The following is a 56,023-nucleotide window of genomic DNA, read 5'->3' as shown; positions in this document are numbered from 1 at the left end:
GTGCGTGCTGGTGCATGACTCCAACCTAGCCGCATCATGCCGACTAGGCATACGATCTTGCCCATGACGCAAGAAGATGGTCTGGAGGACGTGATCCGCCGACGGATCCGGGGGCTGCGCCTGGCACGCGGCTGGTCGCTCGACGCCCTCGCCGCCCGCTGCCACCTGAGTCCGTCGACGCTCAGCCGCATCGAGACCGGACACCGACGGATCGCCCTCGACCAGCTGGTGCCGATCGCGCGGGCCCTCGACACGACACTCGATCAGCTCGTCGAATCGCCCGGAGACGAGGACGTGGTGATCCGCCCGCAGCCCCAGCAGCTCCGCGGCGTGACCACCTGGCTGCTCTCCCGCGAGAGCAGCCTGCAGGGCGTCACGGTCGCGAAGATGCGCATCACCCCGGACAAGCCGGCCGGACCGCTCGGGGTGCACCCGGGCCGCGAGTGGTTCACGGTCCTGTCCGGCACCGCATCGCTGCAGCTCGGCGAGCGCACCATCCTGGTCGAGGCCGGGCAGGCCGCCGAGTTCTCGACGATGGTGCCGCACCGCGTGTCCGCGCACGGTGGGCCGGTCGAGATCCTCGAGATCTTCGACCACGACGGCAAACGGGCCCACCTGCACCCGTCGGAGGACGCGGGCTGAGCCCTCCGCTACGCCTGCTGCGCGGCCTTCTCCGCGGCCTGCGCCTGCGCGACCTGCTCGGGGGTGAAGCGGATGAACAGCGCGGTGAGCGCGGCGAGCGCGGCGAGGACCGCGCACCCGAACAGCGCGAAGGTGTAGCCCTGGCCGAGCGCGTCGAGCTGCTGCGGCGTCATGTCGGCGACCGCACCGGACACGCCGCCGCGCGAGAGGGTGCGCGAGGTGGCCATCGCACCGACGACCGCGAGTCCGACCGGACCGAACAGCACCTGCGCGACCTGAGCGATCGCGGTCAGCGGTCCGATCTCGTGCGGACCGACGCCCGCGATCGCGCACAGCGGCAACGGGACGACGGCCAGCCCGACACCGAATCCGACGCCGAGGACGAGGACGAGGAGATCACCGAGATACGTCGCGGACCCGTCCAGGGTGGCGCCGTACAGCAGGCCGACGAACGTGATCAGCGCTCCGGCGACGACCAGCCAGCGCGGCTGGACGCGCACCGCGAGTTTCGATGCGACGAACGCCGCGGTACCCAGCCCGCCCGCGAACGGCACGAATGCGAGCCCGGCCCGCAGCGGGGTGAAGCCGAGGACGTCCTGGACGAACAACGCCACGAACGGGGCCAGGCTGAACATCACCATGCCGATGAACGCGATCGCGACGAACGTCGCGACCCGGTCCCGATTCCGGAACAACGAGAACGGCAGCAGCGGGTTCTCGGCGCGCCGCTCGACCACCAGGAACGCGGCCAGCAGGGCGGCGCCGCCGACCAGCCCGGCGAGAACCGCCGGAGAACCCCATCCCATCTCGGGCCCTTCGGTGAACCCGAACACGACGGCGGTGCAGCCGAGGGTCGCCAGGACCGCACCCGGCACGTCCAGCTGCAGACGCTCACCGGCGGTCTCGGTGAGCGCACCGAAGGCCAGCGCCAGGATCGCCAGCCCGATCGGCACGTTGATCAGGAAGATCCACCGCCACGACACCTCGGTCAACGCGCCACCGACGATCAGGCCGGTCACCGACCCGACCCCGGTCATCGCGGCGAAGATCGCGATCGCCTGGTTGCGCACCGGCCCCGGCGCGAACGTCGTCGCGACCAGCGCCATCGCGGTCGGCGAGGCGATCGCCGCCCCGACGCCCTGGAACGCCCGTGCGGCGACCAGCATGCCCTCGTTCATCGCGAGTCCGCACAGCAGCGAGGCGACGGTGAACAGGGCGACGCCGCCGATGAAGACCCGCTTGCGCCCGAACGCGTCGCCGAGCCGGCCGCCGAGCAGCATCAACCCGCCGAACGTGAGGGCGTAGGAGGTGATCACCCAGTTGCGGCCCGAGTCGCTGAGCCCGAGGTCCTCCTGGATGCGGGCGAGCGCGAGCGAGGCCACCGTGCCGTCGAGCACCATCATCAGCTGCATGCCGCTGAGCACGACGATGGCGAGACCGAACGCCCGCGTGGTGACCGGGTACTTCACGGCAGTGGAGTCAGACACGGCCACCCACGCTACCGATCGCCCAGCGAGAAGCCCGCCACCGGACCGACGACGATGATCGCGGGCGGGCGGATGTTCTCCTCCCGCACCCGCGCGGCGACGGTCCCCAGGTCGGCGCGCAGTTCCCGCTGCGATCGGGTGGTGCCCTCCTGGACCACCGTGACCGGGGTGCCGGCGGGCCGGCCGCCGTCGACGAGCGCGGCCGCGAACTTCTCGATCCGTTCGACCCCCATCAGGATCACGATCGTGCCCCGCAACTTCGCCAGCGCCGGCCAGTCGGTCAGCGAGTCGGGGTGGTCGGGGGCGACGTGGCCGCTGACCACGACGAACTCGTGGGTGACACCGCGGTGCGTGACCGGGATCCCGGCCGCGGACGGGACCGCGATGGCGCTGGTGATGCCCGGGACGACCGTGACCGGCACCCCGGCCTCGGCGCACGCCTCGAGCTCCTCGTACCCGCGGCCGAACACGAACGGGTCACCGCCCTTGAGCCGGACCACGAACTTGCCGGCCTTCGCGTTCTCGATCAGCGCGGTGTTGATCGCCTCCTGGGCCATCGCCCGGCCGTACGGGATCTTCGCGGCGTCGATCACCTCCACCTGCGGGCCGAGTTCGGCGAGCAGTTCCGGCGGCGCGAGCCGGTCGGCGACGACGACGTCGGCGCGGGCGAGCAGGCGCCGGCCACGGACGGAGATCAGGTCGGGATCACCGGGACCGCCGCCGACAAGCGCGACGCCGGGTGCGTGCGGTTCGTCGTCGGTGAGGGTGCCGGCCTGCAGGGCCTCGACGATCGCGGTGCGCACCGCCGCCGAGCGCCGGTGCGCACCGCCGGCCAAGACCCCGACCTCGAGCCCGTCGAACGAGGCACTGGCCGGGGTGACGGCGGTGCCCAGCTTCGCGTTGTCGGCGCGGACGCAGAAGATCCGCCGACCCTCGGCCTCCGCGACGACCGCCGCGTTCGTGTCCGGTTCGTCGGTGCAGGCGATCGCGTACCAGGCGCCGTCGAGGTCGCCGTCGGCGTAGTCCCGCAGCTCCGCGGTGACCTGCCCGCCGGTGACCATGCCCTCCACGGCGGGGGTGACGGTCCGGGCGATCACGTGGACCCGGGCACCCGACGCCACGAGCAGGCCGAGGCGGCGTTGGGCCACGGTGCCACCGCCGACCACGACCACCTTGCGGCCGGCCAGGTTCAGACCGACGAGATAGTTCGTCTCGTCTGCTGCCACTGCACTTCTCCTTCGTCGGTCTGTGGGTTACCAAACAGTACGGGCGACCGCGACGGTGACGCCATCGCGGGCACGCTTGCGGACCAGCAGGTCACCCCCACCGGATCCGAGCACCGCCGCGGCCTCCGCCACGCTCGGCGTGCCGACCTCCGCCGCGACGCGGCCGGACGGCGTCGGGACCTCGACGCCCGCGAGTTCGGTCGCGGCGTAGCCGAGCACCGGCACCCCGAGTTCGGCGGCCGCGCTCGCCACCGACGACTCGGTCGCCTTGCGGTCGAGGGTGGCGAGCGCGCGGAGATCCGCCGGGTCGTCGACGACGGCGCTGATCGCGTCGAGCACGGCGTCGGGTCCGACACCGTCGCGCAGCCCGACACCCACCACGAGGTCAGCCATTCTTGATCTCGAATTCCCTTGCCGCGGCGACGAACCGGCGGATCGAAGCGGGGTGACCCGCCGGGTGGGTGTGCAGGTACGACGCGTGCACACCACCGCCGACGAAACCCTCGCGGGTGGCGACGCCGCCCACGCGCCACCCCCACGCCGGATCCCACCCGTCCACGGCCCGCTCGCCCAGCGCGGTGCGATGGAACTCGTGACCCGCCACCCGGTCCCCGGCCTCGAACAACACCGACGGCGCCAGCGCGACCGCCTCCCGGTAGCCGAGGGTCAGGGTGGACCCGAAGCTCGCCTCGACGTCGATCACCCGGGTCATCCGGTGTCCGTCGAGCGCGGCCGTGAGATAGAGCAGACCGGCGCACTCGGCGTGGATCGGCAGACCGCGACGGGCGAGCTGCCGCACCGACGTCAGCAGCACGCTGTTCGCGGCCAGCGCCGCGGCATGCTCCTCCGGGAAGCCGCCCGGCAGCACCAGACCCGACACCCCGTCCGGCAGCTCGTCGGTGGCGGGGTCGAACACGTGGACGCGGGCCCCGGCCGCTTCGAGCAGTTCGCGGTGCTCGGCGTACCCGAACGTGAACGCGGCCCCACCCGCGACCGCCACGACCGGGCCGGACGCGGCCGCACCGTCACGGCGGCCCCCGACCTCGACGACCGGATCCCAGGCCGGCGCGGTGACCGCCGACGACGCCAGCGTCCGGACCGCGGCCAGGTCGACGTGCCGGGCGATCAGCTCGGTCATCGCGGCGACCGCGGCGGTCGCGGCGCCGCCGTGCTCGACGGCCGTGACCAGTCCGAGGTGCCGCGACGGCACGGCCAGCTCGGCCAGCCGCGGGACGACACCGAGAACCGGGACGCCGACCTTCTCGCACGCCTGTCGCAGCACCTGCTCGTGCCGGGCGCTGCCGACCCGGTTGAGGATCACCCCGCCGATGCGCACGTCGCGATCGAACGTGGCGAAGCCGTGCAGGACCGCGGCGAGCGACTGGCTGTGTCCGCGCGCGTCGACGACCAGCACCACCGGCGCTCCGAGCAGGCCGGCCACCTGCGCGGTGGAACCCTCGGCAGCGCCCCACGCGCCGTCGACCCCTGCCGCCGAATCGGCGATCTTGCCGTCGAACAGGCCCATCACGCCCTCGACGACGGCGATGTCGCAGCCCGCGCTGCCGTGCCGGTACAGCGGCCCGATCCGGTCGGCGCCGACGAGCACCGGGTCCAGGTTGCGGCCGACCCGGCCCGCCGCCAGGCCGTGGTAGCCGGGGTCGATGTAGTCCGGACCGACCTTGAACGGTGCCACCCGGTCACCCGACGCGCGCAGCGCGCCGATCAAACCCGTTGCGATCGTGGTCTTTCCGCTGCCCGATGCCGGCGCGGCGATCACGACGGCGGGAGTCACCACTCGATGCCCCGCTGTCCCTTGCGGCCGGCGTCCATCGGGTGCTTGATCTTCGTCATCTCGGTGACCAGGTCGGCGGCGTCGAGCAGCGCCTGCGGCGCGTCCCGGCCGGTGATCACCACGTGCTGGGCTCCGGGCCGGTTCACCAGGACGTCGACCACCTCGTCGACGTCGACCCAGCCCCACTTGAGCGGGTACGTGAACTCGTCGAGGACGTAGAACTTGTGTTCCTCGTTCGCGATTCGGCGCGCCACCTCGTGCCAGCCGTCGAGCGCGACGCGGGCGTGGTCCTCGTCCTCGCCCTTCTTGCGGGTCCACGACCAGCCGTCGCCCATCTTGTGCCACTGCACGGCCCCCCCGACGCCGGTGGCGGCGTGCAGGTCGCCGAGCGCCCGAAACGCGGCCTCCTCCCCGACCTTCCACTTCGCGGACTTGACGAACTGGAACACACCGATGTCGAATCCCTGGTTCCACGCCCGCAGGGCCATCCCGAACGCGGCGGTGGACTTGCCCTTGCCGGGGCCGGTGTGCACGGCGAGGACCGGCGCGTTGCGCCGCTGCCGGGTGGTCAGGCCGTCGTCGGGAACGTTCTCGGGAATCCCCTTGGGCATGGCTGAGTTCCTCTCCTCGGAGCGACGTCGGGTCAGGCGGCGGCGCGGACGACGCCGGCGACCTGTTCGGCGGACAGTTCGGCGAGCCGGATGCACGCCCCGCGCAGCGCCCGGGCGAGGTCCGCGGCCAACCCGAGCCGCACCATCCCGCTCTCGCAGTCGACGACGACCGACGCGACCGACGCGTCGGCGAGCAGGCCGGCCGCGACCCGCGCGCGGTGCACGGGGTCGGTGCCGCCGGTGGCGCGACCGTCGGTGAGGGTCACGACCATCGCGCGCCGCTGCGGGTCGCGCACCCGCTCCCGTAGCACCACCTCGCGGGCCTTCAGGAAGCCCTGCGCAAGCGGACTCTTGCCGCCGGTACGCAGCGACCGCAGTCGCCGCACCGCCACGTCGACCGACGACGTCGGCGGCAGCACCAGGTCGGCGGACGCACCCCGGACCGTGATCACCGCGACCTTGTCGCGCCGCTGGTAGGCGTCGCGCAGCAACGACACGACGGCACCCGTGACGGCGGACAGCCGGTCGCGGGCGGCCATCGAGCCGGACGCGTCGACGACGAACACGATCAGGTTGCCCTCGCGGCCCTCCTTCACCGCGCCGCGGATGTCGCCGGGCGCCAACACCATTCGGCCGTCGCGGCGACCCCGCGCGACCTGGTGTTCGGCGGCCGCGAACAGGGTGCCGACGAGGTGCAGGCCGCGTCCGGGTTCGGTCGTGGCCCGCACGGTCCGGCCCTGCGGGGACCGCGAGCGCGACCGCCGGCCGGGAGCGCCCTCACCGACGCCGGGGACGGTGAGCAGCCGGGTGCGGAACTGCGCGGAGGGCGACCCGACGGGGCGTTCCTTCGCCGGGCCGGGACCGGACGGGTCGGTGGCCTCGGGCTCGGCCCGTTCACCCGTGGCGGCGTCGGTGCCGTCGGACCCCGGCGGCGGCGCGCCGCCGCCGGGACCGTCCGGGTCGGGATCGGGGTCGGGTTCCGGCTGCTGCCGCGCCTGCTCGTCGGCGTCGCGCATCGCGTCGTCGAGCTGCTGCGGGTCGAGCCCCGGCTCGTCGAACGGGTCCCGGCGGCGGCGGTGCGGCAGCGTCAGCTCGGCCGCGACCCGGACGTCCTCCTCGCCGACCTCGGCCGCGCCGCGCCACGCGGCATGCGCGGTGGCGGTGCGGGCGAGGACCAGGTCCGCGCGCATGCCGTCGACGTCGAACGATGCGCACAGTGCGGCGATGCGGCGCAGCTCGCGGTCCGGCAGCGCGACTCCCGGCAGCGCGGCGCGGGCGGCGGCGATGCGGGCGGCGGTCGCGGCGTCGGCATCGGCGTGCCGCGCGGCGAACCCGGCGGGGTCCGCTTCGAAGTCCAGGCGACGGCGCACCACCTGCATGCGGACGTCGACGTCCCGGGACGCAGCGACGTCGACGGCCAGACCGAACCGGTCGAGCAGCTGCGGGCGGAGCTCCCCCTCCTCCGGGTTCATCGTCCCGACAAGCACGAAGCGGGCGGGGTGGCTGTGCGAGACGCCGTCGCGTTCGACGTGGACGCGGCCCATCGCCGCGGCGTCGAGCAGCACGTCCACCAGGTGGTCGTGCAGCAGATTCACCTCGTCGACGTACAGGACACCGTCGTGGGCGGCGGCCAGCAGTCCGGGCTGGAACGCCCGCTCCCCGTCGCGCAGCACCTTCTCCAGGTCCAGGGAGCCGACGACCCGGTCCTCGGTCGCACCGACCGGCAACTCGACCAGCCGGGCCCGGGTCCCACCCGACGTCGGCGGCAGCAGCGCCGCGAGGGCCCGCACCACCGTGGACTTGGCGGTGCCCTTCTCGCCGCGGACCAGCACACCCCCGATGCCGGGGTGGACCGCGCACAACACCAGCGCCAGCCGCAGCTGATCCTGACCGACGATCGCACTGAACGGGAATCCCGGTTCCCTCACCGAATCCTGCTGCACCACAGCGTCGTTCCCCTCACTCCCCGGTTTCCGCGCCGGGGGTCGGCCGTTCCTCCCCCCACCGCGGCGATCTGACTTCCGGTCGCGGCGGGCGGTGCCTGCGGCCGTCACAGTGGCGGGACCGTGCCTGATTCGCACAGGACTTCCCCGCGGCGGGGAACACAATGTTCGAGGCGAACTCTATCCCCCGACACGACACCGGCCGCCACCTGGCCCGGGTGGGCAGGTGGCGGCCGGTGAGCGGGCCGGGAATCAGGCGGTGGCGGCGGTGGCGACCACGGCGGGCTCCTCGAGCTCCAGCACGCGGTTGCTCCAGTCCCACACCTCGCGGAACAGGGACTCGTTGTCCGACAGCTTCAGGCCCAGCGAGGGCACCATCTGCTTGAGCTGCGGCTCCCACGACGACCAGCGGTCGCCGAAGCAGCGCTGCAGGACGTCGAGCATCGCGGGGACCGCGGTGGACGCGCCCGGGGAGGCACCGAGCAGGCCGGCGATGGTGCCGTCGGCGGCGCTGATGACCGCGGTGCCGAACTCGAGGACGCCGCCGCTGCCCTTCTTGCGGATGACCTGGACGCGCTGGCCCGCGGTGATCAGCTCCCAGTCGCCGGCGGTGGCGCGGGGCACGAACTCACGCAGGGTCTCGATGCGGTCCGCGGGCGACTGCAGGAGCTCGCCGATGAGGTACTTGGTCAGACCCAGCTCGGTGAGGCCGACACCGAGCATCGACAGGAGGTTGTTGGGCTTGACGGAACCGGGCAGGTCGGTGACCTTGCCCTGCTTGAGGAACTTGGGCGACCAGCCCGCGTACGGGCCGAACAGCAGGCCCTGCTGTCCGTTGATCACGCGGGTGTCGAGGTGCGGAACCGACATCGGGGGCGCGCCGACCGCGGCCTTGCCGTACACCTTGGCGCGGTGCTGCGCGATGAGCTCCGGGTTGGTACAGCGCAGGAACTGGCCGCTGACCGGGAAGCCACCGAAGCCCTTGGCCTCCGCGATGCCGGACTTCTGCAGCAGGTGCAGCGCGCCGCCGCCGGCGCCGACGAACACGAACTTCGCGTTGACCGTCTTCTTGTCGCCGGTGCGCTGGTTGACGACCTTGAGGGTCCAGCTGCCGTCGGACTGCTTGGACACGTTCCGCACCTCGTGACCGAAGTACACGCTGCCACCGGACGCGCCGATGTGTCCGAGGAACTGCTTGGTCAGGGCGCCGAAGTCGACGTCGGTGCCGCCGTCCGTCCAGTTCAGGGCGACCGGGTCCGAGAAGTCACGGCCCTTGGCCATCAACGGCAGCCGCTTGGCGAACTCGTCGGGTCGCTCGGTGTACTCCATGCCGGCGAACAGCGGGTGGCCGGCGAGTGCGTCGTAGCGGGCCCGCAGGTACTTCACGTTCTCGGCCCCGTGCACGAAGCTGACGTGCGGGATCGGGTTGACGAACTCCTTGGGCTCGGTCAGGATGCCGTTCTCGATCGCGTACGACCAGAACTGCCGCGAGACCTGGAACTGCTCGTTGACGTTGATCGCCTTGGCGATGTCGACGGAGCCGTCCTTGTTCTCGGGCGTGTAGTTGAGCTCGCACAGCGCCGAGTGACCGGTGCCGGCGTTGTTCCACGGGTCGCTGCTCTCGGCAGCGGCCGCGTCGAGGCGCTCGAACACGCTGATCGACCAATCCGGCTGAAGCTGCCGGAGGATCGCCCCGAGGGTGGCGCTCATGATGCCCGCACCCACGAGCACTACATCGGTCTTGGTCTGTACCGCGGTGTTGTCTGACACTGGAAAATCGACTTCCTTGTCCATTGGCAGCGGCAGTCTCGCCGACTGCACGGATAGGTTACCCGCGCGTATGTGCGGGGTTGACCTCGCCTCAATTGTGCGCCACGGAAACCGCTCCGAATACACACTACGATTGTGATCTGTGACTACCTGGGCACCCGACCTCCTCGGTGACGGATACGAGCAGACGACGTTGACGCTCGGAGAGGACCCCGACGGGGAGGGCGAGATCGTCGCCACCCTGGTCCGGCACCGCCCCGCGGGCGCGGTCCCGGGCCGCCGTGCGGTCCTCTACGTGCACGGATTCACCGACTACTTCTTCCAGACCCACGTCGCCGAGCACTTCCGCGACCAGGGCTACGACTTCTTCGCGCTCGACCTGCGCAAGTGCGGGCGGTCCCGGCGGCCGGGCCAGACGCCGCACTTCGTGACGGATCTCGCACTGTACGACGCGGAGCTGGACTGGGCCCTGGAGACGGTCCGTGACCAGGTCGGGGGCGGACCGGTGCTGCTGACCGCCCACTCGACGGGCGGCCTGATCCTGCCGATGTGGCTGGACCGGGTGAACCGGCGTCCCGGTGGCGCCGCCGGCGCGGGTGTGACCGGGTTGATCCTCAACAGCCCGTGGTTCGACCTGCAGGGCCCGTCCTACGTGCGCACCCTCGGCACCGTCGCGATCCGCACCGTCGGACGGGTCAAGGACAAACTCGAACTCAAGCAACCGCCGATCGACGTGTACGGCCGCACCCTGCACCGCGACCACGGCGGCGAGTGGGACTACGACCTCGAGTGGAAACCGTTGCGCGGCTTCGGTGTCACGTTCGGCTGGCTGCGGGCGATCCGGCGGGCGCAGGCGGTCCTGCACCGCGGACTCGACATCGGAGTGCCGTCGCTCGTCCTGCGGTCGAAGGCGACGCACTACTCCGTGCGGTACACCGAGAAGTCGGAGGTCGCGGACCTCGTCCTCGACGTAAAGCAGATCGCCCGCTGGGCCGGCTGCCTCGGCGACCGCACCACGATCGTCCCGATCGAGGGCGCCCGACACGACGTGTTCCTGTCCCGGGAGGTGCCGCGGAAGCAGGCGTTCGACGAGGTCGACCAGTGGCTGGCGTGGCTGGAGGGGCAGGGCGTCCCGGAGCTCGGCGCATGACCCGGCACTTCGACCTGGCGATCATCGGATCCGGTTCCGGCAACACCATTCTCGACGACCGCTTCGCCGACATGCGGGTGGCGATCTGCGAGGGCGGCACGTTCGGTGGCACCTGCCTGAACGTCGGGTGCATCCCGACGAAGATGTTCGTCTACGCCGCCGAGGTTGCACGGACGGTCCGCGAGGCCGCCGATTTCGGCATCGACGCACGGATCGAGAAGGTCCGCTGGCCCGACATCGTGAGCCGGGTGTTCGACCGGATCGACCCGATCTCGGAGGGCGGGGAGCGCTACCGGCGCGACGAGAACCCGAACACCACCTTGTTCTCCGGCTACGCGACGTTCGTCGGACCCAGGACGATCCGCACCGGGACCGGGGAGGTGATCACCGCGGGCCAGGTGGTGATCGCGGCGGGCTCGCGGCCGATCATCCCGGACGAGGTCGCTCGCAGCGGGGCCCCGTACGTCACCAACGACGACATCATGCGACTGCCGGACCTGCCCGGGCACCTGGTGATCGTGGGCAGTGGTTTCATCGCGTCCGAGTTCGCGCACGTCTTCTCCGCGCTCGGAAGCAGGGTGTCGATCATCGGCCGCGGCGAGCGTCTGCTGCGTGACCTCGAGACCGACGTCTCGCAGCGGTTCACCGACGTGGCGCGCGCCAAATGGGATGTGCACCTGGGCAACCCGGTCGCGGAGGTGCGCGGAGACGCCGCGCGCGTGGAGGTGGCACTCGCCGACGGCACCGTCGTCGCCGGCGACACCCTGCTCGTCGCGACCGGACGGGTCCCGAACGGCGACCGGCTCGATGCCCACACCGCTGGCGTGGAGGTCGACGACCAGGGCCGGGTGGTCGTCGACGAATTCCAGCGCACCACCGCCGAGGGCGTGTTCGCGCTCGGTGACGTGTCGTCACCGCACCAACTCAAGCACGTCGCGAACCACGAGGCGCGGGTGGTGCAGGAGAACCTGCTGCGCGACGCCTGGCGCGGTGACGCCGACCTGGTGCGCACCGATCACCGGTTCGTGCCTGCGGCCGTGTTCACGGACCCGCAGATCGCCTCGGTCGGGTTGACCGAGGCGCAGGCCCGCGAACGGGGCCTGAACGTCGGGGTGAAGGTGCAGCGCTACGCGGACGTCGCGTACGGCTGGGCGATGGAGGACGACGAGGGCCTGTGCAAGGTGATCGCCGACCGTGACACCGGCCGACTCGTCGGCGCGCACATCATCGGAGCGCAGGCGTCGACGCTGATCCAGCCGCTGATCCAGGCGATGAGCTTCGGGCTGCCCGCCCGAGAGATGGCGTTGGGCCAGTACTGGATTCACCCGGCACTGACCGAGGTCGTGGAGAACGCCCTGCTCGGACTGTAGGCACGCCGAGTGACCGTCTCCGCGGTCACTCGGCGGCGCTTGCCGACAGGCTCAGCGACCGCACGGCGGCGGCGGGCCCCTTCCCCCACAGCAGAGCGGCCTTGCTCGGTACCGCGGCCCGAAGCCGTGCAGGAGTACGAAGCGCGGTACGGCCGGTACCACGCCGACGATCACCTCGCGTTCCGCCGGGGTGACGCCGTCGGTCCAGGGTTCGGGTACCGGTTGCTCCCGTCGGCCACCCCTCCGCCTCGACCTCCTCGGATCGACTCCGGCAGGTCCGTGCTCCCCCGGACCGGAAGTGGCGTGAATGTCGAATTCACCGCGGAAACCGGTGCCATGCAACGGATCACGATGCACTATCCGGACCCGACGCCCGTTGCGCGATCGACTGGGACGAGGCCCAAATTCGGTACAATGCCGTTGCACCTAAAAGTGTTGGACTGGCCGTGACCGAAGTCAAGAGGCGATACGACGCGACGCGCCGACGCCAGCGCGCACGCGACAACCGGCGCGCCGTCGTCGCTGCGGCCCGGGAGTTGTTCGAGCGCGACGGCTTCCGACCGACGACCCTGGCCGCGGTCGCCGACCACGCGGGCGTCTCGGTGAAGGGGCTCTACAAGTACTTCGGAAGCAAAGCGGAGCTGGCCAAGGCGGTGTTCGACCACGTCATCGCCGGCGACGACGAACCCGTGCCGGTCGCCGAACGACCCGAGCAGATCGCCGTGCGCGCCGAGCCCGACGTGCGCCGCAAGATCGAACTCTTCGTCCGGGGTCTGGCACGACGCCAGGACCGCTCGGCGCGGGTCCAACGGTTGATTCGCGACGGTCGCCACGTCGACGACTCACTCGTCGCCGTGTGGGACCAATTGAGCAACGAGGCCCTGGTCGGCGCCACGATCATCGGCCGCCAGCTGCTGGACACCGGGCAACTCCGCGACGGCATCGACCTCGACGAAGTTCGCGACGTGCTGTGGAACTACATGGCGATCGACACCTACGATCGGCTGGTCGTCGCCCGGGGCTGGGCGCTCGAGCGCTACTCGGCCTGGGTTGGCAGGGCGGTCATCGCGGCGATCTGCGACTGAGCCGGACGCGGCGACGGTTCAGGACCGATAGCCGTATCGGCCGCGCAGGCGGACAAACCTGGCCAGGGTGAGGACCTTTCGTCGTTCCAGCCCACCCTCGGTGCGTTCGAAGAGCACCACCTCCTCGTGGCCGCCGGGCCCGATCGGCTGCACGAGCCGGCCGCCGACCCGCAGCTGGTGGACCAGAGGCTCGGGCACCTCGGGGAAGGCGGCCGAGACGAGGACCCCGTCGTATGGGGCGTGCTCGGGCACACCGACACCACCGTCCCCGACCAGGAGTTCGACGTTGCGGATGCCCTGCCGGTCGAGGCTTGCCCGCGCCTGCTCGGTCATGTCGGGCCACCACTCGATGCTCACCACATCCGCGGCCAGCCGGGCCAGCAGCGCGGTCTGGAATCCCAGCCCGGTGCCGACCTCGAGCACGTGTTCGTCGCCCGTCAGGGCGAGGCCGTCGAGCATGCGGGCGGACAGCGAGGGCTGCGTGGTCACCTGGTCGTGGCTGATGCGCACCGGCTCGTCGAGGTATGCCGACGCGACGTGGATGCGCGGGACGAAGTCCGCCCGGGGGGTCAGCCGGAGCGCGTCGAGCACGCGCTCGTCGCCGACTCCGGCCGCGCGCGCGGCGCGAATCAGATCCTCGGGTCCTCGGGGAGCCATGACGTCAACGATCCTCCGCCGGTCGACCGCCGGCGTGGAGGCGAGTCGTCAGCGTCGGTGTGCGGTGGCGGTGGTCAGCCGGGCAGGTCGAGCCGGTAGCGGAGGTACCGCTCGGTACGTAGGGGTGCGCCCGCAGACGCGACTCGAGCGCGCCCGAGTCCGTACGTACCACGACGCGGAGGGCGTCACCACATGCTGGTGCGAAGCGAGATCTCGGTCGCGAACGCGGCCGCCGCGTCGCGGGGCACCGATTCGACCCCGCCGAGCTCGACGACCCGGAAGTCGGAGTAGCAGTGCCGGCCGCTCGCGTCGGCGTCGGCGCGGGCGTCTGGCCCGCCGACGAGCAGGGTGGACGGGATCTCCACGGACGGGCAGTCGCCACCGGCGACCGCGGGATGCGGACTGTCGGCGACGACGAGACTCTTGAACCGGCCGAAGGTGCGGGCGGCGGCCTCCCAGGCGAGTGCCGCACCCTCCCGATCGCCGGCGAGATTCACGTAGCTGAGCCCGAGCCCGTCGAGCAGGGTGAGCAGCGCGGCGACGTCGAGGCCGTCGATGGTGTCGGGTACCACCGTGCGCAGGTCCGAGTCGTGCAGCCGTTCACACACGGCGTCGTAGACGGAGCCGTCCTCCCCCGCGCCGGGCAGCAGCACGACCACGTGGGCGCTCTCGGGACCCGCGACCCGAACCGGGTAGACGACCTCCCCGACCGACACTTCCGTCAACTCCATGAGTCCGGACGGTACACGGCAGCGGCGCCGCCGCGGCGACAAGCGCGGTCACACGGCCGCGAAGCCCGCCGCGATCACCGGCAGGCCCGCCGGGGCACCGCCGTTGATCAGCGCCTCCACCGCGTCGAGGTCGAGGTGCCGCTCGACGAGGTCGGCGAGCAGGTCGAGCTGGGCGGCGCGTTCGGCGGCGACCGAGGTGTCGGGCGCGACGGCGAAATCGCGTCCGGTTGCCGTGGCGATCCGGGTCAGCAGCCGACGCCGGTAGTCGTCGGACTCGAGCAGTCCGTGCCAGTGGGTGCCGAACACCGAGCCGCACACGCTGCCCTCCGGTGTCCCGTCGTCGTGGCGGAGCAGCGGGTCGTCGCCGCTGCGCACCACGCGCCCGTGATGGATCTCGTAGCCGGACACCGCGATCCCGTCCGCGGTGCCCGTCGCCCGGCGCAGCACCTTGTCGGCGGCGAACTCGATGTCGAGGTCGAGCAGGCCGAGCCCGTCCACCGCGCCGGCACCGGACTCGACGTCGTCGGCGATCCGCCGGCCGAGCATCTGGTAGCCGCCGCAGATCCCCAGGACGGGCCGGCCCGCCGCCGCCCGGGCGGCCAACTCGTCCGCCAGGCCCGTCCGGCGCAGCCACGCCAGGTCCGACACCGTGGCCTTGCTGCCCGGCACCACCACCAGGTCGGCGTCGGCGAGCCGCGACGGCTCGGTCGCCCAGTGCACCGACACCCCGGGCTCGCACGCGAGGGCCTCGACGTCGGTCGCGTTCGACACCCGCGGCAGCCGAATCGCGGCCACCCGCAACCACTCCCGGCCGCGGGGCGGGGCGGGGCGGCCGACCGGGGCGTCGGGTGTCGTGGACAGCGAGTCCTCCGCGTCGATCCACAGGCCCTCGGCGAACGGGACCACCCCGAGCGTGGGGCGACCGGTCAGGTCCCTCAGCTGCCGCAGGCCCGGTTCGAGCAGCGCGACGTCGCCGCGGAACTTGTTGACGACGAACCCGGCGATCAGCGCCTGGTCTCCGGGATCGAGGACGGCGACCGTGCCGAACAGGTGCGCGAGCACTCCCCCGCGGTCGATGTCGCCGACGACGAGGACCGGCAGGTCGGCGGCCCGGGCGAGTCCCATGTTCGCCAGGTCCGTGGCGCGGAGGTTGATCTCGGCGGGCGAACCCGCGCCCTCGCAGATCACGACGTCGAATTCGTCTCGCAGCGAAGCGAGTTCGTCGGCGACGACGCCGCGCAGCCACTCCCGGTGGGTGATGTAGTCGCGGGCGCCGACGGAGGCGACGGCCCGGCCGCGGACCACCAGCTGCGAGGTGCGGTCGCCGCCCGGCTTCAGCAGGACCGGGTTGAACCGGACACTCGGCTCGAGCCCGCACGCGCGCGCCTGCAGCGCCTGCGCGCGGCCGATCTCCCCGCCGTCGAGGGTGACGACGGAGTTGTTGGACATGTTCTGCGCCTTGAACGGCGCCACCGACACTCCGCGGCGGGCCAGCAGCCGGCACAGCCCGGCGACGAGCACGCTCTTGCCGGCGTCCGAGGTCGTCCCGGCGACGAGGAGCGACCCCCTCACGGCAGGGTCAGGATGTCCACGCCCGTCTCGGTGACGACGATCGTGTGCTCGAACTGCGCGGTCCACTTCCGGTCCCGGGTGACGACGGTCCAGTTGTCGTCCCAGATTTCGTAGTCGACGGTGCCGAGGTTGATCATCGGCTCGATCGTGAACACCATCCCGGGTTCGATGATCGTGTCGACGTTCGGCTGGTCGTAGTGCAGGATCACCAGACCGTTGTGGAAGGTCTCGCCGATGCCGTGGCCGGTGAAGTCGCGGACCACGCCGTACCCGAATCGGTTGGCGTACGACTCGATGACCCGGCCGATCACGTTCAGTTCGCGCCCCGGCTTGACCGCCTTGATCGCGCGCGCGGTGGCCTCGCGGGTCCGTTCGACGAGCAGCCGGTGTTCCTCGGAGACGTCGCCGGCGAGGAACGTGGCGTTGGTGTCACCGTGCACGCCGTCGATGTAGGCGGTGACGTCGATGTTGACGATGTCACCGTCCTGGACCACCGTGGAGTCCGGGATGCCGTGGCAGATCACCTCGTTCAGCGAGGTGCAGCACGACTTCGGGAAGTCCTTGTAGCCCAGCGTCGACGGGTACGCGCCGTGGTCGATCATGTACTCGTGCGCGATCCGGTCGAGCTCGTCGGTGGTGACGCCGGGTGCGACGGCCCTGCCTGCCTCCTGCAGGGCCTGCGCCGCGATCTTGCCGGCCAACCGCATCTTCTCGATGGTCTCCGGGGTCTGCACCCACGGCTCGTTGCCCTCCCGGACGGTGGGCTTCCACGCGTACTCGGGGCGCTCGATCGTCGCGGGGACGGCCAGGGTCGGCGAGACGGTTCCGGGGACGAGGGGTGCGCGCACAGACATGGGATCAGGCTACGCGCCGCGACCCCGCGGGCCGGGACGAGCCCGGCGGGTGTCCGCTCGGTGCGGAGGGCCGCCGGGCCCGGACCCTCTCGCGGGTCGTACGGTCAGCCCCGTGCGGGGGCCAGCTCCTCGCCGGCGGCCGCCGGCGGGGCGGCCGGAGCCGGCCGGCGCGACGGAATGCACGCGGCGACCGCGGCGGCGACGAGCGCGACACCGCAGCCGATCAGCAGGCCTGTCCGGAAGCCGTTCTCGGTGGGCAGCGTGTAGTTGCCGACCTGGACGCTCATCTGGGCGAGCACGACGCCGACGACGGCCGCGGCGATCGAGGTGCCGAGGGAGCGCGCGAGTGTGTTGAACGCGTTGGCGGCGGCCGTCTCCGAGTGCGGGACCGCGCCCATGATCAGGGCGGGCATCGCACCGTATGCGAAACCGGTGCCGGCACCGCAGATGGCAGCGACGATCATCAGGCCGAAGGCCGAGCCCATCAACAGCATCGACGAGCCGTAGCCGAGCGCGATGATCAGGGCACCGACGATCAGGGTGGTCTTGGGACCCCGGGCCGAGGAGAGCTTCGCGCCGACGGGGGCCAGGCCCATCATCACCAGACCGCCGGGCGCCATCCACAGGCCCATGGCCAGCATCGACTGGCCGAGCCCGTATCCGGTGGACTCGGGAAGCTGCAACAGCTGCGGCAGGATCAGCGACTGCGCGTACATGGCGAATCCGACGACCAGACCGGCGACGTTGGTCAGCAGGACCTGCGGCCGCGCCGTGGTGCGGAGGTCGACCAGCGGATCGGCGGTGCGCAGTTCCCACCAGATCCAGGCGAGCAGGACGATCACGGCCGCGGCGAACAGCCCCAGGGTGGTGCCGCTGGTCCAGCCCCAGACCGCGCCCTTCGAGACGGGGAGCAGCAGGCAGACCAGGCCGACGGCGAGGCCGCCCGCACCGACCGGATCGAAGGTGCCCGCGTCCGGGTCCACCGGGGTGGCGGGCACGAACTTCCAGATCAGCAGCGTGATCGCGACACTCAGCGCGGCTGCGCCCCAGAACAGCACTCGCCAGCTGGCGTGCTGGGCGACGGCCGCGGCGAGCGGCAGCCCGAGTGCGCCACCGATGCCCATCGACGCACTCATCAGCGCGATCGACGAGTTCAGTCGCTCGACGGGCAGCAGGTCACGCAGGGCACTGATGCCGAGCGGGATCAGGCCCATACCCATGCCCTGCAGGGCGCGACCGGCGATCATCGGCAGCACGGAGCTCGCGACCGCGCAGGTCACCGAACCGGCGATCAGCGGAACCGTGCAGATCAGCAGCATGCGACGCTTGCCGTACAGGTCGCCGAGGCGCCCGGTGATCGGGACGCACACCGCGCCGGCGACCAGCGTCGCGGTGATGATCCACGACGCGTTCGACGCGGTGGTGTCCAGCAGGCGAGGCAGGTCGCCGATCAGCGGCACCACGAGGGTCTGCATCAGTGCGGCCACGATGCCGGTGAACGCCAGCACCCCGACCAGACCGTTGGGGTTGACGACAGGTTTTCGCTCCACGGGCGTGCGCCCTCCACCACGTTTGTCAGGGCGTCACGACCGACGCCGGATGTGTGCCATACACAGCAGTTGCACAATACACATTGATTGCATGATGCAATAGACATGCGCGGGCCACACCGCGGGTACGGTTCACCTCGCCCTCCCGGCGCGAGGCGATACGGACACGGAGAATCGAGGGAAGGACGCGAATGGACACGGCCGCCGAGCGGATCGAGTTCGAGACCTTGCTGCTCGCCCGCCACCTCACCCGGCCGCGCCGCGGCGACGGCGACCTCGACGCCAGCGCCTACCTGCTCCTCAGCCGCATCGACATCGACGGCCCCCTGTCGGTCGGCGAACTCCGGGAGGCATTCGGCCTGGACACCTCGACCCTCAGCCGGCAGACCACCGCGATGCTGAAATCCGGCCTGGTGCACCGCATCCCGGACCCGGCGGGCGGCCTGGCCCGCAAGTTCCGGATCACCGCCGACGGCAAGCGCCGGCTCGACGCCGAGCGAGCAGGCAACGTCCGCGGACTGGAGACGGTGCTCGAGGGCTGGACCACGGACGACCGCGACGCGTTCGCGAACCTGCTCGAACGCTTCAACCTCGACATCGAGCGCCGCGCCGGACGGCCCTGGCCCCGGCCGGAATCCTGAGAACCGGGCGCCGGCCGCCGACGTCGCGGCGCGGCCTCCCGGGCTTCCCGTCAGCCGATCGACGGCGACACGAGACCGTCCCCGGGTGCCCGCACGGGTGAGCCGTTCCGATCCACGGCGACCCCGCCCGCGGACCGGACCAGGGCCCGGTCGGGCCCGCCCTGTTCGGACGCGACCGGCTCGCGGCCGCACAGGCGGATCAGCGCGAACAGATCCCCGTCGAACTTGTCGACGTCACACGTCCGCTGTCGCCCGATCGTGGCGTCGGACGCGAACTGGAGGATCCGGGGCTTCCGGCCCGACATGAGGTCCCAGCCGCGCGCGACGTCGGTGACCCCCTGATACTGGTCCCGGAACGGGCGGGCGGCACCCGAGCCGTTGTAGTCGCTGTTCCAGATGTCGTAGTTCCCGGTGAGCGAGTCGCGGTAGAGCCAGCGGGGCGCGTACACGACGACATATCCCGTGGCACCCTCGGCCGCCATCCGCTGCTGGACCAGGTTCACGGTCTGCAGGATGGCATCGGGACCGGGAGGGTGCGGCATGCCCTGTTCCGTCTCCGCGTCCACCTGCCAGATCCACGGCACGTCCTTCCACCACGGCGTCTTCTCCGCAACGAAGCCCATCCACTCGTCGACCTGTCCGGCGATGTCGTCCGGCCACAGGAAGTGGTAGGCACCGAGCACCGGAATACCTGCGCCGCGTGCCCTTTCCAGGGCCTCCTGATAGAAGGGGTCCTTGAACGTCGTGCCCTCGCTCGCCTTGTGCGTGAAGAAGGAGATCCCGTCTCGCTGCACCGCGGTCAGATCCATCGCGCCGCGGTCGGGGTCCCAGTCGTGATTCGACGCGTCGAACCCCCACACGGGTGCGGTGTTGACCACCCCGGTCGGAACCGGCGGCACCGGCCCGCCTCCCGGCTTCGCCTGGCCGATCCGGAGCATCGCGAGGTCGGCGAGGGCCGACGACGTGGCCCAGTGGACGTGGTCGAAGTGGCCGATCACCTGCGGCCCCCCGTACACGCTGCCACCCGGGTTCCGGACCTGGTTCTTGACGTAGAAGCCGTCGTCGTCGGCGAAGGGCGTCGAGTGGATGAGTTCGACCGTGAGGTCCGCCAGGTTGTCGTAGATCCACTTCGCGAGGTCCCGCATCTCGGCGTCGCCGACGCTTCCGAGCCCGGTCGGGCCGGCCCCGATGTCGATCGCGGCCGCCGGCGATCCCCCGTAGTCGAGCCCGTAGTGGTACGAAACCGGGCCGTGGTCGCCGTCCCGCCCACTGGTCACGTAGATCTCGGACTTCTTCGGGTAGAACTCGAGCAGTTGAATGATCTTCTCCCCGACCGGCCCGGTTTTCACGGTCGGCCATCGTGCAATTGTCATCGTCTTCTCCTTGCCGGAGCGAAAGTCGTTGCGGGCGTGGCCTGTCGACGGTGCGACGACCGAAGCCGTCACCGAGTGCCCGTCGCCGGACGCGGTCACACCGCGCGATCGACCGGGTGGATTCAGTATTCGTCGGGGGTGGATTGCGCACACGCGTAGCCCGCTACGCGAAATTCGCCGGAACCGGTGTGGACGTCCGCGTGCGGCGGCCGTCGACTCCGGGGGCCGGCGGCCTGGCACGGGTAGCGTGGGGGGTGTCCGCGCGACGGGGAGCGCGGTGGTGGAGGCACACGATGTCCGACGACGTCGGCAAGCGGTGGAACGATCCGCCGGAGATCCGGCGGGCCACCCGCTACACGGTCGTCGTCCTGGCGACCGCCCTGGCGGTGATGGCGCTCGCCGCGCTGTGGGCGTATCTCGGGCGCAGCAACTGCACCGAGGCGCCGACCCTCGTGTGCGCGACCCCCGACCGCTATGTGCTCGCAATCGCGCCCGCGGCGGTGTTGATGGTCGGCGGACTGGGCGCCTTCTTCCACACCTACATCGTGTGGCGGCACGGCGGCACCTGGCCGGCGTGGCAGGGCGCCGGCTGGGCACTGATGACGTTCATGCTGATCTACGCGGCGATCGGCGCCGGCCTGCTCGCCGAGTGATCGGGCGGGTCAGCCCTGCTTGGGCACCCAGTGATCGGTCTCGAGCTCGTAACTCTCCTTGAGTACCCCGTACGCGGCGCGCTGGGCCTCCTCGCCCTCCCCGAGCCGTTTGACCGCCGACTCGTGGGCCGTCGCGAAGACTTCCTGCACCTCCTTCGAGGATCGGCGCAACGTCTGCGGGAGCTCGAAACGATTCACTTCGCCACCCCTTCGTCGGTGATGAACGCGTGCCCTCATTGTGCGTCGCCACGGGCCGTCGCGGTACCGATCGGGGCGGTGTGTCGCCGATTCACCCCCGGAGCGTGGTCACGAACGCGACGCGGCCGACACACCACCGACGAACGCCGAACGGGAGTTCCGTGGCCGAATTCGCTCGGTCACGGAACTCCCGTCAACGCGCGGGCGGGTGCCGTCAGCCCTTGCGCAGGATGTAGCGCTGCACCTTTCCGCTGGGGGTCTTCGGCAGCGAGGGGACGAAGTGCACGGACCGCGGATAGGCGTGCGCGGCGAACTTCTTCTTCACCAGCTGCTGCAGCTCGACCTCGAGTTCGTCGGTGCCCTCCACACCGTCGCGGAGCACGACGAACGCCTCCAGGACCTCACCGCGCAGCTGGTCGGGCATCCCGACGACGGCGGCCTCGATGACGTGATCGTGCATCACCAGCACCGACTCGACGTCGAACGGACCGATCCGGTAGCCGGCCATGATGATGACGTCGTCGTCACGCGAGGAGAAGAAGAAGTGCCCGTCCTCGTCGGTGCTGCCCGCGTCGCCGGTGACGTACCAGCGACCGTCCGCGGTGAACCGCTGCTTCGTCTTCTCCGGGGCGTCGACGTAGCCGGTGAACCACATCAGGGGGCTGTTCACGGTGTCGATCGCGACCCGGCCGGCGGTCTTCGGCGGCGCGACCTCGTCGCTGTCGTCGAGCAGGACGGCACACGACCAGCCCGGCAGCGCCCGGCCCATCGACCCGGCCGGGACCTCCTCGCGGAGCCCGTCGGCCCAGGCGTTGACGATGAACATGCCGTGCTCGGTCTGCCCGTAGTGGTCGCGCACCTCGACGCCGAGGGCGGACTGCGACCACGCGACGACGTCCGGGGTCAGCGGCTCCCCCGCCGACGACGCCCGCCGCAACGTCAGACCCTCCGGAACCGGGCCGGCGTCGGCGCGCAGGCTCCGGTACACGGTCGGCGCGGCGGCGAAGTTGGTGACACCGAACTTCTCGATCACCTGCCAGGTCAGCGTCGCCGAGAAACCGGCGTGCAGCAGCAGGCTCCGGGTCCCGGCCGCCATCGGGCCGAGCAGCGCGTAGTACAGCCCGTACGCCCAGCCGGGGTCGGCGGCGTTCCAGAAGACGTCGTCGGGGCGCACGTCGAGCCCGAACTCCATGTAGCCGTGGAACGAGGCCAGCGCCCGCACCGGAACCGGCACTCCCTTGGGGGTTCCGGTGGTCCCGGAGGTGAACAACTGCACGATCGGAGCGTTCGCGCCGACCGCGACGGCGGCGCCCTTCGGGTCGTCGGCGTCGCGGTCGGCGAGCAGGTCCGCCAACGCCAGCTGACCGTCGGATTCCGGTTCGCCGGCCGCGACGACCACCGACCACGGCGCGTCGGCGGGGATGTCCTCGCCGGGGGCCAGCTTCGCGAGCTGGTTCCGGTCGGCGACGACGACCTTCGCGCCGGACGAGGTCAGCCGGAACGCGATCGCCGGCGGTGCGAACGCGGTGAACAGCGGCACGTGCACGGCGCCACGACGCCAGATCCCGAGCAGAGCGACCACCAGCTCGGCGGACTTGCCCATCAGGGTCGCGACACAGTCGCCGGGCTCGACACCGAGGTCGGCGAGGGCGGCGGCGAACTTCGTCGACTCGGCGCGCAGTTCGCCGTAGGTCAGGTCGCGGGAGGACAGGTCGGCCTCGATCACCGTGAACGCGACAGCGTCGGCGGGGTGCCCGTCGCAGAGCAGCTCGGCCGCGCAGGCGTCGGCGGTGTCGTACCGGTCCAGCAGCTCGCGTACCCGGGCGGCGGTGTTGTTGACCATCGAGATTTCCTTCCCATCACTCCGGCGCAAAACCGGACATCCCACTGCCCTATGATCTAGCTCACAACCACCGTCCACCACCCCCGGAAAGGGGTAGCCCGACGATGTCGAGCCTCCGTGCATCCCTGCTTCGCCCCCGCGACGGCGACGCGCTGCGCGCCGAACTGCGCGCCGCCGCGGCCGTGGCGAACGTGCCGGTCCTGTTCGGTGGCGAGGTTCAGGAGGGCCACCTGCACCTGTCGGAGTTCCTCGGCACCCGAACCAACGGACTCAAGGGCCTCCTCATCCCGCCCAGCTCCGGGCTCGGCGGACGGGTCGCGCACCAGCGCCAGCCGGCGTCGGTGCCGGACTACAGCACCTCGATGACGATCACCCACCACTACGACGCGCCCGTGCTCGGTGAGGGCATCCGCTCGGTGCTCGCCGTGCCGGTACTGGTCGGCGGCGACTCCCGCGCCGTGCTGTACGCGGCGGTGCGCGAGGCCACCCCGATCGGGGACCGCACCGCCGACGTCCTGGTGCAGTCGGCGCGCCGGCTGAGCCTGGAGATCGCCATCCGGGACGAGGTGGACCGGCGGCTGCAGATGCTCGGCGTGCTGGACGCCAATCGCGGGACCGGCGGGGCCGCCGTCACCGAGGGCATCCGGGACGTGCACGCCGAACTGCGCGGGATCGCCCAGTCGGTGTCCGACGGACCGTTGCAGAATCGGCTGCGCGCGGTGTCCGACAAGCTGGCCCGCCTGGTCGCCGACGACTCGCCGCTCGACGACGGTGGCGTGTCTCTGTCCCCGCGCGAGCTGGACGTGCTCGCACACATCGCGCTCGGCTGCACGAACAACGAGGTGGCCCACCGGCTCTCGCTCGGCCCGGAGACCGTCAAGAGCTACCTGCGCAGCGCGATGGGCAAGCTCGACGCGCACTCGCGACACGAGGCGGTGGTCGCCGCCCGACGGCTCGGGTTGCTTCCCTAGCTCGGGCACCAACCCGCCGGCGGCGTGTGGGCGCGCGGCACGGCTGGCGGTCGGCGCCGAGGGGCGGCATCGGCGAGAGCCGACTTCTGCAGCGTCTCACGGTCGATCACATGGTGAGACTCGGCGGCCTTCGGACCAGAGGCCGACCATTCCCTCAGCGGGCCGCTCGTTCGACGTTTCGCGCGAGTACGGCCAACATTCGTGCCTGCATGATCCAGACGACCGGGGGAAAGAGCCAATGGGACACGACACGTTCGAGCCATCGAGGGCGGAAGGTCTGATAACCGCCGATCACCAGACGGGTACGCCCGCCAGGCAACTCGTTGAGCAGGAAACCCCAGAGTCCTTCGGTGTAGGCCGACGGCCGTGGCAGCGTGGGATCGAGGCTACGGCCTCGTAGATCGCTCAACCCACGCAGTCCCAGGAATCGATTCGGTTCGAGTGCGGCAACCTCCCAGGCGTCCACCGGGCCGCGGCGTGTCCAGTACTTCACGTGGTCGCCGAGGGCGATGTCCTGCCACTCGGGGTGGACTCTTCGAGCACTGGGACGACCGGCGTTGTCGAGGTGGTCCCAGGAGTACCATCCGCCACGATCCCCACCCAGCTGGACGAGCCATGGCCAGACCTGCTCCGGCGGCGCGTCGATCGTGACGGCCATCGTCGCACCCCTCTCACCGTCGGGGACCAGCTCGGCCCCGGGATACGGCCCGGCAACTTCCTCGTCGGTAGCGCCCCAGCGCATGAGCCGAGGGACCACGCAGGCGCGGTAGACGAGGGCTGCCGTCCCAGCCATACCGATGATTGTGCGACCGGATGTCATACGACAAGCATCGGAGGTTCCGCACCGCCCGACAAGGGACCAAGGTCACGTGCGCGGGGTGCCCTCGGCGAGCCGGCCGCAGCGAGAGCGGAGTGGACACGAGCAGCGTGGGGCGCTGCCGCCCGGGGCCGGGGGTGTAGCCGCGGCGGTCCAGGCGGACGGCCGTCGGCCGTGATCGGGCAGTTGGGCCTACCCGGTGTGCGCCGAATGGTCTGTACTGAGGACATGATGCGGTCGTGGTGCCGGGTGTGTGAAACGGTGGTGGTGCCCGCCGCTCTCCTGATGTCGCGCGACATGCTCCGCGGGGTGAAGGTCCGTGCCGAACCCGAACGGTGACGTCTCGGGTCGGGCCCGGATCGAGCGTGCCGGGCCGATGGACCGCACCGTGCTCGCGACCGACCGGGGACCGGTGCCGATGAACATCGGTGCGATCCTCGAGTTCGACCCGTCGCCGGGGCCCGATCTGTCCACGGTGAGTACTCTTCTCGCAGAACGGATTCCCCGAATCCCGCGGCTGCGACAGCGGCTGCGTCGCGTGCCGTTCGGCTGTGGACATCCGGTGTGGGTCGATGACCCTGGCTTCGCGCTCGAACACCACCTGACCGAACAGGATTGGCCCGCACCGGCGGGCGAACGCCAACTCTTCGACCTCGCGGCCGAATTCGTCTGCACTCCCCTGTCCCGCGATCGGCCGTTGTGGCAGGCGCGACTGGTGTCGGACCGATCGAGCGGGCGAACCGCCTTGATCGTCGTGCTGCACCATGTGCTCGCCGACGGTCTCGGCGGCTTGGCGGTGCTTGCTGCGCTGACCGACAGCGGACCGCGCCTCGCCGGCCCGGTCTTTCCGCAGCCACCGCCGAGCCGAAGGGCGTTGGCCGCCGATGCCGCGCGAGCGCAGGTCGCCGCCGTGCGAGCGCTCCCGGTCGCGATGCGCCGGGGATTCGCGGGGTTGCGTGAACTCGGCCTCGGTCGAACCCGGCCCCGCCTCGTCGAGCCGACATCGCTGAACCGGCCGACGTCGAGCCGGCGCCGTGTCACACGTGTCACCGTTCCGCTGGCCGAGGTCACATCCCTGGCGCACGGCCACCACGGCACCGTCAACGACGTCGTGGTGGCGGCAGTCACCGGTGCCGTGCTGGCCGTCCTGCGGGCCCGCGGGGAACGTCCCGGCCGGTTGGTTGTGTCGGTGCCGATCTCGGGGCGCCGCGGCACGACCGCGGACCGCCTCGGCAACGTCACCGGTGTCCGCCCCGTCTCGGTACCGGCGATCGCGGACGACGAAGACCGTCTCACCCGGTTCGTCGCCGCGACGAGCGCTGCCCCCGGACACGATCCGGAACGTGCGTCGTCCGGCGGGCCGCTCGGGTTGGCGTTTCGGGCGCTGAGCCGACTCGGGATGTTCCAGCTGTTCATCGATCACCAGCGGATGGTGCACACCTTCGTGACCAATCTGCGCGGCCCGGCCGAGCCCGTGGAACTGGCCGGGTTTCGGGTGCGGTCGCTGGTGCCGCTGGTGGTCACCCCCGGCAACGTGGGCGTGACGTTCGCGGTGCTGTCGTACGCGGGAGACCTGGGAATCACCCTGGTGGCAGATCCCGCGATCGTCCCCGAGCAGGATGAATTGGCCACACAGGTCGCCGGCACCGTGGCCCGACTACGACGCCGTGCCGCGTCGCCCCACTAGCCGACGGGGGGATGCCGCATCCCTGCGCGATCCGGCCGTCTGCGGGACCGCATTCGCCCGCGTCCTGAAACAGGTTCCAGTTTCGGCTGGCATACTCACGTGCCATGACGGCGAACCCGACCACCGAGGACCTGCTCACCATCGTCCGCAACTCCCCTGCGGCCGTCGCCGCCCACGACAAGCGGGCGTGGCTGGGCCTGTTCGCCCGCCACCACGTGGTCGAGGACCCGGTCGGCGGGCGCCCGGTGCTCGGCGGGCTGTTCGACGCGCGCAGCGGCCGGCGCGGTGACGCCCCGCTGTCGCGGTTCTACGACACCTTCATCGCCCCCAACGACATTCACTTCCATCTCGAGGCCGAGGACATCGTGCAGGGGCTGCACGTGGTGCGGGACGTCACCATCGAGACCCGGATGGGCGGCGTGACCGCGCGGGCGCCGATGCACCTGCGTTACGAGCTGACCCTCGACGAGGGCGAGCCGCGGATCCGCCGGCTCGCCGCGCACTGGGAGGTCGCCCCGATGTTCGCCCAGGTCGGCGGGATCTCCCCGGCGAAGCTGCGGGTGGGGGCCACGATGGGGGCCCGGATGCTGCGGCTGCAGGGTGTGGGCGGGTCGCTCGCCTTCGGACGCGCGGTGCGCAGCGTGGGCGAGCCCGGCAAGCGGGCCGTGCGCGAGCTGGTCGCGTCGGCCCAGCGCGGCGACGGCGCTGCCCTCGAACTGCTCGGCGGCACCCCCGTGCAGGATCTGCGGAAGCTGATCGCCGCCGGCGACACCGTGACCGCGACGGGCACCGTCGACGGGGCGCACGCCGTGCTCTTCGCCTGCCTCGACCGCCGGACGCTGAAGGTGATCAGCGCCGACGTCTACCGCTGAACCAGCGCGGCCGGCGGAACAGTTCGTCCGCGAGCGGCTCGTCCACGGCGCTGATGCGCAGGTCGGCCTCCTGCCCGCACCACTCGGACCCGATGTGCCGCACCGACACACAGACGCCGGTCTGCACGTCGAGCCGCACCACCGAGTCGGCGGTGGGCACCCACGGGTCGGGGTCGAGCTCGCCGTCGCCGGAGAGCAGCGCGCAGCACGTGCAGCGCGGGTCGTACTCCGGTGTCGGGCGCACGCGCGCCTCCCACGCCGGCCTGCCGTGGTGGGACACCGCGTCGACGGAGAACACCTCGACACCCTCGGCGAGTTCGGCCGGATCGAGCAGCGCCACCCAGAAGTAGTCGTCGTGGAACGGCGGGTCGTAGTCGATCGCGACGTCGCCCGGCCGCTCGGCGACCAGCCCGTCCGCGTCGTAGCGCGGCTCGACCTCGGTCGGCCAGACCCGGGCGAGCGGCCTGCCCCCGTCCACGCCGTACACGACCGCGACCGGGCGGTCCCGCCCCGTCGTGATGTGTACGCGCCCGTCGCCGCCCTCGACCCGCAGCAGGTCCGGCCGCCGGATCCACGCGTGCTCGAGATCCTCACGCTCCAGGTCGAACTCGAGCGTCGACCAACGCCACGGCGACGAGTGCGCGAGTGCGCGGAAGCGCTCGACGGTGGGGGCGAGATCGGTGTGCACACCCCGAGTCTGGCGCCTCCCCGGCGGCGAGGCCATCGAATTTCCGGCCGCTCCCCCGATCACCGCACGAGCCGCAGGCCGGCCAGCCCGGTCTCCTCGTCGTCCGCCGTCGCACCGTCGGGACCGAATCCGTTGCGGCGATAGAACCCGAGGGCGCGTGGATTGTCCCGAGCGACCCACAGTTCGGCCGCCTCGTCGCCCAGTACCGCGTCGAGCAACGCCTGCCCCACCCCGCTGCCGTGATGGGCGGGCAGCACGTAGAGGGTGTAGAGCTGCAGGCCGCGCACGGGATGTGCGCCGAGCGGACTGCCCGCGTGCGCGAATCCGACGATGGTGCCGTCCACCTCGGCGACCACGAGTCGTCGGGCAGAATCCTGCCCGACGAGGATCTCCCGCCACATCGTCTCGCGGCGACGCAGGGCGTCGTCGTCGAAGAAGGACTCGGCGATCAGGTGTCCGTACGTGGCCCGCCAGGTGGCGACATGCACCCGGGCGATCGCGCTCGCATCCGCGGCCGCCGGTGCCCGCAACCGGAATCCGGGTGCCGTGCCCACGGATTCGAGACTACAGGCCGGTGTCGGCCGGGTGGTCGAGCCGTCAGTACCCTTCCGGCAGCGCGGCGAACATGTCGTTCGTGACGGCGACCGCGTTGTCGGAGCTGCCGCCCCGCACGACCAGGGTCGCGAACGCGATGTCGCCGCGGTAGCCGACGAACCAGGCGTGCGAGCCGCCGTCGACCTCGGCCTCACCGGTCTTGCCGTACACCTCACCCTCCCCGGCGATCCGGGTCGCGGTGCCGGAGGTGACCACCTCGCGCATCATGCCGCGCAGCCCGCTGACCATCTCGGGCGTGATCGCGGTGCGGTCGCCGTCGACGGTGGTGTCCTCGCCGAGGATCAGGTGCGGCACCGGCGTCGACCCGTGCGCGACGGTCGCGGCGGCCAGCGCCATCCCGAACGGGCTGACCACGACCTTGCCCTGCCCGAAGCCGTCCTCGGTGCGCTGCACCAGGTCGTCGGCCGGCGGCACCGACCCGGACTCCGTCGGCAGGCCCGGCACCTCGTAGTCGGGGCCGATGCCGAACTGCGCGGCCGCCTTCGTCAACGCGTCCGGCTTCATCTCGCTGGCGAGCTTCGCGAACGTCGTGTTGCAGGACCGCGCGAACGCGGTGCTCATCGACACCGTGCCGAGCGCGAATTCGTTGTAGTTCGGCACCGACCGCTCGCCGATCTCGACGCGGCCCGGGCAGCCGACCATCGTGCCGGGCTGCGCCAGCCCGTTCTCGATCGCGGCGCCGGCGGTGACGATCTTGAAGGTCGACCCCGGTGGGTACAGGCCCGTCGACGCGACCGGGCCGTCGCGGTCGGCGGCCTTGTTCTGCGCGACCGCGAGGATCGCGCCGGTCGACGGCTGGATCACCACCATCATCGTCTGATCGGTGCGGGCGTTGACCGCGTTCTGCGCGGCGACCTGGATCGGACGGTCCAGGCTCACCGAAAATGACGGTGCGGGTTGCGGTTTCGTGTCCGACAACACATCGATGTCGATGCCGTTCTGGTTGACGGTGACGATGCTCCACCCGGCAGTGCCGTCCACCTCGTCGATCACCCGCTTCTTCACCTGACCGATCAGGTCGGGCGCGAAGTCGCGGTCGGTGGAGACCAGATCCGCCTCCTGGTCGACCGTCACGCCCGGCAGCGCGGCGAGGGTGCCCGCGACCGTCTCGTAGTCCTCCTGACGCAGACTGGCCACCAGGTAGTCGCCCTTGACCGCGGACGCCGACTCGGCGATCGACTGCGCGGTCAGGGACTTGTCGAACGGGGCGAGAGCCGCCGCCAGCGCCGCCGCGACCGAACCGAGCTTCCCGGCCTTCCGCGCGTCGAACTTGATGCGCTCGATGCTGCCCGGAACGAGGACGTCGGTGCCGGAGCGCTCGTTGACCCGCGCACGAGGCGCCGGCGTCGACCGCAGCGACATCGTCTGGGTGTCGCCGAGTTTCGGGTGCAGGTCGGTCGACGTCCAGCGCACCGCCCACTCACCGCCGCGGCGCCCCATCTGCAGGTCCCCGGAGTAGGTCCACACCCGATCCTTCGGCAGGTGCCACTCGTAGGTGTAGCCGACGGTCGCGGTGTCGCCGCTGACGCGGACCGACCCGACCGTGGCGGTCAGCGTCTGCGCCTGCAGGTGCTCCCACGCCGAGTCCAGCGCCGTCTTCGCGGCGTCCGGCCGGTCGGACAGCGCGGCCGCCGACCCGGTGTCCCGCTCGGACAGTGCCGACAGGAACCGCTGCGCCGCGACGTCGGGGCCGTCGGGCTTCGGGGTGCAGGCGGCGAGCCCGACCGCGAGCGACCCCGTCACGGCGAGAGCGAGCGGGATGCGGACACGGCGGGCGACACGAGATTTCATCGCCGCTCATAGTAGGTGCGCCGCAGCAGGACTCCGTCGACCGTGAGTGAGTGTCACCCGCATCGGGGTACAGATCACTCGCGGGTTGCGGAGCCGCTCAGTCCAGCAGCACCGTCGAGAAGGTCGCGACCTGAGTGAATCCGATCCGGTCGTACGCCCGCCGGGCCGGATGGTTGAAGCTGTTGACGTACAGGCTCGCGGTCCGCCCGCCCGCGACGACGGCCTCGGCGACCGCCGCGGTCCCGGCCGCCCCGAGCCCGCGACACCGGTGACCCGGATGCACCCAGACACCCTGGATCTGCCCGACCTGGCGGGATGCCGAACCGATCTCCGCCTTGTAGATCACCTCGTCGCCCTCGAATCGCGCGAACGCACGCCCGGCCGCGATCAGCCCCGCGACCCGCCGCCGATAGCCGCGGCCGCCGTCGCCGGCGCGGGGATCGACCCCGACCTCTTCGATGAACATCTCGACGGCGGCGACCAGGTAGGTGTCGAGTTCGTCCATGCGGACGAGACGGACCTCGGGGTCGGGGGCGACGAGGGGTCGCCCGGCGAGAGCCAGCAGCGGTTGTTCGGACCGGACCTCCCGCGCCGGCCCCCAGTCCGCCTCGAGCATCTCCCACAGCGGCATCGTCAGTTCGGCCCGCCCGACCAGCGACGAGCACATCCGCGGGAAGCGGCAGGCGCGGTCGGCGAACGCCCGCAGGTCGCCGAGGTCGCCGCGCAGCGGCACGAGGTTCGCACCGGAGAAGCACAGCGACTCGTCGGGCCCGCCGCGGCTCCACAGTTCCCCGTTGATCGACCGCGGTTCGACACCGAGATCCTGCACGCGGGCCGCGACCATGCACGAGGCGACCGGGTCGGCGTCGAGCACGCGCAGCACGTCGGCACGGTCGCGCGCACCGAGCTGCCTGGCGCCGAGCAGTTTGAGCACCCAGTCACCCCCGGGTCTCGCGGACGAATAGGACTGATCGTCCACCCGGCCGGGTGGACGTGCCGACAGGATACGGTGCGCGGTCAGCTCACGGTCACGACCGGCGATCCCGATTCGGAATCGTTGCCCATCTCCTCGGCGATGCGCATCGCCTCCTCGATCAACGTCTCGACGATCTGCGCCTCCGGCACGGTCTTGATGACCTGGCCCTTGACGAAGATCTGGCCCTTCCCGTTACCCGACGCGACACCGAGGTCGGCCTCGCGCGCCTCGCCGGGACCGTTGACGACGCAACCCATCACCGCGACCCGCAGCGGCACCTCCATGCCCTCGAGTCCGGCGGTCACCTCGTTCGCGAGCGTGTAGACGTCCACCTGCGCGCGACCGCACGACGGGCAGGACACGATCTCGAGCTTGCGGGGGCGCAGGTTCAGCGACTGCAGGATCTGCGTGCCGACCTTGATCTCCTCCGCCGGCGGCGCCGACAGCGACACCCGGATCGTGTCGCCGATGCCCTCGCTGAGCAGCGCACCGAACGCGACCGCCGACTTGATGGTGCCCTGGAACGCGGGACCGGCCTCGGTGACACCGAGGTGCAGCGGATAGTCGCACTGCGCGGCCAGCTGCCGGTAGGCCTCGACCATGACCACCGGGTCGTTGTGCTTGACGGAGATCTTGATGTCGCCGAAGCCGTGCTCCTCGAACAGGCCCGCCTCCCACAACGCCGACTCGACCAGCGCCTCCGGGGTGGCCTTGCCGTACTTCTGCATCAGCCGCGGATCCAGGGAGCCGGCGTTGACGCCGATCCGGATCGGGATGCCGGCGTCACCGGCCGCCTTCGCGACCTCCTTGACGCGGCCGTCGAACTCCTTGATGTTGCCGGGGTTGACGCGGACCGCGGCACAGCCGGCGTCGATCGCGGCGAAGATGTAGCGCGGCTGGAAGTGGATGTCGGCGATCACCGGGATCTGGCTCTTCTTCGCGATCGCGGCGAGCGCGTCCGCGTCCTCCTGCCGCGGGCACGCGACGCGGACGATGTCGCAGCCGGACGCGGTCAGTTCGGCGATCTGCTGCAGCGTCGCGTTCACGTCGTGCGTCTTGGTGGTGCACATCGACTGCACCGAAACCGGGTGATCACTGCCGACGCCGACGTCGCCGACCATCAACTGGCGGGTCTGGCGACGGGGAGCCAGGACGGCGGGGACGTCGGGCATGCCCAAACCGACGGGGCTGGTCACGGTTGCCTTCTTTCGTAGCTGTGCAAGGAAAAGTCTAGCCGGGTCAGAAGATCTTGATCGGGTTCACGATGTCCGCGGTGAGCGTCAGCAGCATGAACACGCCGCCGACCGCGATCACCGCGTACGTCAACGGCATCAGCCTGGTGTAGTCGACCGGCGCGCCCGCGGGCAGCCCCCGCCGTGCCCGCAGCGAGTTGCGGATCTTCTCGTAGATCGTCACCGCCATGTGCCCGCCGTCCAACGGCAGCAGCGGCAGCAGATTGAAGATGCCGAGGAAGAAATTCATGCTGATCAACAGCAGCACGAACGTCTGCCAGCTGTCGTTCTCGACGGCCTGGCCGCCGATCACCGACGCGCCGACCACGCTGACCGGGGTGTCGAGCGCGCGTTCGCCGCCGGTCACCGCGGTCCACAGGTCCGACACCTTGCTCGGGAGCTGCGCGAGCCCCTTGGCCGACTCGACCATCAGGTCGCCGGTGAAGGCCACCGAGGCCGGGACCGCCGCCGGCACGTTGTACTTGACGGGCGCGTAGTAGTCCGGGGAGACACCGATCGCGCCGACGGTCTCGGTGGTCACCGTGCCGTCGGGGTGCTTGACCATCCGCTGCACCTGGTCGGGCACCACGGTCACCGTCATCGGCCGACCGGCACGCTCGATCGTGAACGCCACCGGACCCGTCTGCTTCCGAACCTGGGTCTGGAAGTCGCTCCAGGTCTGGACCGGCACACCGCCGATCGCGGTGACCAGGTCTCCCTCCTGGAGCCCTGCGGACTGGGCGGGACCGGCACCGGAGCACTTCGCGAGTGTCTGCGCGTCGATCTGGTCCGAGGTGCAGCTCATCGCACCGAGCTGCGTCTCCGGCGGCTGGTTCAGGTTCGGCAGCCCCCACCCGACGGCGAGCACGACGACCAGCACCAGTCCCAGCAGGAAGTTCATCGCGATGCCGCCGGACATCACGACCAGACGCTTCCACGTCTTCTGCTTGTACATCGCCCGGTCGACCTCGTCCGGGGCCAGCTCGTCGTGCACGGTCATGCCGGCGATGTCGCAGAACCCGCCCGCGGGAATCGCCTTGAGCCCGTACTCGGTCTCGCCGCGGCGGAACGAGAACAATTTCGGCCCGAACCCGATGTAGTACCGGCGGACCTTCATCCCGAGTGCACGCGCGGTCCACATGTGGCCGGCCTCGTGCAGCGCGATCGAGATGGTGATGCCGAGCGCGAACAGCACCACGCCAATGATCAACATCGTCGTCGCCCTAGCCCTTCCGCTCGACGAGCTCGTGTGCCCGCGCCCGCGCCCACCCGTCCGCGGCGAGCACATCGTCCACGGTAGTCGGTGCCGCCGACCACTGGCCGCCGCCCGCGAGCACCTTCTCCACGGTGCGCACGATCGACGGGAACGACGCGACCCCGTCCAGGAAGTACTGGGCGGCGACCTCGTTGGCCGCGTTGTACACCGCGGTCATGCAGCCGCCGGCCTGCCCCGCCGCGCGGGCCAGGTCGACCGCCGGGAACACCGCGTTGTCGAGCGGCTCGAACGTCCACGTCGACGCGGCGGAGAAGTCACAGGCCGCGGCCGCACCGGGAACCCGGTCCGGCCAGCCGAGGGCGAGCGCGATCGGGAGCTTCATGTCCGGCGGACTGGCCTGCGCGAGCGTCGATCCGTCCGTGAACGTGACCATCGAGTGCACGATCGACTGCGGATGCACGGTGACGTCGATGCGGTCGTAGTCGATGCCGAACAGCAGGTGCGTCTCGATCAACTCGAGACCCTTGTTCACCAGCGTCGCCGAGTTGAGGGTGTTCATCGGGCCCATCGACCAGGTCGGGTGTGCCCCGGCCTGTTCCGGCGTCACGGCCTCGAGCGCCTCGGCGGCCCAGCCGCGGAACGGACCGCCCGACGCCGTGAGGACCAGCCGGTCGACCTCGTCGGCGCGGCCGCCGCGCAGGCACTGCGCGAGCGCCGAGTGCTCGGAGTCGACCGGCACGATCTGGCCCGGCGCCGCCGCGGCGGTGACCAGCGGTCCGCCGGCGACCAGCGACTCCTTGTTCGCCAACGCGAGTCGGGCGCCCGACTCGAGCGCCGCGAGGGTCGGCTCCAGGCCGAGCGACCCGACGAGCGCGTTGAGGACGACGTCCGCCTCGGTGGTGCGGACGAGTTCGGTGACCGCGCCGGGGCCGGACAGCACACCGGGCAGGTCCAGGCGCGCCGCGGCGGCCGGGTCGGCGACCGCGACCCGGCTCACTCCGGTCCCGCGGATCTGCTCGGCGAGCAGCTCGACGTTGCCGCCGCCGGCGGCCAGACCGACGACGGTGAACTTGTCCGGGTTCGCGGCGACGACCTCGAGGGCCTGGGTCCCGATGGAGCCGGTGCTGCCGAGCAGGAGGACGCGTGTGGGTTCTGGCACCCGTCCATTGTTCCCGATGCCACCTGAGAGGAGGCTGACAGGACCAGCGGTCACCGGAAGGCGTCTGCGTTCGCCCGTGCCCACTGCGCGAACGTGGTGCCGGGACACCCGGTGACGTCCGCGACGGTGCTCGTCGCGGCCTGCGGGGCGCCGACCAACGAGGCCACCGCGTCGTCGATGTAGAACTCGGCGCTGTCCCCCATCACGGGCCGCAGGATCTCGACGGCCTCCGCGCGGTCGACCCGGACGAACTCGACCCGCCGGCCGACGGCCGCACCGAGCTGGTGCACCCGGTCCGCCCGCGAGGCGGCGTCCGGCCCGGTCAGCTGGTAGGTCCGGCCGGCGTGGCCGTCCTCGAGCAGCACGGTGGCGGCGACCCGGGCGATGTCGTCCATCGCGACCGGCGCGCTCACCACATCCGGGAAGGGGTCACGGACCTGGCCGGTGCGCCGGACCTGGTCCGCCCACACCGCATAGTTCTCGAGGAACTCGCCCGCCCACAGGTGCGTCCACGGGACACCGGATCCCTCGACCGCGAGAGTGACCGAACCCCACCAGGATTCGGGCTCGCCGGACAGGTCGACGATGTGCTCGACACCCGCCTCGCGGGCGAGTGCCACGACCGCGGCGGCGGTGTCCGGCGTCGGCGCGAGGTACATCCTGCGGACCCCGGCGAAGGCGCGCGGCAGCGACTCGATCCGGCGCAGGTACCCCTCGACCACCTCGACGCCGTCGGGCAGCGCCGCGCGGTCGGGGTGGTTGGTCAGCGCGCGCACGTCGGTCGCGCCGAGATCGAGGAGTCGGTCGACCACCAGCCGCCCGACACCGCCGGTGGCTCCGGTCACGAGAACGGTCATCGGCCGTCCACCGCCCGCGCCACCTCGGACTCGTAGTGCCGCTTCAGCGCGAGACAGTCGTCGAAGCACGGCCGCGGCCCACCGGAGTGCGCGGCCACCAGCAGGTCGAGGTAGTACTCCCAGCCGGGTCCGGTGTCGACGGCCAGCGCGACGGACGCCTCGTCGAGATGCTGGATCAGGCTCACGCGGGTTCCGCCCGGTTCCGGGGTCAACTGCATCTCCATCAGCCACGACCCGAACGCGTCCGACGACGACACCGCGTAGCGCGTCGGCGACTCACAGGCCTCGACCGTCATGTCCATCCACGGTTCGCCCTCCTCGAAGAGCATCTGCACGTGGATGGTGTGGCCCGGCGCCCCGGTTCCGGTCCATGGACCGAACCAGGCTGCGGTACGGTCGGATTCGGTGACCGCCGCCCACATTTCCTCGACCGGTGCGGAAAACCTGCGATCGATGACGAGGTCGGCGCCGCTGTCGTGGCGAACGACACGTCCGGTCGGTGTGACTGCCATGCGAAACCCGCCTCCCACATGTCCACCCCGCTCGCTACGACGTCGGGTCGTATGCCACGATATGCGAGCAAGACGCACACCCGCACGAGCAGGAGGATCGGCCGTGGCCGCCAGCGAGCCCATCGTCACCACCAACGTCGACACCGCCGAGGTGCCCTCCGCGGAATGGGGCTGGAGCGGTGAGGCGCCGCGACTGTTCCGCTTCCTCGGCTGGTTCTTCGCCGTGGTCCTGCTCCTGTTCACGATCGGCAACCACGAGGGCAAGGTCGAGGACCTGTGGCTCGTCGGCATCTCCGCCTTCATGGTCCTGCTGCTGGTGCTGGACATCATCCGTCGCCGCAAGCCGCGGTAACCACGCACGAACACACGACGACGGCCGCGCCGCTCCCAACGGAGCCGCGCGGCCGTCGTCGTCGGCGAATGCGTTGTTGTGGCCGGCGATGTCGCCCGACCCGCCAGGTGACGGTGGCGCCGGCGCGACTCCGCGCACCGGCGACATCAAGGGGCGGCCGCCCACCCGCGCTCCCCGGCGTCCGGACACGTGCCGCGGCCGGGCCCCACCCGGTGACGGCCCCCGGGGCCGGCGGCCCGGTCAGTTCTCGGCGGCGAGCTGCCCGCAGGCGGCGGCGATCTCCTGACCGCGGGTGTCGCGGACCGTGCAGGACACACCCTGCGCGATGACGCGGCGCACGAACTCGCGCTCGACGTCCTTGGGGGCGGCGTCCCACTCGCTGCCCGGGGTCGGGTTCAGCGGGATCAGGTTCACGTGCACCAGCGAACCGAGCGCCTTGTGCAGCTTCTTGCCGAGCATGTCCGCGCGCCACGGCTGGTCGTTGACGTCCTTGATCAGCGCGTACTCGATCGACACCCGGCGTCCGGTCTTGTCGGCGTAGTAGCGGGCGGCGTCGAGGACCTCGGCCACCGGCCAGCGGTTGTTGACCGGGACCAGCGTGTCGCGCAGCTCGTCGTCGGGGGTGTGCAGGGACACCGCGAGGGTGACGGACAGGCCCTCGTCGGCGAGCTTGCGGATCGCCGGCGCCAGCCCGACCGTCGAGACCGTCACCGACCGCTGCGACAGTCCGAGGCCGTCGGGCGCGGGCGCGGTGATCCGCCGCACGGCCGCGACGACGCGCTTGTAGTTGGCCAGCGGCTCGCCCATGCCCATGAACACGACGTTGGACAGCCGGCCCTCGCCGCCGGCCACCTCGCCGTCACGCATCGCGGCGGCCGCCGACCGCACCTGGTCGACGATCTCCGCGGTCGACAGGTTCCGGTTCAGGCCGCCCTGTCCGGTCGCGCAGAACGGGCACGCCATGCCGCAGCCGGCCTGGCTGGAGATGCACAGCGTCGCCCGGTCGGGGTAGCGCATCAGCACCGACTCGAGCAGCGTCCCGTCGTTCGCCTTCCACAGCGTCTTGCGGGTGGTGCCGTCGTCGCAGGCGACGTGCTTGACCGGGGTCAGCAGCGTCGGGAAGAGCGCCTCGCCGACCTTCTCCCGCACGGCCGCGGGCAGGTCGGTCATCTTCTCGGGGTCCGCCTCGAGCCGGCCGTAGTACTGCCGGGCGAGCTGGTCGGCACGGAATCCGGGCAGCCCGAGCTCCTGGACGGCGGCCTTGCGCCCCGCGGCATCGAGGTCGGCGAGGTGCGTCGGGGGCATGCCACGACGCGGAGCGGTGAAGACGAGGGGCAGGGAAACGGCCATAGTGTTCTCCAGTGTTCCATCGACCACCCGCGACATGCGAATTTCTCCCGCCAGGTGCGCGGGCAATCACACGAGCGACACGTGACGAGCGGCCCGCCGGTGCGCCGATCCTGCCGACCGCTCAGCCCGAAGCCCGCGTGTCGGTCACGTCGAACACGTTGCGCAGGCCCGAGCGGTACCGGCCGCGGTCGATCACCCGGAACGGGTCCGCCCAGGCCGGGCGGACCGGCTCGTGGACCGCGACCGGCGACCCGGCCCCGGCGGCACCGAGCAGCGCGTTGACCGCCCGCCGGCCGGCCTCGTTGGCGCCTTCGAGGCTCGCGACGTTGACGTCGGTGCGCACCCAGTCGCCTGCCAGGAAGAGATTGCCGAAGCCGGTCGCGGACGCGGGCCGGTTGGACCACGACCCCGGGCCGGGAACGAACGTCGGCTCGTCGTGGTAGGCGCCCGAGGTGCCGGACCCGATCACCGCGGGATCGAGCCGCCACGAGTGCAGCATCTCGTCGCGCAGCACGGTGCCCTGCTCGACCAGGTGGGCCTTGACCTGGGCCCATGTCTCCGCCGCGATCTCCGCCGGGGTGCACGCCTTCGCGGGCCGCTTGTCGAACATGCCCGGCGACGACCAGTCCGACACGATCGTCGAGAGGCAGTCCTGGACGGTGCCGTCCCCGTACCGGGTCATCCCGCCCGGCCAGAACCGCGCCGGGCTGACCGAGGTGAGCGCCCACGGCGAGTCGAGGTGGTGCACGGGCCCGGTCGTCGCGGGCACCGGCTCCCGCAGGTAGAACTGCAGCGCACTGCTCCAGCGGGTCCGGAGCCGGCGGACCCCGGCCAGCCCCGAATCGGTCGAGATCATCCGGTCGGTCAGCACGTTGTTGAACTTGTCCACCGGAATCGCGCTGACGTACCAGTCCGATTCGACGGTGCGGCGCCCACCGGCACGGTCGGTGACGGTCGCGGCGACGACGTCGCGCCCCTCCGTGTCGAACGCGCTGAGCTCCCACCCGACCTCGAACCGCACCCCCAGCCGGCGCAGGTGCCGCGCCCACGGTTCGAGCCACCGTTCGCTCGCCGGCCCGTTGAGCACGCGGTCGTCGTGGCGGCCGGTCGTCATGCCCGACCACACGGACGACTCGGCGACCACGCCGACCGAATGCGCGCTCACCTCTCCCGAGCGCAGCGGCGTGAGGTGCCGGATCAGCCCGTCGGCGACCACGCGCCGGTACGCGGGCGAGCTGCCCTCGATCCGGACGTAGTCGCCCCAGGACGCGTACTCCCACTGCCCCAGGCGCCGCTCCTCGCAGCTGGTCGCGTAGACGCCGAGCTTGCGGGCGGCGAACGACGCCTCCCCGGGGGACAACCCGGATTCGCCGAGCACCCCGGCGACCGCGCCGATGAACTCCGTCGGCGTGATCGGCAGCCGGTCCCGGCACCCGGAGATGACTGCCGTGTGCCGGTGCGACGACGCGGAGGTCAGGTTGTCGTCGCAGCCGTTCGGGTTTCCCGGAAACGGGATGCGACGCATCGTTTCGGTCAGATTCCGGTCCAGTCCGGGGCGGATCCGCAGGCCGCGCTCCGCCGGCAGCGCCACGTCGAGTCCCGGCGGCGGCGTCGACCGGGCCCGGCCACCGATCGCCTTCCGCTCGTACACGGTCACCGCGAAACCTCGCTCGGCCAGTTCGTGCGCGGCGGTCAGGCCGGCCACACCGGCTCCGAACACGGCGACCGTGCGCCGGGACACCGGGCGTGTGGCCCTCGCCCACCGCAGCAGCGAACGGGTCGAACGCACGGACCGGTACCGCGACATGGACAACTCCGTTTCGGCATGCGTCCGCGAACGCTGACGAGCAACTGACGAGATGCGTGGCGCACCGGGTGTCGCATCGGTCCGGGCCGGCGAGCAACCCCGGTTGTGCGCAAAATCGCGGCCGAGTATGGCACGACCGATCGCTCCGGACCAGGGCGCGGTGCACGTCACCGCCAATCGTGTCCCGGTTGAAACATTGTGCGCGCCAGGACCTTCTACTTCGCCTCACGAAGCGAACGCCGGGTCAGGCCAGTACCAGCCCGCTCGCCGCGCGCCGGGTGTGGATGCGGTAGCCGACGCTCAGCGACAGTCCGGCAACCTGCGTGAACGCCCGTTCCGCGGTTCGCTCGGTGAACTCGATCCCGAGCACCGTCCGCAACGCACGGCGGTCCTGGAACTCCCACCGGGTCAGCACCCGGGTCAGATCGAATCCCTGCGCGTCGAAGAACGCCTCCACCGTCGCGGGGTCGTAGTGCGGCAGGTCGGCGCGCATCCAGTCGCCGTACGGCGACGCGGTCGCATCGAGGTCGACGACGGCGAGCAGGCCTCCGGGACGCAGCACTCGCATCGCCTCGGTGATCCCGGGTCCGCACCCGGGACCGAAGAAGTACGCGGTCCGGGCGTGCACGACGTCGACGCTGCGGTCGGGTACCGGCAACTTCTCCGCACTGCCGGCGAGCACCCGCACCCCGCCGAGCCCGGCGACCCGCTCCCGGGCGGCCGCCACCAGCGGTGGGTGCGGCTCGACCCCGGTCACGGTGCGGGCGTCGCGCGCGAACTCCGGCAGATGAAATCCCGTCCCGCACCCGACGTCGAGCACGTCGCGGCCGGTCCAGTCCGCGAGCCGCCGCAGTGCCGCGAACACCACGCCGTCGACGTCCTGGGCCCGGTTCTCGACCTCGTAGATCTCCGGCCAGTGCCAGATGTTCGGGCTCGGGATCGGCTGTCCCGGCGGCGGCCGGCGGCGGTGGCGCATCGTTCGACGGGTGCGTTCAGAGCAGCGCGGTGAGCACCAGCCACGTCACGAACGCCGACGGGAGCAGCGAATCGAGCCGGTCCATGATGCCGCCGTGCCCGGGCAGCAGCGTGCCCATGTCCTTGATGCCGAGGTCGCGCTTGACCTGCGACTCGATCAGGTCGCCGAGCGTGCCGGTGACGACCAGCACCACGCCCAGCAGGACGCCGATCGCCGGGTTGGCGTCGAGAATCAACGTCACCGTCGCGACGGATCCGATGATCGCGAACACCAGCGACCCGCCGAGACCCTCCCACGACTTCTTCGGGCTGATCGCCGGGACCATCGGGTGCCGGCCGAACAGCACGCCGGCGGTGTAGCCGCCGACATCCGAGCAGACGACCCCGATCATGAGCACGAACACCCAGTCGGAACCGCCCTCCCGCGTCACCATCAGGGTTCCGAACGACGCGAGCAGCGGCAGCCACGCCGCGACGAACACGGTGATCGCCGCGTCCCGCAGGTAGTTTCGCGGCGCCGCCCCGAGCCCCTGGTCCAGGAGCCGCCACACGAAACACGCGATCACGGTGCCGGTGAACCCCGCGAGCACACCGGTGGTGCCGAACGGCCAGCCCAGCCAGATGGTCGCCTGACCGCCCAGCAGCAGCGGGATGCGAGGAACGAGGATGTCGCCTTCCCGCAGTCGCGACGCCACCTCCCAGGTGGCGATCGCGATCGCGGCGGCCACGATGCCGAACCAGACCTTCGGAACGAAGATCAGCGACGCGACGACCAGAGCGCCGAGCCCCACGCCCACCGCGATCGCGGCGGGCAGGTTGCGACCCGCCTTCGAGGGGACGGCGGTGCTTGCCCCGCTCGGATGGGCACCATCCGCGGGACTTTCGGTGGACACCGCCTAGACCTCCATCAATTCGGCTTCCTTGTGCTTGACCAGCTCGTCGATGTGCGCCACGTACTTCGCGGTGGTCTTGTCGAGTTCCTTCTCGGCACGCACGACCTCGTCCTCGCCGGCCTCGCCGTCCTTCTGGATGCGGTTCAGCTCGTCCATCGTCTTGCGGCGCACGTTGCGGATCGCGACCTTCGCGTCCTCGCCCTTGGCCTTCGACTGCTTGACCAGCTCGCGGCGACGTTCCTCGGTCAGCTGCGGAACCGAGATCCGGATGATGCTGCCGTCGTTCGTCGGGTTCACCCCGAGGTCGGAGTTGCGGATCGCGGTCTCGATCGGCCCGAGCTGCGCCGCCTCGTACGGCTTGATCACCACGAGGCGGGCCTCGGGAACGTTGATCGAGGCCAGCTGGGTGATGGGCGTCATCGCCCCGTAGTACTCGACGGCGATCCGGTTGAACATGCCGGGGTTCGCGCGCCCGGTGCGGATTCCCCCGAGGTCGTCCCTCGCCGATGCGACGGACTTCTCCATCTTCTCCTCGGCGTCGAAGAGCGCTTCATCGATCACGGTGTTCCTCCAGGCTCGCGGGGATGTCTGCAGTGCTGCGTGTTGTCGTGGTGATCACGATTTCACCAGTGTTCCGATCTTCTCACCGGACACCGCGCGGGCGATGTTGCCCTCGGTGAGCAGGTTGAACACCATGATCGGCATCCGGTTGTCCATGCAGAGGCTGAACGCGGTCGCGTCGGCGACCTTCAGGCCCTGCTCGATCACCTCGCGGTGGCTGATCTCGGTGTACATCGTGGCCGTCGGGTCGATGCGCGGGTCGGCCGTGTAGACACCGTCGACGGCCTTGGCCATCAGGACCACCTCGGCGCCGATCTCCAACGCCCGCTGCGCGGCGGTCGTGTCGGTGGAGAAGTACGGCATGCCCATGCCGGCGCCGAAGATGACGACGCGCCCCTTCTCCAGGTGGCGACGCGCCCGCAGCGGCAGGTACGGCTCGGCGACCTGGCCCATCGTGATCGCGGTCTGCACCCGGGTGTCGATGCCTTCCTTCTCCAGGAAGTCCTGCAGCGCAAGGCAGTTCATCACGGTGCCGAGCATGCCCATGTAGTCCGAGCGGGCCCGGTCCATGCCGCGCTGCTGCAGTTCTGCGCCGCGGAAGAAGTTGCCGCCGCCGATGACGACCGCGACCTGGACACCCGACTCGACGACGGCCCGGATCTGGCGCGCGACGGTCTGCACGACGTCCGGGTCGAGTCCGACCTCGCCGCCACCGAACATCTCGCCCCCGAGCTTGAGCAGGACACGCTTGAAACCCTGCCGCACTGGCGCGGAATCGGTCGGGGCGGATTCGGTCATGGCTCTCCTTCGTCGTCGGGCCGCAGGGGTGATGCGACCAGCATGAATCGGCCACCGACGGCGGTACAGCCACAGATGACCTCTTCATCCTGCCTCATCCGCGCTCACGCACCACGTTCGGGTCCGTCGCACGGTGGATCCGCGGCGCCCGTGAGAGTCCCTCCCCCGCTTCGGGCGCCGTCGTCGGTGGGGCCCGAAACCGGGAACGGCCCCGTCACCACGAAGGTGACGGGGCCGTTCCCGGTGCGACTGGCAGCGACTAGCTGGCGCCGACCTCGAACCGCGCGAAGCGGACCAGGGTCACGCCGGCCTCGTCGAGCAGGGCCTTGACCGTCTTCTTGGAGTCGGTGACCGAGGACTGCTCGGTGAGGACGACGTCCTTGAAGTAGCCGTTGACACGGCCTTCGACGATCTTCGGGAGAGCGGCCTCGGGCTTGCCCTCCTCCTTCGCGGTCTGCTCGGCGATGCGACGCTCGTTCTCGACGATGTCCGCGGGGACCTCGTCGCGGGTCAGGTACTTGGCCTTGAGCGCGGCGACCTGCATGGCGGCACCGCGGGCGGCCTCGGCCGCCGCGTCGCCCTCACCGGTGTACTCGACCAGGACGCCGACGGCCGGCGGCAGGTCGGAGGCACGCTTGTGCAGGTAGGTCGCGACGGCACCGTCGAAGGAGACGACGCGGCGCAGCTCGAGCTTCTCGCCGATCTTCGCGGACAGCTCCTGGACCAGGGTGTCGACGGTCTTGCCGTCGACCTCGAGGGCCTTGAGGGCCTCCAGGTCGGCCGGCTTGGCGGCGGCGGCCGCGGTGACGATCGCGTCGGCCAGGCCCTGGAACTCGGCGTTCTTGGCGACGAAGTCGGTCTCGGCGTTGAGCTCGATCATGACGCCGTCCTTGGCGACGACCAGGCCCTCGGCGGTGGACCGCTCGGCGCGCTTGCCGACGTCCTTGGCGCCCTTGATCCGGAGCAGCTCGACGGCCTTGTCGAAGTCACCGTCGGTCTCGGCGAGCGCGTTCTTGCAGTCCATCATTCCGGAGCCGGTGAGCTCGCGGAGCCGCTTCACGTCAGCGGCGGTGTAGTTCGCCATCGGGGGCGAGCCTCCTCGAATGAGTGTCTGTGGGGGGTGAGTGAAACGGCCCCGACCCGGTGGCTCGTGCTGGCGGGTCGGGGCCGGATCGGCTAGGCCTGCGGGGCCTCGGCGTCGGTCGCCGGAGCGGCCTCGGCGTCGGCGGCGGGTGCGGCCTGCGAGAGCAGCTCCTGCTCCCACTCGGCGAGCGGCTCGGCGCCGGCCTCGGGCTTGCTGTCGTCGGCGGCGCTGCGGCCGGCGCGGGCCTGCAGACCCTCGGCGACGGCGGAGGCGACGACCTTGGTCAGCAGCGCGGCGGAGCGGATCGCGTCGTCGTTGCCCGGGATCGGGTAGTCGACCAGGTCGGGATCGCAGTTGGTGTCGAGGATCGCGATGACCGGGATGTTCAGCTTGCGGGCCTCGGAGACCGCCAGGTGCTCCTTGTTGGTGTCGACGACCCAGATGGCCGACGGAACCTTGGCCATGTCCCGGATACCACCGAGGGTGCGGTCCAGCTTGGTCATCTCACGCGTGAGCATGAGGATTTCCTTCTTGGTGCGACCCTCGAAGCCACCGGTCTGCTCCATCGACTCGAGGTCCTTCAGGCGCAGCAGGCGCTTGTGCACGGTCGTGAAGTTGGTGAGCATGCCGCCCAGCCAGCGCTGGTTGACGTAGGGCATGCCGACGCGGGTGGCCTCTTCGGCGATGGACTCCTGCGCCTGCTTCTTGGTGCCGACGAACAGGATGGTGCCGCCGTGGGCGACGGTCTCCTTGACGAACTCGTACGCCTTGTCGATGTACGTGAGGGTCTGCTGCAGGTCGATGATGTAGATGCCGTTGCGGTCCGTGAGGATGAACCGCTTCATCTTCGGATTCCAGCGACGGGTCTGGTGCCCGAAGTGGGTACCACTGTCGAGCATCTGCTTCATGGTCACGACAGCCATGGCTGTTGTACCTCTTTCATTGCCGGTTGACGCAGGTGGTCGGGTGACCCCTGCCCTGGCGCCCGCCAGCCCCCGGACCTGCACGAATGCAGGACCAGCCGAGGGCTGTCCTTCTTTGCGCGGGCGCGCGAAGTCGGTCGGTGCAAACACAGACCGCGTGTCGAGTGTACGGGGTCGGCCCCGACGCTCCTAACCGGCGCCCGGCGACCTGTGGACGGGCCCCGGCGGCCGTCCACAGATCGGTGCGCCGGGTTACCTCCCGGGGGCGGCTCGGCGAGCGTGGTGGGCATGCGTCTGTGTGCGGTGCTCGCGTTGTGCGTCCTGGTCGGCCTCGGCGCCGCTCCCCCGGCCCCGGCCGCGGGTTTCGGCTGGCCGCTGCGCCCACGACCGTCGATCGTCGCGGGGTTCGACCCTCCGGAGCACGACTGGCTACCGGGGCATCGCGGGGTCGACCTCGCGGGCACGGACGGTCAGCCGGTGCTCTCCGCCGGGGCCGGCGTGGTGGTCTTCGCCGGCGAGGTGGCCGGCAAGCCGGTGGTGTCGGTCGACCACGCGAACGGGCTGCGCACCACGTACGAGCCGGTCCGGGCGGGGGTGCGCGTCGGGCAGCGGGTGACGCGCGGCGCCGAGCTCGGCGTGCTGCTCGGTGGCCACGCCGGTTGTCCCGCCACCTGCCTGCACTGGGGCGTGCGCCGCGGCCGGGACCACTACGTCGACCCGCTGGCCCTGGTCCGATCGGCCCCGGTCCGCCTCAAGCCCCTGCGCCCGCGCCGCCGCGCCCACGGGCGGGGTGTCAGGCCCTCGGGTGCGCCTGGTCGTGCACCGCGCGCAACCGGGCGACGGACACGTGCGTGTACAGCTGGGTGGTCGCCAGGCTGTTGTGCCCGAGCAGCTCCTGCACGACCCTCAGGTCCGCACCGCCCTCGAGCAGGTGCGTGGCGGCGGAGTGCCGCAAACCGTGCGGGCCGAGGCTCGGTGCGCCGGGGACGGCCTCGAGCACCTCGTGCACCACGGTTCGGGCCTGCCGCTGGTCGAGCCGGCGCCCCCGCTGGCCGAGCAGCAGCGCATCGCCGGACTGCGCGTTCGCCAACGCGGGACGGCCGACCCGCAGCCACAGCTCGATCGCCTCGGCGGCGGGACCGCCGAACGGCACCGACCGCTGCTTGTCCCCCTTGCCGAGCACCCGCACGACGCGCCGCTCGTTGTCGATGTCGGCGAGGTCGAGTCCGCAGAGTTCGCCGACGCGAATCCCGCTGGCGTACAGCAACTCCACGATCAGGCGGTCGCGCAGCGCGACGGGGTCGAGCTGCGCGGCACCGGACTCGGCGGCCTTCATCGCCTCGTCGGCCTGGTTCTGCCGCAGCACCGCGGGCAACGTCCGGTGGGTCTTCGGGGCCGCCAGCCGGACGCCGGGATCGCGCGGGATGCGGCGGGTGCGGGTCAGCCACGCGGTGAAGGTCCGGGCCGCGGCGGTCCGCCTGGCCAGGGTCGTGCGCGCGACGCCCGCCGCGGCCTGTGCGGACAACCACCCGCGCAGCATGCTCAGGTCCAGGTCCTCGAGCCGGCCGTCGGGATCGGTGGCGACGAGGTGGCTCAGCAGCGACCGCACGTCGCCGAGATAGGCGCGGACGGTGTGCTCGGACCGTCCCCGCTCGAGCAGCAGGTGATCGGCGTAGAGGTCGAGGAGTTCGGCCAGACGCGCGGGCAGTTCCTCGGGGGCGTGCCCCTGCGCCTCGGTCGTCATGAACGACAGGGTCGCGGTGCCCCGGGAATAATGCAAGGCCACGCGCCGCTGGGTCTCTCATGTGAGCCGAGCGATATCGATACCGATGCTGTTGACCCTCGCGCTGCTGTCCGCGATCGCACCGCTGGCGACGGACATGTACCTGCCGGGCCTCCCCCGACTCGGCGAGGATCTCGGCACGTCGACGTCGACCGTGCAGCTGACGCTGACGACGTTCATGGCGGGCCTGGGCATCGGGCAGCTGATCGTGGGCCCGCTCTCCGACGGCTGGGGTCGGCGCCGACTGCTGCTCGGCGGCACCGTCGCGTTCGCGGTCAGCGGCGTGCTGTGCGCCGTGGCGCCGTCGGCGGGCGTGCTGATCGCGGCCCGGCTGCTGCAGGGCCTGAGCGGCGGCGCCGCGATCGTGTTGGCGCGTGCGGTGATCGCCGACCGCGCCCGCGGGGACGCGGCCGCGAAGCTCTTCTCGATCATGATGATCATCGGTGGTGTCGCACCGGTGGTCGCTCCGATCGCCGGTGGCGCCCTGCTCGGGCCGATCGGGTGGCGCGGCATCTTCTGGGTCCTCGCCGCCGCCGGGGTCGTGATGGTGGTCGGCGTTCTCACACTGGTCCCGGAGACCCTCGCCCCGGAGCGTCGGCACGGCGGCGGGCTGTCGGCGCTGGCCCGCAACACGCGCTACGCGCTGGGCAACCGCCGGTTCGTCGGCTACGCGGCGACGTTCGTGTTCGGCTTCGGCGCGCTGTTCTCCTACATCTCGGCGTCACCGTTCGTGCTGCAGGACGTGCTCGGGCTCACCTACGGCCAGTTCTCGATCGCGTTCGGCGTCAACTCGATCGGCATCGTGCTCGGCAGCATCGTCAACACCCGCCTGATCGGGCGGTTCCACGCCCGGCAGATGCTGACCTTCGGTGTGCTGCTCCTCACCGCCGCGGGCCTGGCTCTGGTCCTCGAGGTGACGGTCGGCGGCACCGACCGGGTCGTGGTGCTGCCCCTGCTGTTCGTGATGACGTCCGCGATCGGGTTCGTGATGGGCAATGCGACCGCGCTCGGTCAGTCGCAGGTGCCCGACGCGGCGGGTACCGGGTCCGCGGTGATGGGTGCCGGACAGTTCGGGCTGGCCGCACTGGTGTCGCCGCTGGTCGGCGGGTCGGCGGCCGGCATGGCGACCAGCATCCTGGTCTGCGCGGTGATCGCGCTGCTCTCGCTGCTCACCCTGACCCGCCCGCCCGCGCAGGGCGTCGACGCTCCGGCCGAGCCCGCGCAGGTCGCCGCCGGGTAGTGCCCGGACCGGTCAGCGCCCGCGTTCGGCGTCCGCGAGCGCGGACTTCCACACCCGGAAACCCTCCTCGGTGCGGCCGCGACGCCAGTAGCCGGAGATCGACGCCCACTCGGCAGGCACCCCCCGTTCCTTGCGGAGGTAGGGACGCAGCCCGTGCATGACGGTGTGCGCCTCGCCGTGCACGAACACGTGCGGCTGCCCCGGCCACCAGTCGGCGGCACGGACCGCGGCGATCAGCGGGGCGTTGTCTCCGGCGCGGTCGTCGCCGACCTCGTTCGCGCCGCCGCCGCGGTGAATCCAGGTGACCGCCGCGTCGGCGGTTGTGCGCAGCTCGACCTCGTCGTCCGGGCCGGCGACCTCGACGAACACCTGCGCCCGCGCACCGGCGGGCAGGGCCTCGAGCGCGGTCGCGATCGCCGGGACCGCGGACTCGTCCCCCGCGAGCAGGTGCCAGTCCGCCTCGGTGCGCGGAGCGTAGGCACCGCCGGGGCCACGGAGCCGCAGCTCGTCCCCGGCGCTCGCGGCGGCCGCCCATCGCCCCGCGATCCCCTCGTCGCCGTGGACGACGAAATCGATTGCAATCTCCCGGTTCCCGTCGTCGATGCGGCGGACCGTGTAGGTCCGCAGCACCGGTTCGGCGTCGCTGCCGAACACCAGCTTCACGTAGGCGTCGGTGTGACCGTTGGGCACGAACTCGTCGAACCCGGGGCCGCCGAGGTGCACGCGCACCAGGTGTGGGGTGACGTACTCGGTGCGGAGCACCGTGAGGGTGACGGTCGGTCGTGTCATCCAGAACCTCCACTTATTAGGATTACCTAACTATAGCCGTTCGGCGGAGCCGAGTCCGGTGGCCACGATTCGGTTCACCCGCATCGAGGCGGCTGCCATACTCCTTCGGTCGCAGCCCGTTCCATCGGAGGATCATGAATCTCGCTCGCCGCATCGCGCCCGCCGTCCTGCTCGTCGCCGCCGCCGTACTGACCGGCTGCTCGTCCACGTCCGAGGCCGGCGCGGCCGCGGACACCGGGTGTGTGGACGCCACCCTCCCGAACGCGACCGCGGAGGAGATCGTGGACGCGGCCCGCCCGCAGCCCGCGGGCGATCCCGACGACGTGTACCGCCGGCTCGCCGCCCAGTTCGAGGAGTCCCGTGCCGCGCAGGTCCAGCACGTCGCGGCGAGCAGCGTGTTCACCGCGGTCCCCGAGGGCGGCGACGCCGAGTTCGCGAAAGCCGTGTGCGGACAGTCCCGTTGGGCCGACCGCACCGCGGCGGACGGTGCCACCGTGCCCGGCCTGCGCGCCCAGCGTGCCGCGATCGTGTCCACCGGTCACACCTTCTGCGACACCTACGAGCAGCTGAAGCCGTCCGCGGTGGCCACCGGCGCGTGGTCGGACTGGAACGGTTACGTGGAGATGATGGCCCGCGGGGACGACAGCGACGGCACCCGGCAGATCGCCGACGCCGCCCTCGCCCACGTCTGCCCGCAGTTCCGGAGCTGACCCGTTCGGCCGGCCGGTCACCCGGGGTTCCACCCGACCCGGGACATCAGACCGGCCGGCACCCGGTCCGCGAGCAGGCCGGTCAACACGGCGGTCTCGTCGGGAGTCAGGAAGCTCGGGTTCGACATCCGCGGCGCGCGAAACTGCTCGCACCGCTGCAACACCGGCGTCGCCCCCATCACCGCGCGAGGCAGCTGCGATCCACGATCGAGCCGGACCGCGTCGAACTCGACGCCACTGCAGGGCGACGCCGCCTTCTCCCGGTCGACCGCGTGTTCGGCGTCGAATCCCTCGGGCCAGTCGAGTGCCCCGTCGCTCGTGACCCTCCCGAATTCGTAGATGCCGGGGTCGTGCGGTCCGGTGATCCACAACGCGACCAGGTCGCCACTCTCGATCAGTGCGGTGCGAGCCGACCGGGCGCTCAGACTCCACCGGCCCGAAACCATCCGCGCCGGCGCACCGGCACCGTCGCCGAGGCTGCCGAAGCAATCCCGGACGCCGGGGTTGCATTTGACGATCCAACACCCCACGTCACGTCGCGACTTCGTCACGGTCTCCCCCTTCTTCCGACGTCGACAATTCGGGACATCGACACACCGGGACCCCGAGCCCCACTTCTCAAGTCCGCCGGAACCAGCCGGTGTCGTCCTGCCCGACCAGTCCCTCCAGCTCCAACGCGGGCAGCGCGCCCCGCACCGCCGCCAGCGGCAGCCCCGACGACTCCGAGAGCGCGCGCACCGCGACCGGTCCGGCCGTGGGCAACGCCTCGTACACCCGGGCCTCGGTCGCCGAGAGCACGTCGAGCCGGCGCACCGGCCCGGATTCGTCGTCACCCACCGCGACCGGGCCCGCCGACTCGATCACGTCGGCCGCGCGGGCCACCAGCTGCGCGGTTCCCTCGCGGATCATCCGGTGACAGCCCACCGACGCGGCGGAGGTGACCGGGCCCGGCACCGCGAGCACCGGGCGCCCCAACCGGGCCGCCCAGGCCGCGGTGTTGCGGGCGCCGCTGCGGGCGCCGGCCTCGACGACGAGAACGGCGTCGGACAGCCCGGCGACCAGGCGGTTGCGGGCCAGGAACCGGTGTCGGGCGGGAGTCGTGCCGAGCGGATACTCACTGAGCACCAGGCCGGTGTCGGCGACGTCCCGCAGCAGCCGCGCGTGCCCGGCCGGGTACGCCCGGTCGAGCCCACAGGCGAGGACCGCGACGGTCGGGGCGCCGGCGGCGAGCGCGGCCCGGTGCGCGACCCCGTCGATCCCGTAGGCCGCGCCGGACACGACGGTCCAGCCGGCGCCCGCGAGATCGTCGACGAACTGGGTGGTGACGTGTTCGCCGTAGCCGGTGGCGGCGCGGGTACCGACGACACCGATCGCGCGGTCGGTCAGCTCCGCCACCGAGGCGGCCCCGAGGGTCCACAGCGCCAACGGGACGGCGGCCTCGCGATCGCGGCGCGACTCGATGCCGTCGAACGCCAGCAACTTCCACGCCGGCCAGTCCTCGTCGTCCGGGGTCAGCAACCGTCCACCGAGCCGCAGCAGCCGGTCGAGGTCGCGTTCGGCGGTGTCCAGGTGCCGCCGGGCCTCGGTACGGGTGCGCAGCACCTCGGGCAGGTCGGCGGTCCGGACGGCGTCGGCGGCCGCCTCGGGGCCGACCGCGGCCGCGAGCTCGACGAGCGGCGCGCACGGTCCGAGTGCCACCTGCGAGAGGTACGCCCACGCCAGCGTCCTGGCGTCGGTCGGGGGGCTCATGCGCCCCACCGGTCGCGGAATCCGAGCGCGAGCCCGACCTCGTCCCCGCCCGGCACCGTCAGACCCGCCAGGTCGGCCAGGGTCCAGGCGACACGCAGTGCCCGGTCGGCGCCGCGCGCGGTGATCTCGCCCGCCCGCAGCGACCGCTCCATCGCGGCCAGCGCGTCCCGCCCGAGCCGGAACCGTTGTCGCAGTGCGGGACCGGGCACCTCGGCGTTGGTGCGCCACCCGAACTCGCTCCACCGGTCGACCGCCGCGGCCCGGGCCTGCTCGACACGCGCCCGGACCGCCGCGGTGCTCTCCCCGGCCTCGCCGTTGAGGTCACCGACCGACACCGCGAACATCTGCACGCGCAGGTCCACCCGGTCCATCAGCGGACCCGACAGCTTGCCCAGGTAGCGCCGCCGCGCGGTCGGCGCGCAGATGCAGTCCTCGGTTCGTGGCGGCGCGCACGGGCACGGATTCGCGGCCAGGATCAGCTGAAATCGGGCGGGGTAGCGGGCGACGCCGTCGCGGCGCGCGATCCGCACCTCCCCGTCCTCGAGCGGGGTGCGCAACGCCTCGAGGGTCTTGACGCCGAGTTCGGCGCACTCGTCGAGGAACAGCACCCCGCGATGCGCCCGGCTGACCGCGCCGGGCCGGGCCATCCCCGATCCGCCACCGACGAGCGAGCTGATCGAACAGGTGTGGTGCGGCGCGACGAACGGCGGGTCGGTGATCAGCGGGCGGTCCGCGGTGAGCAGGCCGGCGACCGAGTGGATCGCGGTGACCTCGAGGGACTCCTCCTCGCTCAGCGGCGGGAGGATCCCGGGAAGTCGTTGCGCGAGCATCGTCTTGCCGATGCCGGGCGGCCCGGTGAGCAGCAGGTGGTGGGCGCCGGCGGCCGCGACCTCGAGCGCGATTCGGGCCTCCTCCTGACCGGCGACCTCGCTGAGGTCCGGCACCTCCCGCTCCGGGTCCCGGTCCACCGCACCGGGTTTGGCGAGCACCAACTCGCCGCGCAGCCACTCCACGACCTCCCGCAGGTCGCGCGCCCCGAGCACCTCGATCCCGTCGACCAGGCCGGCCTCGGCGAGCGCGACGTGCGGCACCACGACCGTGGTCCACCCCGCATGCTTCGCGGCGAGCACCGCGGGCAGGATCCCCCGCACGGTCCGCAGCCGCCCGTCGAGGGCGAGCTCGCCGAGCAGCACGGACTTGTCGAGGTCTCCGACCGGGACGACGCCGGCCGCCGCGAGGACCGCACACGCGAGTGCCACGTCGAAGGCGCTGCCGCCCTTCGGCAGCGTCGCCGGCGACAGGGCCAGGGTGACCCGCGAATCCGGCCACTTCTCGCCGGTGTTCGTCACCGCGGCCCGTACCCGGTCCCGCGACTCCTGCAGCGCGGTGTCGGGCAGCCCGACCAGGTGCACACCCGGCAACCCGCGCCCGAGGTCGGCCTCGATCTCGACGAGCTCGCCCTCGACGCCGCGCACGGCGACCGAGTGGGCGCGTCCGAGCGCCATCAGAACACCGCCTCGAGATGCGTCACGTCGGGCCGGCATCCCGGCGCCAGCACAACCGCGACGACGTCGAACCGCACCCGCACCCAGCCCCGCTCCTGCTCCCGCAGCCACAACCCGGCCAGTCTCCTGATCCGCGCCTGCTTGGCGAACGTGACCGCCTCCGCCGGAGTCCCGAACGCGCGCCCGGTGCGGGTCTTGACCTCGACGAACACGACCGTCCCGGCGCGCTCGGCGATCACGTCCAGCTCGCCGTACCGGCACCGCCAGTTGCGCGCGAGGACAACCATTCCCCGTTCCACCAGGTGCCCGACGGCCAACTCCTCGCCGAGCGCCCCCACCTCCACGTTTCGTGCCATGGCACGACCCTGCACCCCGCCGCCGTCCGTCCCCGCCGGCCGACCTGGGCTTTCGCCGCGCCTGTGGATGGAAATCGAGGCTGTGGACAGCCGTCGCAAGCGGAAGGTCACAGCGCGCTCACCGAGTGCGCACGATGGGAATTCGGTCCACCCGGGGACGGGTCGCCGGTGCCCTGCTCGACCGGCGACGTGAACACTCGCTGTCGGACCGGCCAGCTAACCTCGTGCGGGTGAGCTCGGAGAAGATGCTGGTCCGGATCGGCGGGCTGCTGCGGCAGGCGGAGTCCACCGACAACCCGCACGAGGCGGAGGCGTTCATGGAGGCCGCGCAGCGGCTCGCGACCGCCACCGCGATCGACCTCGCGGTCGCCCGCGCGCACACCGCGGCCCGGGAGCGCCGGGCGACACCGGTCCAGCGCGCGATCCGCATCGGCGAGCCCGGCCGCCGGGGCCTGCGCACGTACGTGCAGCTGTTCGTCGCGATCGCGGCGGCCAACGACGTGCAGTGCGACGTCGCGCACAACTCGACGCAGGTGTTCGCGTACGGCTTCGACTCCGACATCGACGCCTGCCAGGCGCTGTACTCGAGCCTGCTGATGCAGATGGTGCGCGCCTCCGACGGCTACATCCGGTCGGGCGCGCACCGCCCGGTCGCCGGGGTCACCGCGCGCCTCAACTTCCAGCTGGCGTTCGCGGCCCGGATCGGCGACCGGCTGGCCACCGTGCGACGCGACGCCGAGGCCGACGCCGTTGGCGCCGGCACCGAAGACGAACCGACCGGCACCGCACTCGTGTTGCGGGACAAGCAGATCGAGCTGCGGGACTTCTATTCGCGGACCTCGCAGGCCCGCGGCACGTGGCGTGGAGCGAAGGCGACGACGGCCCGGTCGGACAAGGCGCGCCGTGCCGGCGACCGCGCCGGCCGCGACGCCCGCCTCGGCCCCTCGACGGAACTGCCCGGCGCCCGGAAGCGGCTCGCGTGAGGCTCCGCGACGACCAACGCTCGCTGGTGTACGACGCGGAATCGGTCGTGCGCGGGATCTTCGACCGCGCCGACCGGGGCACGGGGCGGCAGCTCGAACTGTTCGGCTCGCACCTGACACTGCCGGTCGAGCGCCGCTTCGCGTCGGTGGAGTCGGTGCAGGACTACGCGGACCGGGTGCTGGCCTTGAACTGGGTCCGTGCCCGCTGGCCGCGGTCCGCGGTACCGGTGACGGTGCGGGCTCGTGCCGGCGCGAAGGCGGCGCACTACGAACCCGCCACCGCCACCCTCGCCGTGCCCGTCGTGTGCGGCCAATCCCGCTGGGCACTGCGGGAACTGGTCGTGCTGCACGAGCTTGCGCACCACCTCGAACCGGACGGCGCCGGTCTGGCGCCGCACGGCCCGGAGTTCGTCGACCGCTACCTGGTGCTCGTCGAGGAGATCCTCGGCGGCGAGGCGGCCTTCGTGCTGCGCACCGTCTTCGTCGAGAACGGAGTCCGGCCGGGCTGACCCGGCGGCGTGATCCCGGGTGGCGCGGAGATCAGGATCCGAACGGTCCGTTGTCGGGCAGCCGCAGGTCCGACTTCTCGAGTTCCTCGATGTTGACGTCCTTGTAGGTGATCACCCGGACGTGCTTGACGAACCGGGCGGGCCGGTACATGTCCCACACCCAGGCGTCGGCCATGCGCACCTCGAAGTAGATCTCCCCGTCCGCGTTGTGCGGGACCAGCTCGACGGAGTTCGCCAGATAGAACCGGCGTTCGGTTTCGACGACGTAGGCGAACTGGCCGACGATGTCCTTGTACTCACGGTAGAGCGAGAGCTCCATCTCCGTTTCGTACTTCTCGAGATCTTCGGCACTCATCTGTTTCGTCGTCCTCCTGCTGTCCGGTCGTGCGCGCGGACCCGGTGTCGCGTCCGCCCCTGGCTCACCATCATCCCGCACCCATCGCGGCGGTGTACATCTCACCCGCCCGGGCCGCCGGGAGCAGGGCGGCACGGACGTTCGCGTACGACATCCGGTGCTCGTGGGTCGGTCCGAGTTCGGCCAGTGCGGCCGTGTGCACGGCGGTGCTGTAGCCCTTGTGCCCGGCGAACCCGTATCCGGGTAGGTCGGCATCGAGCGCGACCATCGTCCGGTCCCGTGACACCTTCGCGAGCACGCTCGCGGCCGCGATGCACGCCGCCGAGGCGTCGCCCCCGATCACCGGCAGCGAGGGCACCGGGAGCCCGGGAACGCGGAACCCGTCGGTCAGCACGTATCCCGGTGACATCGACAGTCCCGCGACCGCGCGGCGCATGCCCTCGATGTTCGCGACGTGGACGCCGAGCGCGTCGACCTCGGGAGCCGGGATCTCGACGATGCACCACGCGTGGGCGAGGCGCTGAATGGCCGGGAACAGCTCCTCACGGGCCCGCTCGGTCAGCTTCTTCGAGTCGTCGAGTCCGGCCAGGGCCCGGTGCGGTTTCGGCCCCAGGATGCACGCCGCGACCACCAGCGGGCCGGCGCACGCCCCCCGGCCCGCCTCGTCGACCCCGGCGACCGGACCGAGACCGGTGCGGATCAGGGCCGACTCCATCGTCCGCAGGCCGGCGGCTCTGCGGATGACGGTGCGGGGTGGCCA

At 71.5% G+C, this 56,023-nt stretch carries 56 protein-coding genes, 1 pseudogene and 1 riboswitch (2 of these 58 running past the window's edge); of the genes and pseudogenes, 15 read left to right on the top strand and 42 right to left on the bottom strand.

Annotated elements, in window-relative coordinates; all coding sequences use genetic code 11:
* Window positions 1–16: the beginning of a class I SAM-dependent methyltransferase gene (locus ABD951_RS08120; RefSeq protein WP_345343419.1), read on the bottom strand. It extends 818 nt beyond the left edge of the window; 16 of the gene's 834 nt are visible here — the first part of the coding sequence; its start codon is at window positions 14–16; its stop codon lies beyond the left edge, outside the window.
* Window positions 17–63: 47 nt separating this feature from the next.
* Here ABD951_RS08120 and ABD951_RS08115 point away from each other — a divergent pair, with 47 nt between their 5' ends.
* Window positions 64–642, top strand: coding sequence for a helix-turn-helix domain-containing protein (locus ABD951_RS08115; RefSeq protein WP_345343417.1), 579 nt, complete (start codon window positions 64–66; stop codon window positions 640–642).
* 8 nt (window positions 643–650) lie between these two features.
* On the opposite strand, the gene ABD951_RS08110 is transcribed toward ABD951_RS08115, so the two are convergent.
* From ABD951_RS08110 to mqo, 7 genes are all read right to left on the bottom strand, one after another.
* Complete coding sequence (locus ABD951_RS08110) at window positions 651–2,054, bottom strand: MFS transporter (RefSeq protein WP_345343930.1); 1,404 nt, start codon at window positions 2,052–2,054, stop codon at window positions 651–653.
* Between the two features lie 86 nt (window positions 2,055–2,140).
* Entirely contained in the window at window positions 2,141–3,355 is a 1,215-nt protein-coding gene (cobA, locus tag ABD951_RS08105) for a uroporphyrinogen-III C-methyltransferase (RefSeq protein WP_345343415.1), read from the bottom strand.
* 27 nt (window positions 3,356–3,382) lie between these two features.
* The gene (locus ABD951_RS08100) at window positions 3,383–3,748 is read right to left on the bottom strand and encodes a cobalamin biosynthesis protein (RefSeq protein ID WP_345343413.1); all 366 of its coding nucleotides are present in this window, start codon (window positions 3,746–3,748) and stop codon (window positions 3,383–3,385) included.
* A complete protein-coding gene (locus tag ABD951_RS08095) occupies window positions 3,741–5,150 on the bottom strand; it encodes a cobyrinic acid a,c-diamide synthase CobB (RefSeq protein ID WP_345343411.1) in 1,410 nt (469 codons plus the stop codon). The genes ABD951_RS08100 and ABD951_RS08095 overlap by 8 nt, the downstream gene beginning before the upstream one ends.
* Window positions 5,144–5,758 carry a cob(I)yrinic acid a,c-diamide adenosyltransferase gene (gene cobO / locus ABD951_RS08090; protein ID WP_345343409.1) on the bottom strand — a complete coding sequence of 205 codons (615 nt, stop codon included), beginning with the start codon at window positions 5,756–5,758 and terminating at the stop codon, window positions 5,144–5,146. Before cobO ends, ABD951_RS08095 begins: the two co-directional genes overlap by 7 nt.
* Window positions 5,759–5,790: 32 nt before the next feature.
* Complete coding sequence (locus tag ABD951_RS08085; RefSeq protein ID WP_345343407.1) at window positions 5,791–7,686, bottom strand: magnesium chelatase subunit D family protein; 1,896 nt, start codon at window positions 7,684–7,686, stop codon at window positions 5,791–5,793.
* A gap of 64 nt (window positions 7,687–7,750) precedes the next feature.
* Window positions 7,751–7,875, bottom strand: a riboswitch (adenosylcobalamin (AdoCbl) riboswitch).
* Between the two features lie 78 nt (window positions 7,876–7,953).
* Complete coding sequence (gene mqo / locus ABD951_RS08080) at window positions 7,954–9,495, bottom strand: malate dehydrogenase (quinone) (RefSeq protein WP_345343405.1); 1,542 nt, start codon at window positions 9,493–9,495, stop codon at window positions 7,954–7,956.
* 118 nt (window positions 9,496–9,613) lie between these two features.
* Here mqo and ABD951_RS08075 point away from each other — a divergent pair, with 118 nt between their 5' ends.
* The 3 genes from ABD951_RS08075 (at window position 9,614) to ABD951_RS08065 (ending at window position 13,076) form a co-directional block, all read left to right on the top strand.
* Complete coding sequence (locus tag ABD951_RS08075) at window positions 9,614–10,621, top strand: alpha/beta hydrolase (protein WP_345343403.1); 1,008 nt, start codon at window positions 9,614–9,616, stop codon at window positions 10,619–10,621.
* Entirely contained in the window at window positions 10,618–11,991 is a 1,374-nt protein-coding gene (gene mtr, locus ABD951_RS08070) for a mycothione reductase (RefSeq protein WP_345343401.1), read from the top strand. Before ABD951_RS08075 ends, mtr begins: the two co-directional genes overlap by 4 nt.
* 446 nt (window positions 11,992–12,437) lie before the next feature.
* Entirely contained in the window at window positions 12,438–13,076 is a 639-nt protein-coding gene (locus ABD951_RS08065) for a TetR/AcrR family transcriptional regulator (protein ID WP_345343399.1), read from the top strand.
* Between the two features lie 18 nt (window positions 13,077–13,094).
* On the opposite strand, the gene ABD951_RS08060 is transcribed toward ABD951_RS08065, so the two are convergent.
* The 5 genes from ABD951_RS08060 to ABD951_RS08040 form a co-directional block, all read right to left on the bottom strand.
* Complete coding sequence (locus tag ABD951_RS08060; RefSeq protein ID WP_345343397.1) at window positions 13,095–13,733, bottom strand: protein-L-isoaspartate O-methyltransferase family protein; 639 nt, start codon at window positions 13,731–13,733, stop codon at window positions 13,095–13,097.
* A gap of 185 nt (window positions 13,734–13,918) precedes the next feature.
* The gene (locus tag ABD951_RS08055; RefSeq protein WP_345343395.1) at window positions 13,919–14,464 is read right to left on the bottom strand and encodes an alpha/beta hydrolase; all 546 of its coding nucleotides are present in this window, start codon (window positions 14,462–14,464) and stop codon (window positions 13,919–13,921) included.
* A gap of 48 nt (window positions 14,465–14,512) precedes the next feature.
* Complete coding sequence (locus ABD951_RS08050) at window positions 14,513–16,036, bottom strand: cobyric acid synthase (RefSeq protein ID WP_345343393.1); 1,524 nt, start codon at window positions 16,034–16,036, stop codon at window positions 14,513–14,515.
* Window positions 16,033–16,890 (bottom strand): type I methionyl aminopeptidase, encoded by an 858-nt coding sequence (gene map / locus ABD951_RS08045; RefSeq protein WP_345343391.1) that lies wholly within the window; start codon window positions 16,888–16,890, stop codon window positions 16,033–16,035. The genes ABD951_RS08050 and map overlap by 4 nt, the downstream gene beginning before the upstream one ends.
* Window positions 16,891–16,994: 104 nt before the next feature.
* On the bottom strand, window positions 16,995–18,365 hold the full coding sequence (locus ABD951_RS08040) for an MFS transporter (protein WP_425569809.1): 1,371 nt from the start codon (window positions 18,363–18,365) through the stop codon (window positions 16,995–16,997).
* Between the two features lie 266 nt (window positions 18,366–18,631).
* Here ABD951_RS08040 and ABD951_RS08035 point away from each other — a divergent pair, with 266 nt between their 5' ends.
* Window positions 18,632–19,081, top strand: a complete 450-nt coding sequence (locus ABD951_RS08035; RefSeq protein ID WP_345343387.1) for a MarR family winged helix-turn-helix transcriptional regulator — start codon at window positions 18,632–18,634, stop codon at window positions 19,079–19,081.
* 50 nt (window positions 19,082–19,131) lie between these two features.
* Here ABD951_RS08035 and ABD951_RS08030 read toward each other — a convergent pair whose 3' ends face one another.
* Window positions 19,132–20,454 (bottom strand): GH25 family lysozyme, encoded by a 1,323-nt coding sequence (locus tag ABD951_RS08030; protein WP_345343385.1) that lies wholly within the window; start codon window positions 20,452–20,454, stop codon window positions 19,132–19,134.
* Window positions 20,455–20,747: 293 nt separating this feature from the next.
* On the opposite strand from ABD951_RS08030, the gene ABD951_RS08025 reads away from it, so the two are divergent.
* Entirely contained in the window at window positions 20,748–21,107 is a 360-nt protein-coding gene (locus ABD951_RS08025) for a hypothetical protein (RefSeq protein ID WP_345343383.1), read from the top strand.
* Window positions 21,108–21,116: 9 nt separating this feature from the next.
* Here ABD951_RS08025 and ABD951_RS08020 read toward each other — a convergent pair whose 3' ends face one another.
* Together ABD951_RS08020 and ABD951_RS08015 are read right to left on the bottom strand one after the other, a co-directional pair.
* A complete protein-coding gene (locus ABD951_RS08020) occupies window positions 21,117–21,305 on the bottom strand; it encodes a ChaB family protein (RefSeq protein WP_345343381.1) in 189 nt (62 codons plus the stop codon).
* A gap of 214 nt (window positions 21,306–21,519) precedes the next feature.
* Window positions 21,520–23,148, bottom strand: coding sequence for an AMP-binding protein (locus ABD951_RS08015; protein WP_345343379.1), 1,629 nt, complete (start codon window positions 23,146–23,148; stop codon window positions 21,520–21,522).
* 104 nt (window positions 23,149–23,252) lie between these two features.
* Here ABD951_RS08015 and ABD951_RS08010 point away from each other — a divergent pair, with 104 nt between their 5' ends.
* On the top strand, window positions 23,253–24,119 hold the full coding sequence (locus ABD951_RS08010) for a helix-turn-helix transcriptional regulator (protein WP_345343377.1): 867 nt from the start codon (window positions 23,253–23,255) through the stop codon (window positions 24,117–24,119).
* Between the two features lie 154 nt (window positions 24,120–24,273).
* On the opposite strand, the gene ABD951_RS08005 is transcribed toward ABD951_RS08010, so the two are convergent.
* Entirely contained in the window at window positions 24,274–24,777 is a 504-nt protein-coding gene (locus ABD951_RS08005; RefSeq protein WP_345343375.1) for a hypothetical protein, read from the bottom strand.
* 478 nt (window positions 24,778–25,255) lie between these two features.
* On the opposite strand from ABD951_RS08005, the gene ABD951_RS08000 reads away from it, so the two are divergent.
* Together ABD951_RS08000 and ABD951_RS07995 are read left to right on the top strand one after the other, a co-directional pair.
* Window positions 25,256–26,623 (top strand): wax ester/triacylglycerol synthase domain-containing protein, encoded by a 1,368-nt coding sequence (locus tag ABD951_RS08000; protein ID WP_345343373.1) that lies wholly within the window; start codon window positions 25,256–25,258, stop codon window positions 26,621–26,623.
* Window positions 26,624–26,727: 104 nt separating this feature from the next.
* Window positions 26,728–27,495, top strand: coding sequence for a nuclear transport factor 2 family protein (locus ABD951_RS07995; RefSeq protein WP_345343371.1), 768 nt, complete (start codon window positions 26,728–26,730; stop codon window positions 27,493–27,495).
* Here the strand turns inward: ABD951_RS07995 and ABD951_RS07990 are convergent.
* From ABD951_RS07990 to ABD951_RS07950, 9 genes are all read right to left on the bottom strand, one after another.
* On the bottom strand, window positions 27,473–28,183 hold the full coding sequence (locus tag ABD951_RS07990) for a hypothetical protein (protein ID WP_345343369.1): 711 nt from the start codon (window positions 28,181–28,183) through the stop codon (window positions 27,473–27,475). The two genes, ABD951_RS07995 and ABD951_RS07990, sit on opposite strands and share 23 nt — an antisense overlap.
* Window positions 28,184–28,242: 59 nt before the next feature.
* Entirely contained in the window at window positions 28,243–28,737 is a 495-nt protein-coding gene (locus ABD951_RS07985; RefSeq protein ID WP_345343367.1) for a GNAT family N-acetyltransferase, read from the bottom strand.
* A 43-nt stretch (window positions 28,738–28,780) separates the two neighbouring features.
* Complete coding sequence (locus ABD951_RS07980) at window positions 28,781–30,589, bottom strand: penicillin-binding transpeptidase domain-containing protein (protein WP_345343365.1); 1,809 nt, start codon at window positions 30,587–30,589, stop codon at window positions 28,781–28,783.
* Window positions 30,590–30,686: 97 nt separating this feature from the next.
* Complete coding sequence (locus tag ABD951_RS07975; RefSeq protein WP_345343363.1) at window positions 30,687–31,523, bottom strand: GNAT family N-acetyltransferase; 837 nt, start codon at window positions 31,521–31,523, stop codon at window positions 30,687–30,689.
* A gap of 83 nt (window positions 31,524–31,606) precedes the next feature.
* Window positions 31,607–32,761 (bottom strand): flavodoxin-dependent (E)-4-hydroxy-3-methylbut-2-enyl-diphosphate synthase, encoded by a 1,155-nt coding sequence (ispG, locus tag ABD951_RS07970; protein WP_345343361.1) that lies wholly within the window; start codon window positions 32,759–32,761, stop codon window positions 31,607–31,609.
* Between the two features lie 43 nt (window positions 32,762–32,804).
* Window positions 32,805–34,010 carry a M50 family metallopeptidase gene (locus tag ABD951_RS07965; protein WP_345343359.1) on the bottom strand — a complete coding sequence of 402 codons (1,206 nt, stop codon included), beginning with the start codon at window positions 34,008–34,010 and terminating at the stop codon, window positions 32,805–32,807.
* Between the two features lie 10 nt (window positions 34,011–34,020).
* Window positions 34,021–35,172 (bottom strand): 1-deoxy-D-xylulose-5-phosphate reductoisomerase, encoded by a 1,152-nt coding sequence (dxr, locus tag ABD951_RS07960; RefSeq protein ID WP_345343357.1) that lies wholly within the window; start codon window positions 35,170–35,172, stop codon window positions 34,021–34,023.
* Between the two features lie 50 nt (window positions 35,173–35,222).
* The gene (locus ABD951_RS07955) at window positions 35,223–36,029 is read right to left on the bottom strand and encodes an SDR family oxidoreductase (RefSeq protein WP_345343355.1); all 807 of its coding nucleotides are present in this window, start codon (window positions 36,027–36,029) and stop codon (window positions 35,223–35,225) included.
* On the bottom strand, window positions 36,026–36,541 hold the full coding sequence (locus ABD951_RS07950) for an SRPBCC family protein (protein WP_345343353.1): 516 nt from the start codon (window positions 36,539–36,541) through the stop codon (window positions 36,026–36,028). The genes ABD951_RS07955 and ABD951_RS07950 overlap by 4 nt, the downstream gene beginning before the upstream one ends.
* A gap of 103 nt (window positions 36,542–36,644) precedes the next feature.
* Here ABD951_RS07950 and ABD951_RS07945 point away from each other — a divergent pair, with 103 nt between their 5' ends.
* Window positions 36,645–36,893, top strand: a complete 249-nt coding sequence (locus ABD951_RS07945) for a DUF2631 domain-containing protein (RefSeq protein WP_425569795.1) — start codon at window positions 36,645–36,647, stop codon at window positions 36,891–36,893.
* Between the two features lie 240 nt (window positions 36,894–37,133).
* Here the strand turns inward: ABD951_RS07945 and rlmN are convergent, their stop codons facing one another.
* From rlmN to rpsB, 8 genes are all read right to left on the bottom strand, one after another.
* Window positions 37,134–38,243: a dual-specificity RNA methyltransferase RlmN gene (gene rlmN / locus ABD951_RS07940; RefSeq protein WP_345343349.1), complete on the bottom strand. Its 1,110-nt coding sequence runs from the start codon at window positions 38,241–38,243 to the stop codon at window positions 37,134–37,136.
* 121 nt (window positions 38,244–38,364) lie between these two features.
* The gene (locus ABD951_RS07935) at window positions 38,365–40,032 is read right to left on the bottom strand and encodes a hydroxysqualene dehydroxylase (protein WP_345343347.1); all 1,668 of its coding nucleotides are present in this window, start codon (window positions 40,030–40,032) and stop codon (window positions 38,365–38,367) included.
* 262 nt (window positions 40,033–40,294) lie between these two features.
* Window positions 40,295–41,026 carry a class I SAM-dependent methyltransferase gene (locus ABD951_RS07930; RefSeq protein WP_345343345.1) on the bottom strand — a complete coding sequence of 244 codons (732 nt, stop codon included), beginning with the start codon at window positions 41,024–41,026 and terminating at the stop codon, window positions 40,295–40,297.
* A gap of 16 nt (window positions 41,027–41,042) precedes the next feature.
* Window positions 41,043–41,918, bottom strand: a complete 876-nt coding sequence (locus tag ABD951_RS07925; protein ID WP_345343343.1) for a phosphatidate cytidylyltransferase — start codon at window positions 41,916–41,918, stop codon at window positions 41,043–41,045.
* A gap of 3 nt (window positions 41,919–41,921) precedes the next feature.
* Window positions 41,922–42,479, bottom strand: a complete 558-nt coding sequence (frr, locus tag ABD951_RS07920; protein ID WP_345343341.1) for a ribosome recycling factor — start codon at window positions 42,477–42,479, stop codon at window positions 41,922–41,924.
* Between the two features lie 54 nt (window positions 42,480–42,533).
* Window positions 42,534–43,277, bottom strand: coding sequence for a UMP kinase (gene pyrH, locus ABD951_RS07915; RefSeq protein WP_345343339.1), 744 nt, complete (start codon window positions 43,275–43,277; stop codon window positions 42,534–42,536).
* Window positions 43,278–43,536: 259 nt separating this feature from the next.
* Window positions 43,537–44,361 carry a translation elongation factor Ts gene (gene tsf, locus ABD951_RS07910; RefSeq protein WP_345343337.1) on the bottom strand — a complete coding sequence of 275 codons (825 nt, stop codon included), beginning with the start codon at window positions 44,359–44,361 and terminating at the stop codon, window positions 43,537–43,539.
* 92 nt (window positions 44,362–44,453) lie between these two features.
* On the bottom strand, window positions 44,454–45,284 hold the full coding sequence (rpsB, locus tag ABD951_RS07905) for a 30S ribosomal protein S2 (RefSeq protein ID WP_345343335.1): 831 nt from the start codon (window positions 45,282–45,284) through the stop codon (window positions 44,454–44,456).
* A gap of 288 nt (window positions 45,285–45,572) precedes the next feature.
* Here rpsB and ABD951_RS07900 point away from each other — a divergent pair.
* Window positions 45,573–46,046: pseudogene (locus tag ABD951_RS07900) on the top strand (M23 family metallopeptidase); the annotation flags it as partial.
* Window positions 46,047–46,077: 31 nt separating this feature from the next.
* Here the strand turns inward: ABD951_RS07900 and ABD951_RS07895 are convergent.
* Complete coding sequence (locus tag ABD951_RS07895) at window positions 46,078–47,028, bottom strand: tyrosine recombinase XerC (RefSeq protein WP_345343333.1); 951 nt, start codon at window positions 47,026–47,028, stop codon at window positions 46,078–46,080.
* Window positions 47,029–47,113: 85 nt separating this feature from the next.
* On the opposite strand from ABD951_RS07895, the gene ABD951_RS07890 reads away from it, so the two are divergent.
* Window positions 47,114–48,307: a multidrug effflux MFS transporter gene (locus ABD951_RS07890; RefSeq protein ID WP_345343331.1), complete on the top strand. Its 1,194-nt coding sequence runs from the start codon at window positions 47,114–47,116 to the stop codon at window positions 48,305–48,307.
* Window positions 48,308–48,319: 12 nt separating this feature from the next.
* Here ABD951_RS07890 and ABD951_RS07885 read toward each other — a convergent pair whose 3' ends face one another.
* A complete protein-coding gene (locus ABD951_RS07885) occupies window positions 48,320–49,096 on the bottom strand; it encodes a siderophore-interacting protein (protein ID WP_345343329.1) in 777 nt (258 codons plus the stop codon).
* Window positions 49,097–49,230: 134 nt separating this feature from the next.
* Here ABD951_RS07885 and ABD951_RS07880 point away from each other — a divergent pair, with 134 nt between their 5' ends.
* Window positions 49,231–49,806: a hypothetical protein gene (locus ABD951_RS07880; protein WP_345343327.1), complete on the top strand. Its 576-nt coding sequence runs from the start codon at window positions 49,231–49,233 to the stop codon at window positions 49,804–49,806.
* A 17-nt stretch (window positions 49,807–49,823) separates the two neighbouring features.
* Here the strand turns inward: ABD951_RS07880 and ABD951_RS07875 are convergent, their stop codons facing one another.
* From ABD951_RS07875 to ABD951_RS07860, 4 genes are all read right to left on the bottom strand, one after another.
* Window positions 49,824–50,357 (bottom strand): hypothetical protein, encoded by a 534-nt coding sequence (locus tag ABD951_RS07875; RefSeq protein ID WP_345343325.1) that lies wholly within the window; start codon window positions 50,355–50,357, stop codon window positions 49,824–49,826.
* A gap of 67 nt (window positions 50,358–50,424) precedes the next feature.
* Window positions 50,425–51,555, bottom strand: coding sequence for a DNA-processing protein DprA (gene dprA / locus ABD951_RS07870; RefSeq protein WP_345343323.1), 1,131 nt, complete (start codon window positions 51,553–51,555; stop codon window positions 50,425–50,427).
* A complete protein-coding gene (locus tag ABD951_RS07865; protein WP_345343321.1) occupies window positions 51,552–53,060 on the bottom strand; it encodes a YifB family Mg chelatase-like AAA ATPase in 1,509 nt (502 codons plus the stop codon). The genes dprA and ABD951_RS07865 overlap by 4 nt, the downstream gene beginning before the upstream one ends.
* Complete coding sequence (locus tag ABD951_RS07860; RefSeq protein ID WP_345343319.1) at window positions 53,060–53,416, bottom strand: YraN family protein; 357 nt, start codon at window positions 53,414–53,416, stop codon at window positions 53,060–53,062. The genes ABD951_RS07865 and ABD951_RS07860 overlap by 1 nt, the downstream gene beginning before the upstream one ends.
* Before the next feature lie 230 nt (window positions 53,417–53,646).
* Here ABD951_RS07860 and ABD951_RS07855 point away from each other — a divergent pair, with 230 nt between their 5' ends.
* Both ABD951_RS07855 and ABD951_RS07850 read left to right on the top strand, forming a co-directional pair.
* Window positions 53,647–54,399 (top strand): DUF2786 domain-containing protein, encoded by a 753-nt coding sequence (locus ABD951_RS07855; protein ID WP_345343317.1) that lies wholly within the window; start codon window positions 53,647–53,649, stop codon window positions 54,397–54,399.
* Window positions 54,396–54,908 (top strand): TIGR04338 family metallohydrolase, encoded by a 513-nt coding sequence (locus ABD951_RS07850; protein ID WP_345343315.1) that lies wholly within the window; start codon window positions 54,396–54,398, stop codon window positions 54,906–54,908. The genes ABD951_RS07855 and ABD951_RS07850 overlap by 4 nt, the downstream gene beginning before the upstream one ends.
* A gap of 31 nt (window positions 54,909–54,939) precedes the next feature.
* Here ABD951_RS07850 and ABD951_RS07845 read toward each other — a convergent pair whose 3' ends face one another.
* Window positions 54,940–55,263, bottom strand: a complete 324-nt coding sequence (locus ABD951_RS07845; protein WP_345343313.1) for a DUF2469 domain-containing protein — start codon at window positions 55,261–55,263, stop codon at window positions 54,940–54,942.
* A gap of 70 nt (window positions 55,264–55,333) precedes the next feature.
* A protein-coding gene (locus tag ABD951_RS07840; RefSeq protein ID WP_345343311.1) for a ribonuclease HII crosses the window boundary here: on the bottom strand, window positions 55,334–56,023 show its 3' portion. Its footprint extends 9 nt past the window's final position; 690 of the gene's 699 nt are visible here — the last part of the coding sequence; its start codon lies beyond the right edge, outside the window; its stop codon occupies window positions 55,334–55,336.

The organism is Rhodococcus olei, from assembly GCF_039540555.1.
Classification (GTDB): Bacteria; Actinomycetota; Actinomycetes; order Mycobacteriales; family Mycobacteriaceae; genus Rhodococcus_G; species Rhodococcus_G olei.
The sequence above is the reverse complement of the archived record's forward strand: the minus strand, read 5'-3'. Positions and strand labels throughout refer to the sequence as shown.

Coding starts and splice junctions, on each gene's coding strand:
- ABD951_RS07995 (WP_345343371.1), top strand. CDS start 26,728: ATGACGGCGAACCCGACCACCGAGGACCTGCTCACCATCGTCCGCAAC.
- ABD951_RS07930 (WP_345343345.1), bottom strand. CDS start 41,026: ATGCGCCACCGCCGCCGGCCGCCGCCGGGACAGCCGATCCCGAGCCCG.
- ABD951_RS07865 (WP_345343321.1), bottom strand. CDS start 53,060: ATGGCGCTCGGACGCGCCCACTCGGTCGCCGTGCGCGGCGTCGAGGGC.
- mqo (WP_345343405.1), bottom strand. CDS start 9,495: ATGGACAAGGAAGTCGATTTTCCAGTGTCAGACAACACCGCGGTACAG.
- ABD951_RS07880 (WP_345343327.1), top strand. CDS start 49,231: ATGAATCTCGCTCGCCGCATCGCGCCCGCCGTCCTGCTCGTCGCCGCC.
- ABD951_RS07895 (WP_345343333.1), bottom strand. CDS start 47,028: ATGACGACCGAGGCGCAGGGGCACGCCCCCGAGGAACTGCCCGCGCGT.
- ABD951_RS08115 (WP_345343417.1), top strand. CDS start 64: ATGACGCAAGAAGATGGTCTGGAGGACGTGATCCGCCGACGGATCCGG.
- ABD951_RS08005 (WP_345343375.1), bottom strand. CDS start 24,777: ATGGCCGTCACGATCGACGCGCCGCCGGAGCAGGTCTGGCCATGGCTC.
- ABD951_RS07885 (WP_345343329.1), bottom strand. CDS start 49,096: ATGACACGACCGACCGTCACCCTCACGGTGCTCCGCACCGAGTACGTC.
- ABD951_RS08025 (WP_345343383.1), top strand. CDS start 20,748: ATGTCCGACGACGTCGGCAAGCGGTGGAACGATCCGCCGGAGATCCGG.
- rlmN (WP_345343349.1), bottom strand. CDS start 38,243: ATGGCCGTTTCCCTGCCCCTCGTCTTCACCGCTCCGCGTCGTGGCATG.
- ABD951_RS07950 (WP_345343353.1), bottom strand. CDS start 36,541: ATGGCAGTCACACCGACCGGACGTGTCGTTCGCCACGACAGCGGCGCC.
- ABD951_RS08110 (WP_345343930.1), bottom strand. CDS start 2,054: ATGCAGCTGATGATGGTGCTCGACGGCACGGTGGCCTCGCTCGCGCTC.
- ABD951_RS08010 (WP_345343377.1), top strand. CDS start 23,253: ATGTCGAGCCTCCGTGCATCCCTGCTTCGCCCCCGCGACGGCGACGCG.
- ABD951_RS07965 (WP_345343359.1), bottom strand. CDS start 34,010: ATGTTGATCATTGGCGTGGTGCTGTTCGCGCTCGGCATCACCATCTCG.
- ABD951_RS07980 (WP_345343365.1), bottom strand. CDS start 30,589: ATGAAATCTCGTGTCGCCCGCCGTGTCCGCATCCCGCTCGCTCTCGCC.
- ABD951_RS08040 (WP_425569809.1), bottom strand. CDS start 18,365: ATGCAGACCCTCGTGGTGCCGCTGATCGGCGACCTGCCTCGCCTGCTG.
- ABD951_RS08030 (WP_345343385.1), bottom strand. CDS start 20,454: ATGACAATTGCACGATGGCCGACCGTGAAAACCGGGCCGGTCGGGGAG.
- mtr (WP_345343401.1), top strand. CDS start 10,618: ATGACCCGGCACTTCGACCTGGCGATCATCGGATCCGGTTCCGGCAAC.
- pyrH (WP_345343339.1), bottom strand. CDS start 43,277: ATGACCGAATCCGCCCCGACCGATTCCGCGCCAGTGCGGCAGGGTTTC.
- map (WP_345343391.1), bottom strand. CDS start 16,890: ATGTCTGTGCGCGCACCCCTCGTCCCCGGAACCGTCTCGCCGACCCTG.
- ABD951_RS07955 (WP_345343355.1), bottom strand. CDS start 36,029: ATGACCGTTCTCGTGACCGGAGCCACCGGCGGTGTCGGGCGGCTGGTG.
- ABD951_RS08100 (WP_345343413.1), bottom strand. CDS start 3,748: ATGGCTGACCTCGTGGTGGGTGTCGGGCTGCGCGACGGTGTCGGACCC.
- cobO (WP_345343409.1), bottom strand. CDS start 5,758: ATGCCCAAGGGGATTCCCGAGAACGTTCCCGACGACGGCCTGACCACC.
- ABD951_RS07890 (WP_345343331.1), top strand. CDS start 47,114: ATGCTGTTGACCCTCGCGCTGCTGTCCGCGATCGCACCGCTGGCGACG.
- ABD951_RS08055 (WP_345343395.1), bottom strand. CDS start 14,464: ATGGAGTTGACGGAAGTGTCGGTCGGGGAGGTCGTCTACCCGGTTCGG.
- dprA (WP_345343323.1), bottom strand. CDS start 51,555: ATGAGCCCCCCGACCGACGCCAGGACGCTGGCGTGGGCGTACCTCTCG.
- ABD951_RS08035 (WP_345343387.1), top strand. CDS start 18,632: ATGGACACGGCCGCCGAGCGGATCGAGTTCGAGACCTTGCTGCTCGCC.
- ABD951_RS08015 (WP_345343379.1), bottom strand. CDS start 23,148: ATGGTCAACAACACCGCCGCCCGGGTACGCGAGCTGCTGGACCGGTAC.
- tsf (WP_345343337.1), bottom strand. CDS start 44,361: ATGGCGAACTACACCGCCGCTGACGTGAAGCGGCTCCGCGAGCTCACC.
- rpsB (WP_345343335.1), bottom strand. CDS start 45,284: ATGGCTGTCGTGACCATGAAGCAGATGCTCGACAGTGGTACCCACTTC.
- ABD951_RS07860 (WP_345343319.1), bottom strand. CDS start 53,416: ATGGCACGAAACGTGGAGGTGGGGGCGCTCGGCGAGGAGTTGGCCGTC.
- ABD951_RS08060 (WP_345343397.1), bottom strand. CDS start 13,733: ATGGCTCCCCGAGGACCCGAGGATCTGATTCGCGCCGCGCGCGCGGCC.
- ABD951_RS07845 (WP_345343313.1), bottom strand. CDS start 55,263: ATGAGTGCCGAAGATCTCGAGAAGTACGAAACGGAGATGGAGCTCTCG.